At 73.1% G+C, this 56,015-nt stretch carries 43 protein-coding genes (1 of these 43 cut by a window edge); 22 read left to right on the top strand and 21 right to left on the bottom strand.

From position 1 onward, the window contains the following. Window positions 1-870, bottom strand: an 870-nt coding sequence (locus ACIRFL_RS14565) for an IS630 family transposase (protein WP_404027985.1), incomplete at its 3' end; no start/stop codon positions are given. A gap of 214 nt (window positions 871-1,084) precedes the next feature. Here ACIRFL_RS14565 and ACIRFL_RS14560 point away from each other — a divergent pair. Together ACIRFL_RS14560 and ACIRFL_RS14555 are read left to right on the top strand one after the other, a co-directional pair. After that, entirely contained in the window at window positions 1,085-2,464 is a 1,380-nt protein-coding gene (locus ACIRFL_RS14560) for an NAD(P)/FAD-dependent oxidoreductase (protein ID WP_404027982.1), read from the top strand. Continuing rightward, complete coding sequence (locus tag ACIRFL_RS14555) at window positions 2,461-4,314, top strand: transketolase (protein WP_404027979.1); 1,854 nt, start codon at window positions 2,461-2,463, stop codon at window positions 4,312-4,314. Before ACIRFL_RS14560 ends, ACIRFL_RS14555 begins: the two co-directional genes overlap by 4 nt. Before the next feature lie 114 nt (window positions 4,315-4,428). On the opposite strand, the gene ACIRFL_RS14550 is transcribed toward ACIRFL_RS14555, so the two are convergent. From ACIRFL_RS14550 to ACIRFL_RS14540, 3 genes are all read right to left on the bottom strand, one after another. Next, on the bottom strand, window positions 4,429-4,599 hold the full coding sequence (locus ACIRFL_RS14550) for a hydrophobic protein (protein WP_388714519.1): 171 nt from the start codon (window positions 4,597-4,599) through the stop codon (window positions 4,429-4,431). Between the two features lie 42 nt (window positions 4,600-4,641). Then, window positions 4,642-5,463, bottom strand: a complete 822-nt coding sequence (locus ACIRFL_RS14545) for a class I SAM-dependent methyltransferase (protein WP_404027977.1) — start codon at window positions 5,461-5,463, stop codon at window positions 4,642-4,644. A 100-nt stretch (window positions 5,464-5,563) separates the two neighbouring features. Further along, the gene (locus tag ACIRFL_RS14540) at window positions 5,564-7,090 is read right to left on the bottom strand and encodes a bifunctional phosphatase PAP2/diacylglycerol kinase family protein (protein WP_404027975.1); all 1,527 of its coding nucleotides are present in this window, start codon (window positions 7,088-7,090) and stop codon (window positions 5,564-5,566) included. A gap of 87 nt (window positions 7,091-7,177) precedes the next feature. Between ACIRFL_RS14540 and ACIRFL_RS14535 the strand changes: the two genes are divergently transcribed. The 3 genes from ACIRFL_RS14535 (at window position 7,178) to ACIRFL_RS14525 (ending at window position 9,992) form a co-directional block, all read left to right on the top strand. Then, a complete protein-coding gene (locus ACIRFL_RS14535; RefSeq protein WP_404027972.1) occupies window positions 7,178-7,897 on the top strand; it encodes a histidine phosphatase family protein in 720 nt (239 codons plus the stop codon). Between the two features lie 42 nt (window positions 7,898-7,939). Continuing rightward, entirely contained in the window at window positions 7,940-9,559 is a 1,620-nt protein-coding gene (locus tag ACIRFL_RS14530) for an ABC-F family ATP-binding cassette domain-containing protein (protein ID WP_404027969.1), read from the top strand. Window positions 9,560-9,683: 124 nt separating this feature from the next. Next, window positions 9,684-9,992 (top strand): DUF6158 family protein, encoded by a 309-nt coding sequence (locus ACIRFL_RS14525; RefSeq protein WP_404027966.1) that lies wholly within the window; start codon window positions 9,684-9,686, stop codon window positions 9,990-9,992. A 48-nt stretch (window positions 9,993-10,040) separates the two neighbouring features. Here ACIRFL_RS14525 and ACIRFL_RS14520 read toward each other — a convergent pair whose 3' ends face one another. Further along, window positions 10,041-10,424 (bottom strand): DUF2795 domain-containing protein, encoded by a 384-nt coding sequence (locus ACIRFL_RS14520; RefSeq protein WP_404027964.1) that lies wholly within the window; start codon window positions 10,422-10,424, stop codon window positions 10,041-10,043. A gap of 255 nt (window positions 10,425-10,679) precedes the next feature. Between ACIRFL_RS14520 and ACIRFL_RS14515 the strand changes: the two genes are divergently transcribed. From ACIRFL_RS14515 to ACIRFL_RS14505, 3 genes are all read left to right on the top strand, one after another. After that, window positions 10,680-11,642: a hypothetical protein gene (locus tag ACIRFL_RS14515; RefSeq protein ID WP_404027961.1), complete on the top strand. Its 963-nt coding sequence runs from the start codon at window positions 10,680-10,682 to the stop codon at window positions 11,640-11,642. 150 nt (window positions 11,643-11,792) lie between these two features. After that, on the top strand, window positions 11,793-13,040 hold the full coding sequence (locus ACIRFL_RS14510) for an aminotransferase class I/II-fold pyridoxal phosphate-dependent enzyme (RefSeq protein ID WP_404027959.1): 1,248 nt from the start codon (window positions 11,793-11,795) through the stop codon (window positions 13,038-13,040). After that, complete coding sequence (locus ACIRFL_RS14505) at window positions 13,037-14,101, top strand: MBL fold metallo-hydrolase (protein ID WP_404027957.1); 1,065 nt, start codon at window positions 13,037-13,039, stop codon at window positions 14,099-14,101. The genes ACIRFL_RS14510 and ACIRFL_RS14505 overlap by 4 nt, the downstream gene beginning before the upstream one ends. A gap of 95 nt (window positions 14,102-14,196) precedes the next feature. Here the strand turns inward: ACIRFL_RS14505 and ACIRFL_RS14500 are convergent, their stop codons facing one another. Beyond that, on the bottom strand, window positions 14,197-14,847 hold the full coding sequence (locus tag ACIRFL_RS14500; protein ID WP_404027955.1) for a DedA family protein: 651 nt from the start codon (window positions 14,845-14,847) through the stop codon (window positions 14,197-14,199). Beyond that, on the bottom strand, window positions 14,844-15,617 hold the full coding sequence (locus ACIRFL_RS14495) for an MBL fold metallo-hydrolase (RefSeq protein WP_404027953.1): 774 nt from the start codon (window positions 15,615-15,617) through the stop codon (window positions 14,844-14,846). Before ACIRFL_RS14495 ends, ACIRFL_RS14500 begins: the two co-directional genes overlap by 4 nt. Window positions 15,618-15,701: 84 nt before the next feature. Here ACIRFL_RS14495 and ACIRFL_RS14490 point away from each other — a divergent pair, with 84 nt between their 5' ends. The 4 genes from ACIRFL_RS14490 (at window position 15,702) to dnaK (ending at window position 20,903) form a co-directional block, all read left to right on the top strand. Further along, window positions 15,702-16,103, top strand: a complete 402-nt coding sequence (locus ACIRFL_RS14490) for a hypothetical protein (RefSeq protein WP_404027950.1) — start codon at window positions 15,702-15,704, stop codon at window positions 16,101-16,103. A gap of 109 nt (window positions 16,104-16,212) precedes the next feature. Then, a complete protein-coding gene (locus ACIRFL_RS14485; protein ID WP_404027947.1) occupies window positions 16,213-18,294 on the top strand; it encodes a phage holin family protein in 2,082 nt (693 codons plus the stop codon). 184 nt (window positions 18,295-18,478) lie between these two features. Continuing rightward, window positions 18,479-18,904 (top strand): OsmC family peroxiredoxin, encoded by a 426-nt coding sequence (locus ACIRFL_RS14480; RefSeq protein WP_404027944.1) that lies wholly within the window; start codon window positions 18,479-18,481, stop codon window positions 18,902-18,904. Window positions 18,905-19,037: 133 nt separating this feature from the next. Next, on the top strand, window positions 19,038-20,903 hold the full coding sequence (gene dnaK, locus ACIRFL_RS14475) for a molecular chaperone DnaK (RefSeq protein WP_404027942.1): 1,866 nt from the start codon (window positions 19,038-19,040) through the stop codon (window positions 20,901-20,903). Window positions 20,904-21,084: 181 nt separating this feature from the next. Here the strand turns inward: dnaK and ACIRFL_RS14470 are convergent, their stop codons facing one another. Further along, window positions 21,085-21,945: a helix-turn-helix domain-containing protein gene (locus ACIRFL_RS14470; RefSeq protein WP_404027939.1), complete on the bottom strand. Its 861-nt coding sequence runs from the start codon at window positions 21,943-21,945 to the stop codon at window positions 21,085-21,087. Between the two features lie 96 nt (window positions 21,946-22,041). Next, a complete protein-coding gene (locus ACIRFL_RS14465; protein ID WP_404027936.1) occupies window positions 22,042-22,872 on the bottom strand; it encodes a helix-turn-helix domain-containing protein in 831 nt (276 codons plus the stop codon). 148 nt (window positions 22,873-23,020) lie between these two features. On the opposite strand from ACIRFL_RS14465, the gene ACIRFL_RS14460 reads away from it, so the two are divergent. The 3 genes from ACIRFL_RS14460 to ACIRFL_RS14450 all read left to right on the top strand — a co-directional run bounded on the left by ACIRFL_RS14460 (window position 23,021) and on the right by ACIRFL_RS14450 (window position 26,216). Beyond that, window positions 23,021-23,326: a 4a-hydroxytetrahydrobiopterin dehydratase gene (locus tag ACIRFL_RS14460; RefSeq protein WP_404027933.1), complete on the top strand. Its 306-nt coding sequence runs from the start codon at window positions 23,021-23,023 to the stop codon at window positions 23,324-23,326. Between the two features lie 5 nt (window positions 23,327-23,331). Next, entirely contained in the window at window positions 23,332-24,081 is a 750-nt protein-coding gene (locus tag ACIRFL_RS14455; protein ID WP_404027930.1) for a class I SAM-dependent methyltransferase, read from the top strand. A 257-nt stretch (window positions 24,082-24,338) separates the two neighbouring features. Further along, on the top strand, window positions 24,339-26,216 hold the full coding sequence (locus ACIRFL_RS14450; RefSeq protein WP_404027928.1) for a rhamnogalacturonan lyase: 1,878 nt from the start codon (window positions 24,339-24,341) through the stop codon (window positions 26,214-26,216). A 47-nt stretch (window positions 26,217-26,263) separates the two neighbouring features. On the opposite strand, the gene ACIRFL_RS14445 is transcribed toward ACIRFL_RS14450, so the two are convergent. Then, window positions 26,264-28,930, bottom strand: a complete 2,667-nt coding sequence (locus tag ACIRFL_RS14445; RefSeq protein WP_404027925.1) for a cellulose binding domain-containing protein — start codon at window positions 28,928-28,930, stop codon at window positions 26,264-26,266. 212 nt (window positions 28,931-29,142) lie between these two features. Continuing rightward, entirely contained in the window at window positions 29,143-32,058 is a 2,916-nt protein-coding gene (locus tag ACIRFL_RS14440; protein ID WP_404027922.1) for a glycoside hydrolase family 48 protein, read from the bottom strand. 256 nt (window positions 32,059-32,314) lie between these two features. Here ACIRFL_RS14440 and ACIRFL_RS14435 point away from each other — a divergent pair, with 256 nt between their 5' ends. The 3 genes from ACIRFL_RS14435 (at window position 32,315) to ACIRFL_RS14425 (ending at window position 36,653) form a co-directional block, all read left to right on the top strand. Beyond that, the gene (locus ACIRFL_RS14435; protein ID WP_404027919.1) at window positions 32,315-33,796 is read left to right on the top strand and encodes a cellulase family glycosylhydrolase; all 1,482 of its coding nucleotides are present in this window, start codon (window positions 32,315-32,317) and stop codon (window positions 33,794-33,796) included. A 41-nt stretch (window positions 33,797-33,837) separates the two neighbouring features. Further along, window positions 33,838-35,571, top strand: coding sequence for a glycoside hydrolase family 6 protein (locus ACIRFL_RS14430; RefSeq protein ID WP_404027917.1), 1,734 nt, complete (start codon window positions 33,838-33,840; stop codon window positions 35,569-35,571). Between the two features lie 164 nt (window positions 35,572-35,735). Further along, on the top strand, window positions 35,736-36,653 hold the full coding sequence (locus ACIRFL_RS14425; protein ID WP_404027914.1) for a class I SAM-dependent methyltransferase: 918 nt from the start codon (window positions 35,736-35,738) through the stop codon (window positions 36,651-36,653). Between the two features lie 168 nt (window positions 36,654-36,821). On the opposite strand, the gene ACIRFL_RS14420 is transcribed toward ACIRFL_RS14425, so the two are convergent. Continuing rightward, a complete protein-coding gene (locus tag ACIRFL_RS14420; protein ID WP_404027912.1) occupies window positions 36,822-38,126 on the bottom strand; it encodes a glycosyltransferase family 39 protein in 1,305 nt (434 codons plus the stop codon). A gap of 343 nt (window positions 38,127-38,469) precedes the next feature. Between ACIRFL_RS14420 and ACIRFL_RS14415 the strand changes: the two genes are divergently transcribed. Next, on the top strand, window positions 38,470-41,862 hold the full coding sequence (locus tag ACIRFL_RS14415; RefSeq protein WP_404027909.1) for a hypothetical protein: 3,393 nt from the start codon (window positions 38,470-38,472) through the stop codon (window positions 41,860-41,862). A gap of 59 nt (window positions 41,863-41,921) precedes the next feature. On the opposite strand, the gene ACIRFL_RS14410 is transcribed toward ACIRFL_RS14415, so the two are convergent. Further along, window positions 41,922-42,620 carry a glycoside hydrolase family 75 protein gene (locus tag ACIRFL_RS14410; protein ID WP_404027907.1) on the bottom strand — a complete coding sequence of 233 codons (699 nt, stop codon included), beginning with the start codon at window positions 42,618-42,620 and terminating at the stop codon, window positions 41,922-41,924. 213 nt (window positions 42,621-42,833) lie between these two features. Between ACIRFL_RS14410 and ACIRFL_RS14405 the strand changes: the two genes are divergently transcribed. Continuing rightward, window positions 42,834-43,445, top strand: coding sequence for a hypothetical protein (locus ACIRFL_RS14405; RefSeq protein ID WP_404027905.1), 612 nt, complete (start codon window positions 42,834-42,836; stop codon window positions 43,443-43,445). 79 nt (window positions 43,446-43,524) lie between these two features. On the opposite strand, the gene ACIRFL_RS14400 is transcribed toward ACIRFL_RS14405, so the two are convergent. The 3 genes from ACIRFL_RS14400 to ACIRFL_RS14390 form a co-directional block, all read right to left on the bottom strand. After that, window positions 43,525-44,361 carry an aldo/keto reductase gene (locus ACIRFL_RS14400; protein ID WP_404027902.1) on the bottom strand — a complete coding sequence of 279 codons (837 nt, stop codon included), beginning with the start codon at window positions 44,359-44,361 and terminating at the stop codon, window positions 43,525-43,527. Window positions 44,362-44,537: 176 nt separating this feature from the next. After that, window positions 44,538-46,364 carry an AMP-dependent synthetase/ligase gene (locus ACIRFL_RS14395; protein WP_404027996.1) on the bottom strand — a complete coding sequence of 609 codons (1,827 nt, stop codon included), beginning with the start codon at window positions 46,362-46,364 and terminating at the stop codon, window positions 44,538-44,540. 413 nt (window positions 46,365-46,777) lie between these two features. Further along, a complete protein-coding gene (locus ACIRFL_RS14390; RefSeq protein WP_404027899.1) occupies window positions 46,778-47,629 on the bottom strand; it encodes a LysR substrate-binding domain-containing protein in 852 nt (283 codons plus the stop codon). Between the two features lie 181 nt (window positions 47,630-47,810). Between ACIRFL_RS14390 and ACIRFL_RS14385 the strand changes: the two genes are divergently transcribed. Further along, window positions 47,811-48,827, top strand: a complete 1,017-nt coding sequence (locus tag ACIRFL_RS14385; protein ID WP_404027993.1) for a bile acid:sodium symporter family protein — start codon at window positions 47,811-47,813, stop codon at window positions 48,825-48,827. A 15-nt stretch (window positions 48,828-48,842) separates the two neighbouring features. Here the strand turns inward: ACIRFL_RS14385 and ACIRFL_RS14380 are convergent, their stop codons facing one another. After that, a complete protein-coding gene (locus ACIRFL_RS14380) occupies window positions 48,843-50,807 on the bottom strand; it encodes an exo-alpha-sialidase (RefSeq protein WP_404027898.1) in 1,965 nt (654 codons plus the stop codon). A 268-nt stretch (window positions 50,808-51,075) separates the two neighbouring features. Next, on the bottom strand, window positions 51,076-51,795 hold the full coding sequence (locus ACIRFL_RS14375; RefSeq protein WP_404027895.1) for an SDR family oxidoreductase: 720 nt from the start codon (window positions 51,793-51,795) through the stop codon (window positions 51,076-51,078). Window positions 51,796-51,948: 153 nt separating this feature from the next. On the opposite strand from ACIRFL_RS14375, the gene ACIRFL_RS14370 reads away from it, so the two are divergent. Beyond that, window positions 51,949-52,764 carry a LysR family transcriptional regulator gene (locus ACIRFL_RS14370; protein ID WP_404027892.1) on the top strand — a complete coding sequence of 272 codons (816 nt, stop codon included), beginning with the start codon at window positions 51,949-51,951 and terminating at the stop codon, window positions 52,762-52,764. Between the two features lie 94 nt (window positions 52,765-52,858). Here the strand turns inward: ACIRFL_RS14370 and fdhD are convergent, their stop codons facing one another. The 3 genes in view from fdhD to ACIRFL_RS14355 are tightly spaced (at most 8 nt apart) and all read right to left on the bottom strand, a layout consistent with a single transcriptional unit that may run on beyond the window. After that, window positions 52,859-53,746, bottom strand: coding sequence for a formate dehydrogenase accessory sulfurtransferase FdhD (gene fdhD / locus ACIRFL_RS14365; protein ID WP_404027889.1), 888 nt, complete (start codon window positions 53,744-53,746; stop codon window positions 52,859-52,861). Between the two features lie 8 nt (window positions 53,747-53,754). Further along, entirely contained in the window at window positions 53,755-54,615 is an 861-nt protein-coding gene (locus ACIRFL_RS14360; RefSeq protein WP_404027886.1) for a 2Fe-2S iron-sulfur cluster-binding protein, read from the bottom strand. Next, a protein-coding gene (locus ACIRFL_RS14355) for an NADH-ubiquinone oxidoreductase-F iron-sulfur binding region domain-containing protein (RefSeq protein WP_404027884.1) crosses the window boundary here: on the bottom strand, window positions 54,612-56,015 show its 3' portion. 429 nt of this gene lie beyond the right edge of the window; the window shows 1,404 of its 1,833 coding nt (coding positions 430-1,833); its start codon lies off the right edge, out of view; the stop codon is at window positions 54,612-54,614. Before ACIRFL_RS14355 ends, ACIRFL_RS14360 begins: the two co-directional genes overlap by 4 nt.

The following is a 56,015-nucleotide window of genomic DNA, read 5'->3' as shown; positions in this document are numbered from 1 at the left end:
CGCGAGCCATGCCTTCACGTCCGGGGTGGTGTGCGTGGAAAGGTTGTCCAGGACGACATGGATCTCCTTGCCCGTATGGGGCTTGACGGCCTTCTTCAGGAACGCCAGGAAGTTGGCGCCGTTCCGGTTCGGCTTGCACTCGCCCAGTACTTCACCGGTCGTGACGTTCAGCGCGGCGAACAGGTTCGTGGTGCCGTGCCGCACATAGTCGTGGGTGCGCTTCTCGGTGGCCGCGAAGGACACCGGCAGCACCGGCTGGGTCCGGTCCAGGGCCTGCACCTGCGTCTTCTCGTCGATCGACAGCACCACCGCGCCGCCGGGCGGGGCCAGGTACAAACCGACGACATCGGCGACCTTCTCCGCGAACGCCGGGTCTTTCGAGATCTTGAACGTGCCCGAGCGGTGCGGATTCAGATTCTCCTCACGCCAGACGCGGGCGACGTAATGCCACGACACCGAGATACCCTCCCGCCGCTTCAGATGGTCGGCCAGCGTCCGTGTCGACCAGTGCGACAGACCGGAATCCACCGGCGGGGACATCCTCGTCAAAGCGATCACCCGAGCCCGCACCTGCGGCGGCACCTGGGTACGCGGCCCGCCGCGGCGCTTCTCCTCCAGACCGGCCAGGCCCCGCTCGGCATAACGGGCCTTGCAACGGTCCACCGTCAGCGGCGCCACCCCGGCGAGCTCGGCGATGTCCTTGCGCCGCCGCCCCTCACCGGACCACAACACGACCCGAGCACGAAGCGCCACATCGGCCGGAACATCCCGCGACCCGGCCAACTCCCGCAGTTCTGCCATCTGTTCAGAGGAGAGATCCATACCTGACTCAACGATCACAGAAGCCTCAGGTTCCATGAACAGGATCACGAGACACTAGGTGCTCCGCTGAAAGAGCCGCGATGGGCCGTCGGTCGGCTGCGGCGGCGTCGTGGCCGGTCGCGCCCACGCGGCGGAGCCGCACAGGGGTACAGCCCCGCGCCCCTTCGGGGCGCTGCCGAACAGGCGTCCGGCGCGCGGGTTTGAGTGCGGCGCGCAGGGGGACGCGGAGGGCTCGGAGCAGTCGTACCGCCGGAGGCCCACCGTGAGGCGACCCCGCATCGTGATCGTCGGAGCCGGCTTCGCCGGGTACCGTGCGGGCCGTGCCCTGTCCCGGCGCGCCCGGGGGCGCGCCGACGTCACCGTGCTGAACGCGACCGATTACTTCCTGTACCTGCCGCTGCTGCCCCAGGTCTCCGCGGGCATGCTGGAGCCGCGCCGCGTCGCCGTCTCGCTGTCCGGCACCCTGCGCGACGTGCGCCTGGTGCTCGGCGTCGCGGACCGCGTCGACCTCGACGGGCGGGCCGTGCACTACACCGACCCCGAGGGGCGCACGGGCACCCTCGACTACGACCGGCTCGTGCTCGCCGTCGGCAGCGTCAACAAACTGCTGCCGGTGCCCGGTGTGGCCGAGCACGCGCACGGCTTCCGCGGCCTGCCCGAGGCCCTTTACCTGCGCGATCACGTGACCCGGCAGCTGGAGCTGGCCGTCGCCGACGAACCGCGGGCCGCCGCGGCGCGCTGCACCTTCGTCGTGGTCGGCGCCGGTTACACCGGCACCGAGGTGGCCGCGCACATGCAGCGGGCCACCGCGGGCCAGACGCGCGGCAGGGGGCTGCCGGACGGGGTGCGACCCCGCTGGCTGCTGCTGGACATCGCCCCACGGGTCCTGCCCGAGCTGGACGAACGCCTCTCGCGCACCGCGGACCGCGTACTGCGGCAGCGGGGCGTCGAGGTCCGCATGGGCACCTCGGTGCAGGAGGCCACCCACGACGGGGTACGGCTCAGCGACGGCGAGTTCGTCGCGACCCGCACGCTGGTGTGGTGCGTCGGTGTCCGGCCCGATCCGCTCGTCGAGGACGTCGGCCGGCCGCTGGAGCGCGGCCGGCTGATCGTCGACCCCTATCTGCAGGTGCCCGGCCACCCCGAGGTCTTCGCGTGCGGGGACGCGGCGGCGGTGCCGGACCTGGAGCACCCCGGCAACCTCACGCCGATGACGGCCCAGCACGCCTGGCGGCAGGGCGCGGTCGCGGCGGACAACGTGGCCGCCTCGCTCGGCGCTGGACAGCGCCGCCCCTACCGCCATCGCGACCTGGGCTTCGTCGTCGATCTCGGCGGCGCCCGGGCCGCCGCCGACCCGCTCGGCATACCGCTGTCCGGCCTGCTGGCCGGGGCGGTCACCCGCGGCTACCACCTGGCGGCGATGCCCGGCAACCGGGTCCGGGTCGCCGCCGACTGGCTGCTGGACACTGTACTGCCGCCCCAGGCCGTCCAGTTGGGGCTGGTGCGCTCCTGGTCGGTGCCGCTGGACACCGCCTCACCCGAACTGGCCCGGGTGCCGGGCGGACCCGGAGCGCACACCGGGAGCCACCCCGCGCCCGGCCCGGTGCGGCGCACCGACACCCCCGCGGAAGGAGACTCATGAAAACCGCCGAACTCAACGAGCTCGCCCAGCAGTTGCGCGTGGACAGCGTGCGCGCGTCCGCGGCGGCCGGATCCGGGCACCCCACCTCATCGATGTCCGCAGCGGAGCTGATGGCGGTGCTGCTCGACCGCCATCTGCACTACGACTTCGAGCGCCCCGACCATCCGGCCAACGACCGCTTCGTCCTCTCCAAGGGCCATGCCTCGCCGCTGCTGTACGCCGCCTACAAGGCGGCCGGTGCCGTGGACGACGCCGAACTGCTGACCTTCCGCGCGCTCGGCAGCAGGCTGGAGGGCCATCCGACGCCGCGGCGGCTGCCCTGGGTGGAGACGGCCACCGGCTCGCTCGGCCAGGGGCTGCCGGTCGGCGTCGGCATCGCGCTGGCCGGCAAGCGGCTGGACCGCACCGGCTACCGGGTGTGGGTGCTGTGCGGGGACAGCGAACTGGCCGAGGGATCCGTCTGGGAGGCCGCCGAACACGCGGCGTACGAACACCTCGACAACCTCACGGCGATCGTGGACGTCAACCGGCTCGGCCAGCGCGGCCCGACCCGGCACGGCCACGACCTCGACGCGTACGCCCGCCGGTTCCACGCCTTCGGCTGGCACACGGTGGAGATCGACGGCCACGACGTCGACGCCGTCGACCGCGCCTACGCCGAGGCCGAGTCCACCAGCGGGCAGCCCACGGTGATCCTCGCCCGCACCCTCAAGGGCAAGGGCGTGGCCGCCGTCCAGGACCGTGAGGGCCTGCACGGCAAGCCGCTGCCCGATGCGGAGGAGGCCATCGCCGAGCTGGGCGGCGCACGCGATCTGCGGGTGCGGGTGCGCGAGCCGCACGCAGCGCGGACCCTGCGCTCGGCCCCGACGGAGCCCGTGGACCTGCCCCGCTACGAGCTGGGCGACAAGGTGGCCACCAGGGACGCGTTCGGCAAGGCGCTCGCCGCGCTCGGCACCGCCCGAGGAGACGTCGTCGCCCTGGACGGGGAGGTCGGCGACTCCACCCGTACCGAGTTCTTCGCCAAGGAGCACCCCGACCGGTTCTTCGAGTGCTACATCGCCGAACAGCAGTTGGTCGCCGCGGCGGTGGGCATGGCGGCGCGCGGCTGGGTGCCGTACGCCTCGACGTTCGCCGCCTTCTTCACGCGCGCTTTCGATTTCGTGCGCATGGCGTCGATCAGCGGCTCCGGCATCAACCTGGTCGGCTCGCACGCGGGCGTCGCGATCGGCCAGGACGGGCCCTCCCAGATGGGCCTGGAGGACCTGGCGATGTTCCGGAGCGTGTACGGCTCGACGGTGCTGTACCCGTGCGACGCCAACCAGACCGCGAAGCTCGTCGCCGCCATGGCCGGCCTGGACGGCGTCCGTTATCTGCGCACCTCGCGCGGCGGCGGCCCGGTCGTCTACGGCCCGGACGAGGAGTTCTGGGTCGGCGGCAGCAAGGTGCTGCGCTCCTCGGCCGAGGACCGGCTGACCGTGGTGGCCGCCGGGGTCACCGTGCCCGAGGCCCTGACCGCCGCTGATCTGCTCGCTGGCGAGGGCATCGCGGTCCGGGTCGTCGACCTGTACTCGGTCAAGCCCGTCGACCGGCACACCCTGCGCCGGGCCGCCGAGGAGACCGGCTGTCTGCTCACCGTGGAGGACCACCACGAGGAGGGCGGCATCGGCGACGCCGTGCTCGACGCGTTCGCCGACGGCAGGCCGGTGCCCCGGCTGGTGCGGCTGGCGGTGCGGACGATGCCGGGGTCGGCCGCGCCCGACGAGCAGTTGCACGCCGCGGGCATCGACGCCCGGGCGATCGCGGCGGCGGGCCGGCGGCTCGCGCAGGCGCCGGAGACGGCCGCCGGGTGACGCCCGCCGGGCGGACGCCGCGAACGGGCGGCACGAGCCGGGGGCCGGGGCATGAGCCCCGGCCCCCGGCGTTCTCGCGCGGCGTTCTCGTCGGCGGTTGGCAACCGCGGGAAATCACCATCGATACCAGCGGCCCCGGCCTCCCGCGGTGGTGGTGCCGCGGACCAGGAACCCCAACAGCCAGACGACCAGCACCGCCAGGGCGATCCACCAGAGCAGTTTCACCGCGAATCCGGCGCCGAACAGGATCAGGGCCAGAAGCAGTACGAGCAGGATGGGAACCATAATTCGAACCTCCTGCATTCCGAGTGTCCCGAAATCCGCCGATCAGGCTTCCTTGCGGCAGAGGATTTCCGCGTGCAGCGCCGTGAACCAGCCGTCCTCGCGCTCGCCCCACTCCCGCCACGCCGCGGCCACGGCGCGCAGTTGGGCCTCGGTCGCGTGCCCGCCACGGACGGCCCGTTCCGCGTACGCCGAGGCGACGGTCCGATCCGCCCACAGCCCGCTCCACCACGCCCGCTCCTGCGGCGTGCTGAACGTCCATGTGGCGGAGGTGGCCGTGATGTCCCGCAGCCCCGCGGCCAGCGCCCAGGACTTCAGGCGCCGCCCGGCGTCCGGCTCCCCGCCGTTGGCGCGGGCCACCCGGCGGTACAGGTCCAGCCAGTCGTCCAGGCCCGGCAGCGCGGGATACCAGGTCATCGCCGCGTAGTCCGAGTCGCGGACGGCGATGAACCCGCCGGGCGCGGTGACCCGGTGCATCTCGCGCAGCGCCCGCACCGGGTCACCGACGTGCTGTAGCACCTGGTGGGCGTGGACCACGCAGAACGTGTCGTCCGGATACTCCAGCGCGTGGACGTCGGCCACCGCGAAGTCGATGTTGGCAAGGCCGCGTTCGGCGGCCGTGGCCCGGGCCAGGTCCAGCACCTCCGGCGCCCGGTCGACGCCGGTGACATGCCCGTCGGGGACCAGTGCCGCCAGGTCGGCGGTGATCGTCCCCGGGCCGCAGCCGATGTCCAGGATCTTCATATGGGGCTTGATCGAACCGAGCAGATAGGCCGCGGAGTTGGCCGCGGTCCGCCAGGTGTGCGAACGCAGCACCGACTCGTGGTGCCCATGGGTGTAGACGGCGGTCTCCCGCGGCTTCGGCATGGCTCTGCCCCTTCGCGTCGTCGCTGGGTACCGCGCACCAAAGCCCGGTCCGCGGTACGCATCACCGTACGCGCGCCAACCGAATGATGAGACCCGCGTTTCACCATATGGATGACGTGGGCGGGTGGGACGAGCGGCGCCGGCGCGCCGGGCGGTAGACGGCCAGCGCCCGCGGCACCTTCTCCACCGTCAGCCCGCCCCGCGCCTCGGTCACCTCGCCGTCGTAGGCGAGCAGCGTGCCCGGCATGACCCCGCCCACCCGCAGCCGGCCGGCCTTCACCGCCGCGTGGGCCGAGGAGCGGGTCAGCGGACCGGCGAGGGCGGCGGCGAGCAGCCGCAGGGCGGGCAGCCGGCCGCCCGGCACCACACGGACGTCGAGCAGCCCGTCCGCCAGGTCGAGCCGGCGGCCGGACGCCAGCCCCCTGCGGTGGTACAGGCAGTTTCCCGCGAACAACAGCCACAGCGGGCGCCTGTGCCCGCCGACCTCGGCCGTCACCGGATGCCGGTCCGCGCGCAGCACCCGCACGGCCGCGAGCAGCCCGGCCGGCCAGCCGCCGATCCGGTGCGACCAGCGGCCCCGCTCCCGCACCAGCTCCGGATAGACGCCGAGGCTCAGCGTGTTGAGGAAGATGCCGGCCCGCTCGCCCGCGGTGAACCGGCCCACGTCCACCCGCACCGCCTCGCCCCGCCGGACCGCCCCGGCGAGGTCCCGCACGTCCTCCACGCCCAGGTCGTAGGCGAAGTGGTTGAGCGTCCCGCCCGGCAGCACCGCCAGCGGCAGACCGTGCCGCAGGGCCGCGGTGGCGGCCGCGTTCACGGTGCCGTCGCCGCCGCACACCCCGAGCACCCGTGCGCGCGCCGCCGCCTTCGCCAACTCCTCCTCGACGTCCGCCGGTTCGCACGCCACGACGTCCGCCTGCGGCAGCGCGTCGCGCAGCGCGCGCACCCGGTCGGCGGTGCCCGCCCCGGCGTTCGCGACCAGCACCAGGCCGTCACCCTCCGGGAGCGCAGGAACCTCGGCACGCGGCCGGGCGGGCGGGGTGAGCTGGGCCCGGGTGGGCACCAGCCCCCGTACGGCGAACGCGGCCCCGGCGCCGAGCACGGCACCCGCGAGGACGTCGCTCGGGAAGTGGACGCCGGTGTAGACCCGGGACACGGCGACCGAGAACGCCAGCGGGGCGACGGCGGCGCCCCAGGCCGGGGACTCCAGGGCGACACCGGCCGCGAAGGCGGCGGCCGACGCCGCGTGGCCGGACGGGAACGACGTGGTGATCGGCTGCCGGTTCAGCCGCCGCACCAGCGGGACCGGATCCAGGAGCGGACGGGGGCGGCGCACCGAGCGCTTGCCGATCGTGTTGATGGCCAGCGAGGCCAGCCCCAGCGAGGCGATGCCACGGACGGCGGCCCGCCGGGCGCGCGGGGTACGGCTCGCCGCCACGGCCGCGGCTGTCGCGCACCACAGCACCCCGTGGTTCGCGCTTCGGCTCAGCCGCGGCAGTATCCGCTCGGCACCCGGCCAGTGCAACTGGGCGGCGGACTCGAACAGCCGGCGGTCGAGGTCGAGCAACCACGCCCGCGCGGCGGTCCTGCCCGGTCCGGAAGTGGTGAGGTCGACATCTGGGCTCATGCGGGTGCGGGTACCCTGAAGCGGTCGTTTTCCGACCGCCGGCGGCCGATCGGGGGATCGGCCGAGAGGAAGCGAGAGGAACACCGCATGCGTCTGCTCCTGGTCCGTCACGGCCAGACCCCCTCGAACGTCGGGGGGCTGCTCGACACCGCCGTGCCGGGTCCGGGGCTCACCCCGCTCGGGCAGCGACAGGCCGCCGCCCTGCCCGAAGCGCTCGCCGACGAGGACATCGAGGCCGTCTACGCCTCCACCCTGGTGCGCACCCAGCTGACGGCCGCCCCGCTGGCCGCCGCCCGCGGCCTCGACGTCCGGGTCCGTGACGGCATCCGCGAGCTGGCCGCCGGTGACCTGGAGATGCTGCCCGGCGACAGCGACCGGGGCCAGGAGTACATGACCACGGTGTTCGCCTGGGCGGGCGGCGACACCGAGCTGCGCATGCCCGGCGCGGAGACCGGCGCCGAGGCGCTGGCCCGGTTCGACGCGGTGGTCGCGGAGGCCGCCGCCGACGATGCCGCGACGGTCGCCATGGTCAGCCACGGCGCAGCGATCCGCATGTGGACCGCGGCCCGCGCGCACAACGTGGATGTGCCCTTCGTCGCCGCCCACCCGCTGGAGAACACCGGTGTGGTGGCCCTGGAGGGCTCCCCGGCCGACGGCTGGAAGGCGCTGTCCTGGGAGGGCGCGCTGGTGCTGCCCGCCGGAGCGAGCGGGCCGACCGGCCGGCCGCGGCCGGTGTCGCCCGGTGCCGCCGAGCCGGCCGGTGCCGCCGAGCCCGCCGGCCCGGACGACAGGGACCCCGCCCGATAAGGGTTTGCCGCAGGTCCGGGGCGCCCCGCAGAATTCCTCCCCATGGGACACCTGGAAGCCGCGCACCTCGAGTACCACCTCCCCGACGGGAGGACGCTGCTCGGCGACGTGTCCTTCCGGGTCGGCGAGGGCGCCGCCGTCGCCCTGGTCGGCCCCAACGGCGCGGGCAAGACCACCCTGCTCCGGCTGATCTCCGGCGAGCTGAAACCGCACGCGGGCACCGTCACGGTGACCGGCGGCCTCGGCGTGATGCGCCAGTTCGTCGGGTCCGTACGGGACGAGACGACCGTACGCGACCTGCTGGTGTCCGTCGCCCCGCCGCGCATCCGCGAGGCGGCGCGCGCCGTCGACGAGGCCGAGCACGCGCTCATGACCGTCGACGACGAGGCCGCCCAGCTCCAGTACGCGCAGGCACTCGCCGACTGGGCCGAGGCGCGCGGCTACGAGGCAGAGACGCTGTGGGACATGTGCACCACGGCCGCCCTCGGCATGCCCTACGAACGCGCCCAGTGGCGGCAGGTGCGCACCCTCTCCGGGGGCGAGCAGAAACGGCTCGTGCTGGAGGCGCTGCTGCGCGGCACCGACGAGGTGCTGCTGCTCGACGAGCCCGACAACTACCTCGACGTGCCCGGCAAGCGCTGGCTGGAGGAGAGACTGCGGGAGACCCGCAAGACGGTCCTGTTCGTCTCCCACGACCGCGAACTCCTCGCCCGCGCGGCCGAGAAGATCGTCTCCGTCGAACCCGGCCCGGCGGGCGCCGACGCCTGGGTGCACGGCGGCGGCTTCGCCACCTACCACGAGGCACGGCGCGAACGCTTCGCCCGCTTCGAGGAATTGCGCAGACGCTGGGACGAGAAACACGCACAGCTGAAGAAACTCGTGCTGAACCTGCGGCAGGCGGCCAGCGTCAGCCATGAGTTGGCCTCCCGCTATCAGGCGGCCCAGACCCGGCTGCGCAAGTTCGAGGAGGCCGGTCCGCCGCCCGAGCCGCCGCGCGAGCAGGACATCCGGATGCGGTTGAAGGGCGGGCGGACCGGCGTGCGGGCCGTGACCTGCGCGGGGCTTGAGCTGACCGGCCTGATGCACCCCTTCGACCTGGAGGTCTTCTACGGCGAACGGGTCGCCGTGCTCGGCTCCAACGGTTCCGGCAAGTCGCACTTCCTGCGCCTGCTCGCCGGCGACGAGGTGGCGCACACCGGGGCGTGGAAGCTGGGCGCACGGGTGGTGCCCGGGCACTTCGCCCAGACCCACGCGCACCCCGAGCTGACCGGCCGCACCCTGCTGGACATCCTGTGGAAGGAACACTCCCAGGACCGGGGCGCCGCCATGTCACGGCTGCGCCGCTACGAGCTGACGCACCAGGCCGAGCAGTCCTTCGACCGGCTCTCCGGCGGCCAGCAGGCCCGGTTCCAGATCCTGCTGCTGGAACTGGCCGGTGCCACCGCGCTGCTGCTGGACGAGCCCACCGACAACCTCGACCTGGAGTCGGCCGAGGCCCTTCAGGAGGGCCTGGAGTCCTTCGAGGGCACCGTCCTGGTGGTCACCCACGACCGCTGGTTCGCCCGCTCCTTCGACCGCTACCTGGTGTTCGGCAGCGACGGCCGGGTACGCGAGACACAGGAGCCGGTCTGGGACGAGCGACGGGTGGAGCGGGCGCGGTGAGGCTCGGGCGGTTCGACAGCGCCCCGAAGGGGCGCGGGGAACTGCGCGACCAGCCACGACGGTGTCGCAGACGACCTACGGCATCTCGCTGCGTTTCCAGCGGAGCGTGTAGCGGCCCGGCCGGATGTTCGTACAGTGGATTCAGGAACGTGAGACACGACGAGTGGGGCACACCATGACCGGAGTCGACGCGGACCGTCTGGACGACCAGCAGCTCATGAAGGAACTGGAGACGATCCACCGCACGCGTCACGACACGCTGCTGTACGGATCGAACGACGCGCTGCGCGCCCACAACGAGCGCATGGCGCAACTCGAGGGCGAGTATCTGCGCCGCAACCCGCGCCGGCTCATCGCCGCGGGCCGCACCCGTGAGGGCGCGCGCGAGCGGGGCTGCGGGGGCACGGTGACCCCCGGCACCCCCGCCACCTGAGCGGCGCGGCGCCACCGGCGCGCACCGCTCGCGGCGCGTGACGACGCGTCAGCGCCGTTCGCCGGTCAGTGCCTCGGCCAGCTCCTGGACGTTGGCGTACCGTGCCGAACGCGGCAGCCGCCGTACCGCCTCGATCAGGTCGTCGGGCGCACGCCCGTGGCGCAGGGCGTTCGACAGCTCGCGCGGGCCGGCCGGGAACATGCCGCGCCCGAGGAGCCGGGCCAGTTCCAGCCGCACCGACTCCAGCGACGTCCCGCGGCCGCTTCCCGGCACCACGGGGCCGCGCCAGATCTGCGGGTCGTCCTCGGCGGTGGGCTCCGGGTCGTACCACTCCTCGCTGCGGGTGGGGTGCCCGGACCTGAGCAGGCCCTTCAGCTCGTGCTTCATCTCGTCGTCCCGGTGGACGTTGAGACGGTCACTGCCTCGCTGCATGTCTCCCTCCAGATCTTTCAAGGGGTGCGCACCGCGTACCCGGCCAGGGACGGCCGACACACGGTTTCGGGGGCGAACCGGGCGCCGACCGGCGGGGTCACCCGCCCGGCGGTCCGCGTCCCGCTAATGGGGTCCGGCCGCGCGCGGGGCGCCGCCCGGCGGGCTGTGATGGCTGTGGGGGCACGCCCGCCGTGCTCCGCCCGCCGGGAGCCGGCCGCCGTGCTCCCGCAGTCGTCGCTTCCAAGGAGCCCGCTCATGCGCCGCACCGCCCGCGTCCTCGCCGTGGCCGCCCTGACCGGCTTCGCCGCGGGCGCCCCCGCGGCCGCGTCCGCGGCTCCCGCCGCCGGGGTCGCTCCGTGGCCCGCTGGGCCCGGCGGCACGACCGCCGTGTCGGCGCCGTGCCCCGAGTCCACCGGCGGGACCGCCCCGGACCTCCTCGACAGGCCAGGCACCCGGGACAGCGCGCCCATCACGACGGGATTGCGCGCCGCGGCCGGCCCGGACGAGCCGGGGGCGCCCCGCGCGGACTGCCCGGACGGGAGCGGCATGCGGGAACGGGTGCCCGGCCCGCCACGGGAGGGCGCGGCCCGCCCCGAGCGGACCGGCGAGGCCACCGGCAGGGACGGGACCGGCACGGACGGGACCGGTAGCGGTGTCACCGGCAGTGACGAGGCAGGCGTCCCCGACACCGGGCTCCCCGACGCGGGGATTCCCGACGCCGGGATCCCGGATGCAGGGATTCCGGATGCCGGGATTCCGGATGCCGGAATCCCCGGCACGGACCGGCCCGACGCACGCCGCACGGACACGCCCCACACGGACCCGCAGCGTACGGACCCGCCCTACCGGGACACGCCCGGCACGGACGGTCACGGCACGGACACGCACGGGGGCGACACCCACGCCGCCGACCCTCCCGACGCCGGCGCACACGACGGCACGACGCACGACGGCACGACGCACGACGGCACGACGCACGACGGCGGCACGCACGTGTGCGGGGCCGCCGAGCCGTGCGGTGACGGGCGTACCTGCACCGAACCGCGGGGAGGCTCCCCCTGCGAAGCGGCCGACGCCCAGCACGGCGTGGACGCCGGGGAAGGGGGTGCCTTCACCGATTCCGTGCCCGCCCTGGTCGCCGGCACCGTGCTGATCGCGGGCGCGTTCGGCGCCGCCGCGCACCGGCTGTGGCGCCGCGGCACCGACCCGGACGGCTGACGTGCCGCGCGCACCCGCAGAATCGACGCGGACATGACGAGGAGGACGGGGAAGACGGGGTAGACGGAGGCGAGCGGCGGGGCACGCCCGACAGGAACACGGAGCGGACCGCGGACACCACACGGCACCACGGACTGCGGGGAGGCGGAGATGCGGCGGACGGACCCCGAGGGCCACGGCCCCGTCCGGTACGGGCCGGCCCTGCCGGGCGACGGGCTGCCCGTCCTGCCCGCGCTCGCCGACGTGCTCGCCGAACACGCCCACCACGCCGGTGGAGAGCCGGTCGGCGGTGCGCCCGCGCTCCTCGACGCGGCCGACGGCTACTGGGCGCGGCGCGGTCTGCCGGCCGGCCGCGACCGCGTCGCCGCCGCGCCCGGGGCGCCGTCCCTGCTGCTCGCCCTGACCGCCGCGCTCGGCGGTGACGTGCTGGTGCCGCGGCCCTGCGCCGCCTGGTGGGCGCCGTACGCGCGCCTGCTGGGCCGGCCCGCGTTCCATGTGGCGACGCCGGCCGAGTGCGGCGGCGTCCCGGACTCGGCCGCCCTGCTGGAGACGGTCCGCCGGGTTCGTGCGGAGGGCGGCGACCCCCGGCTGCTCGTGCTCTCCGTCGCCGACGACCCGACCGCCACCGTCGCCCCGCCCGAACTGGTGCACGAGGCGGTCGAGGCGGCACAGGGCGAGGGGCTGCACCTGATCAGCGACGAGACCTGGCGCGACACGCTGCACGGCCCGCGCGAGACCGTGCTGCTCAGCCCGGCCGAGATGGTGCCGGACCGGGTCACCGTCGTCACCGACCTGGCGGGCGCCCTGCTGCCGCCGGGCTGGCCCGTCGCCGTCGCCCGCTTCCCGGACGGCCCGGCGGGGCAGGCGCTGCACGCGCGCGTACTCGACGTGCTCACCGCGCTCGGTGCCACCGTCGCCGGCCCGGTCGCGGCCGCCGCCGCGTACGCGCTCGACGAGCCGGAGCCGGTCGCCGTACGCCGCGGCGCCGCCGTACGTCTGCACGCGCGCGTGGCCGCCGCCGCGCACGCCGCCGTGGTCGCGGCGGGTGCCGTGGCCCGCCCGCCGCAGGCCGGCCGCCATCTGTACGTCGACCTCGGACCGCTGCGCCGCGCGCTGGGCGCGCACGGTGTTGGCGACGCACAGGACCTGGAGGACTTCCTCACCGCCCGGCTCGGCATGCCCGCGCCCGGCGGCCACCGGTTCGGCGACGACCTCCAGGCGCTGCGGGTGCGGCTGTCCACCGGGCCGCTGCTGGACGGCACGGACGAGGAGCGCGCGGAATGCCTCACCTCACCCGCGCCGTGGGAACTGCCACACGTGCAACGCGCGTTGATCTCCTTGAAGTCGGTCTTCGACGATCTTTGCGACGACGCTCAGCGATGGGAGCCTCCTCGATGACGCAGCAGACGCCGCAGTCCGGGTCAGCCCTCACGACCACGACGATCAGGAAGGCCGGCGCCACCGCGCCGGCCGCTTTCGCGCCTCCGTTCCCGCCGCTCGCCGAACCCCGCCCGCTGGGCGAACACCGGATCTGGCCCCGCACCTTCCACGACCGGCTCACCACGCCCCTGCCCGGCCTCAAGGCCCTCGCCCGCTTCGCCCGCGAGGGCTCCGTACGGCCCGCGCCCGACGGCCTGAAGGACATCCCGCGGCTGCCCTACGAACCGGGCCCGCTGCCCCGCGTCGACGCCCGTACGGTCGCCGTCAGCTGGGTGGGGCACGCCAGTTGGGTGGTCCGGATCGGCGGCCTGACCGTCCTCACCGATCCCGTGTGGTCCCGTCGCATCCTCGGCACCCCGGCCCGCATCACCCCGGTCGGCGTCGACTGGCACGCACTGCCGCGGGTCGACGCCGTGGTGATCAGCCACAACCACTACGACCACCTGGACGCCCCGACGCTGCGCCGACTCCCGCGCGCGACCCCCGTGTTCGTGCCGGCGGGGCTCGGCCGCTGGTTCCGGCGCCGCCGGTTCACCACCGTGACCGAGCTGGACTGGTGGGAGGCGGCGGAACTGTCCGGTGTCCGCTTCGACTTCGTGCCCGCCCACCACTGGTCCAAGCGCCGACTCACCGACACCTGCCGCAGCCTGTGGGGCGGCTGGGTGCTCACCGACCCCGAAGGACAGCGGGTCTACTTCGCGGGCGACACCGGCTACGGCCACTGGTTCTCCCGGATCGGCCGCCGTTACCCGGGCATCGACCTGGCCCTGCTCCCCATCGGCGCCTACGACCCGCGCTGGTGGCTCAGCGATGTGCACTGCGACCCGGAGGAGGCGGTGCGCGCGGCCCAGGACCTGGGCGCCCGCCGCATGGCCCCCATGCACTGGGGCACGTTCGTGCTCTCCGCCGAGCCCGTCCTCGAACCGCTCACCCGGGTACGCGCGATGTGGCGACAGGCGGGCCTGGCCCGCGACGACCTGTGGGACCTCCCGGTAGGCGGCTCCCGGGTGCTCACCTGACCGGCTGCCGGGCCGCGGCGGGTCCTGGGGCGGGCTTTCGAGGTCTGGTCACAGGGGTGTGGAGGGTGACGGCGGCGCACCGGGCCCCGGGCGGGTCATACGGGGCCGCGGGTGTCCGCCCGGGTGCCGGCCGTTCCGCGTACCCGGCGCCACACGCCCGGCGCCGCGCTGAGCGCCACGGTCAGCACGACCGCCGCGACCACGCCCTCCCAGGGCTCGCTGAACAGCGAGCCGCCCAGGATGCCGATCAGCTGGTACGTCACCGCCCAGGCGAGACAGGCCGGCGCATTGCCGCGGGCGAAACGGCGCAGCGGCCACCGCGCCATCAGACAGGCCAGCATCACCGGTATGCGGCCCGCCGGCACCAGCCGGGACAGCACGAGCACCGCCACCCCGTGGTCGGCCAGCTTCTCCTGCGCCTGGGCCAGCCGGTCCTCGGGGGCCCGCGACCGGATCGCCTCCAGCCAGCGCGAACCGTTCTTGGAACCCATCCCGCGCCGCCCCAGCCAGTACAGCGCCACGTCCCCGAGGTACGCGGCCAGCGACGCCGTCGCGAACACCAGCGCCAGTGCGAACGGCGCCGTCTGGTGGAAGGCCACCACGGCCGCCGAACTCACCAGCGCCCCGGTCGGCACCACCGGCACCAGGGCGCCGATCAGCACCAGCAGGAACAGCGTCGGGTAGCCGATCGCCTGCTGGGTGGACTCCGGCGGCACGTTCGTCGTCGCGGCGGCAAGCCAGCTCACCTCGCGACCTCCAGCCGTACGCTCTCCCCGTGCCCCAGCTTGTGCACCGCCACCCCCGGCGCGGCCTCGGCCGCGAGGCGCACGAACTCGTCGCCCGGCGCATGGAACTCATGGGGGCGCACGGCGTCCATGCCGATCGGCCAGTACGTCCCGTAGTGCACCGGTACCGCGCTGCGCGGGGCGAGACCGGCCAGCGCCCGCGCGGCCCGCGCGGCGTCCAGATGCCCCTCGCCGAGGTGCGGCCCCCAGCCGCCCACCGGCAGCAGGGCCATGTCCACGGGGCCGACCTCCTCGGCCATCGAGTCGAACAGCCCGGTGTCCCCGGCGAAGTAGGTGCGGGCCTCGCCCTCGACGACGTAGCCGAGCGCGGGGGAGCGGTGCGGGCCGACCGGCAGCCGCCGCCCGTCGTGCCGTGCGGACACCGCGCGTACGACGAGGCCGCCGGCCGCGATCTCGTCACCGGGCGCCACCTCGGTGACCCGTAGCCCGCCGAGCCTGCGCAGTCCGGGGACCGCGCGGGGCGCGCCGCGCGGCACGAGCAGCAGCGTGCCCGGGGCGAGCCGGGCCAGCGAGGCGAGGTGCAGATGGTCGGCGTGCAGATGCGAGACGAGTACCACGTCCGCGCGGTGGGCGCCCGGCGGCGGCAGTGCGCCCCGGCGGCGCCGCAGATGCGCGAGCCGTCGCGCGAAAAGGGGGTCGGTGAGCACACGCGTGTTCGAATCCTCGATCGTGCAGGTGGCGTGACCCCACCAGGTGACCTCCACCGGCACCTTCTTCGCCTCCTTCGTGCGACTCCCCGAAGCCTACGGGCAGGAGTAGGGTCGGCGGGGAAACCCGGAGGTGAGGGGGGCTCCATGGGATCGGTTCGGGTCACGGCGATCGCGAGTCTGACGCCGCTGGAGGAACTGGAGGAGGATCCCTTCCTCGTGGACTCCCGCAGCCAGCACGCGATGTGCGCACGCTGGGCCGCCGAGCACGGGTACGTCGTCGCCAGGGAACTGCTGGTGCGCGGGCTCAGACCGGACCACGAGGTGCTGTGGGACGGGGTGCGGCCCGGCGTGGACGTGTTCGTGGCGCCGAGCCGCCGGGTGCTGGAGAGCGCCCTGTCCTCGGTCGAGCAGTTCACCGCGGAGTGCGCGCGGCGCGGGGTGCGCGTCGAGACCGTGGGCCGGGCCGAACCCCGCTACGACGCGCAGATGAAGGCCCGGGTGCACCGCCGGCTGTCCATGCCCACCGCCGGGTATGACGGCGGGTGACCGCCGCGTCACGCCGGACCCGGCCGCACACCGTACCCATCTGCCGTATGACAAGGTGGGGCGGAAAGGCCCGCGCCGGCGACGGGCCGGGACGTGAGGTGAACGGGGAGTGCGTGGCGGGAAGTGGCGGCGGATAGCCAGTCAGGTCGGGCGGAGCGTCACGGTATGGGCGGTCTCCACGCTCACCATGCTGGTGCTCGCCGGGATCCTGCCCGACTTCCAGCTCCAGTCGGCCGACGGCGACAGCGCCACCCGCATCGCCATCACCGCAGCGCTCGGCGCGGGCGCCTTCGGCGTGCTGTCCGCGGTCGTCTGGCCCGTCCTCGTCCGGCTGCTGCTGCTCGTGCCCGCGCTCGTGCTCGGGCTGCTCGTCTTCTTCCTCAACGGTTCGCTGCTCCTGGTCGCGCTGCGCATCAACCCCACCGGCCGGGGCGCGGTGGCCCCCGAGACCGCCGTCATCGTGGCCGCCGTGATGTCCGCCGTCGCCTCCGCCACCGGAGCCGCGCTGGCCGTCCGGGACGACGACGCCTACCGGCGCCGCCTCTACCGGCTCGCCGACCGCCGCCGCCGTTCCCGGCCGCCGTGCGCGGCGAGTCCCGGCACCGTCTTCGTGCAGCTCGACGGCGTCGGCCACGACGTGCTCACCGAGGCCGTGGGCAGCGGGCTGATGCCGACCGTAGGCCGCTGGCTGGGCGCCGGCGACGGGCGGGTCCCCACCCACCGGCTCACCCCCTGGCACACCGACTGGTCCAGCCAGACCGGCGCCAGCCAGCTCGGCATCCTGCACGGCAGCACCTTCGACGTGCCCGCCTTCCGCTGGTACGAGAAGGACCAGCGCGAGGTGGTGGTCTGCAACCGGCCGACCAGCGCCGCCGAACTCCAGCGCCGCGCCGTCGAACGCACCGGCGACCGCGGACTGCTCGGCGCGGACGGCGCGAGCCGCGGCAACCTGTTCAGCGGCGGCGCCGACGAACAGGCCCTGGTGCTGTCCATCGCGGCCCGCCGCCGCGGCCGGGAGAACCGTTCCCGGGCCGGCTACTTCGCCTACTTCTCCGACCCGGCCAACGCCGTGCGCACCGCGCTGTCCTTCTGCGCGGAGGTCGGCCGCGAGATCGGCCAGTCCACCCGGGCCCGGATCCGCAAGCAGCGGCCACGCGTGGGGCGCGGCGGGCTCTATCCCCTCGTGCGCGCCTTCGCCACCGTGGTCGAGCGGGACGTCGTGGTCGCCGCGGTGGTGGGCGACATGCTCGTCGGCCGCACCGCCGTCTACGCCGACCTGGTCGCCTACGACGAGGTGGCCCACCACTCCGGGCCGCACAGCCAGGACGCCGCGAAGGTGCTGCACCGCCTGGACCGCTCGCTCGCGCTGATCGAGAAGGTCGCCGAGCACGCGCCGCGCCCCTACCGGATCGTCGTCCTGTCCGACCACGGTCAGAGCCCGGGCGAGACCTTCCGTGCCCGCTACGGCCTCACCCTCGGCGATCTGGTCCGGGCGGGGTGCGGGCTGCCCGTTTCGCGCCGCGCGGAACGCACCCGCAGCGGCGCGGAGGCGCGCGCGGCCGTGCGCGCGGCCCTGCGCCGTCCGGTCGAGGAGGGCGGCGAGCGGCACCGGCCCGCGCGGCGCCGCTTCGAACCGATCGTGCTCGCCTCCGGCAACCTCGGCCTGGTCTCCTTCCCGGACGTGCCGCACCGCATGACCAAGGAGGAGATCGACGCCCGCCACCCCGCCCTGCTCGGCACGCTCGCCAACCACCCGGGCATCGGCTTCCTGCTGGTGCGCAGCGCGGAGCACGGCGGGGTGGTCCTCGGCGCCTACGGTGCGCAGATCCCGCTCGACCGGCTCGACGAGGAGCCAGGACCGCTCGCCCGGTTCGGGCCCGGCGCCGCGGACGCGGTGCGCCGCACCCACTCCTTTCCGCACACCGCCGACATCATGGTCAACTCCGCGTACGATCCGGCGGACGGTGAAGTCCTCGCCTTCGAGGAGCAGATCGGCTCGCACGGCGGTCTCGGCGGCGCCCAGGCACGTCCGTTCCTGCTGTCGCCGCTCGCGCTGTCCGCACCGGCCGACGACGGCCGCCCCCTGATCGGCGCGGAACGCCTCCACCAGGTACTGCGCCGCTGGCTGCACGAGTCCGGCGGCCCCCAGATCCCCCTGCCCACGGCGGAGTCCGACCGAAAGGCCGCCTGACCGGCTTCGCGTGCTCCGCGAGCCGGACCGCCCCGACCGCAGGCGTCGGCCGGTGTTCATCTCGTGTGGCAGGGTCTTCGAGGTGCGTCGGGCGTGAATGTGATCGGATGGGTTCGGAACTCTCCCCCGGCCCGGGCCGGGAAGGGGGCGCCCCTCACCAGGACCACACGCGAAAGGAACAACCGTGGCTACCACGCGCACCGCACACACCGTCTGGGAAGGCAACCTGCTTGAGGGCAACGGCGTCGTCACCTTCGACTCCTCCGGCATCGGCGAGCAGCCGGTGTCATGGCCGTCGCGCGCCGAGCAGGCGAACGGCAGGACCAGCCCGGAGGAGCTGATCGCCGCCGCCCACTCCAGCTGCTTCTCCATGGCGCTGTCGCACGGCCTGGCCGGCGCCGGCACCCCGCCCACCAAGCTCGTCACCTCGGCCGATGTGACCTTCCAGCCGGGTGAGGGCATCACCGGCATCCACCTGACCGTCGAGGGCACGGTCCCCGGTCTCGACAACGACGCCTTCGCCGCCGCCGCCGAGGACGCCAAGAAGAACTGCCCCGTCAGCCAGGCGCTGACCGGCACGACCATCACGCTGTCGGCGAAGCTCGCCTGACGCCGGCGTGTCACGGTGCCGCGTCCCCACTCGGGGGCGCGGCACCGCCCGTTTCCGGGGTACCCGGCATTGACAACAGCCCACTCAAGTTTTGTGCTGGATTCGGGGCACGCCCGGGCGGAAGGGGACGGAGATGGCACGCGCGGTCGGAATCGATCTCGGTACGACGAACTCGGTGGTGGCCGTCCTGGAAGGCGGTGAGCCCACCGTCGTGGCCAACGCCGAGGGGGCGAGGACCACGCCGTCGGTCGTGGCGTTCGCCAAGAACGGCGAGGTGCTGGTCGGCGAGGTCGCCAAGCGGCAGGCCGTGACGAACGTGGAGCGCACCGCGCGCTCCGTGAAGCGGCACATGGGCGACGCGGGCTGGCGCTTCCCGGACAGCGGCTCCGTCGACGGCACCCGCTACCGGGCCCAGGAGCTGTCGGCGCGGGTGCTGCAGAAGCTCAAGCGGGACGCCGAGTCCTATCTCGGCGAGGACGTCACGGACGCGGTGATCACCGTGCCCGCGTACTTCGACGACGCACAGCGGCAGGCGACCAAGGAGGCCGGGGAGATCGCCGGCCTGAAGGTGCTGCGGATCATCAACGAGCCGACGGCCGCCGCCCTCGCCTACGGCCTCGACCGCGGCGAGGAGCAGACCGTCCTCGTGTTCGACCTCGGCGGCGGCACCTTCGACGTGTCCCTCCTGGAGATCGGCGACGGGGTCATCGAGGTGAAGGCCACCAACGGGGACACCCACCTCGGCGGCGACGACTGGGACCAGCGGATCGTCGAGTACCTGGTGAAGAAGTTCAAGGCGGAGAACGGCATCGATCTCGCGGCCGACAAGATGGCGCTGCAACGGCTGCGCGAGGGCGCCGAGAAGGCCAAGATCGAACTGTCGTCCTCCTCCGAGACCAGCATCAACCTGCCGTACATCACGGCGTCCGCCGCGGGCCCGCTGCACCTGGACGAGAAGCTGACCCGCGCCCAGTTCCAGGAACTCACCGCCGATCTGCTCGACCGCTGCAAGACCCCCTTCCACCAGGCGGTCACGGACGCCGGGGTGAAGCTCTCCGCCATCCAGCACGTCATCCTGGTCGGCGGCTCCACCCGGATGCCCGCCGTCACGGACCTGGTCAGGGAACTCACCGGCAAGGACCCGCACAAGGGCGTCAACCCCGACGAGGTGGTGGCGGTCGGCGCCGCCCTCCAGGCCGGGGTGATCCGCGGCGACGTCAAGGACGTGCTGCTGCTGGACGTGACCCCGCTGTCGCTCGGCATCGAGACCAAGGGCGGCATCATGACGAAGCTCATCGAACGCAACACGACCATTCCGACGCGCCGTTCGGAGATCTTCACCACGGCCGCCGACAACCAGCCCTCGGTGGGCATCCAGGTCTACCAGGGCGAGCGGGAGATCGCCGCGTACAACAAGAAGCTGGGCGTCTTCGACCTGACCGGGCTGCCGCCGGCGCCGCGCGGAGTGCCGCAGATCGAGGTGGCCTTCGACATCGACGCCAACGGCATCATGCATGTGTCGGCGAAGGACCTGGCCACCGGGCGCGAGCAGAAGATGACCGTGACCGGCGGCTCCGCCCTCCCCAAGGACGACATCGACCGCATGATGCGGGAGGCCGAGCAGTACGCGGAGGAGGACCGCAGGCGCCGCGAGGCCGCCGAGACCCGCAACCAGGCCGAACAACTCGTCTACCAGACGGAGAAGTTCATCCGGGACAACGGGGACCGGGTGCCCGCCGACACCAGGACCGAGGTGGAGACGGCCACCGCAGAGCTGAAGGCCCTGCTGGAACAGAACGCCGACACGGCCGCGTTGCGCGCCGCGGTGGACAAACTCGCGTCGGTCAGCCAGCGGATGGGCCAGGCGATGTACGCGCAGGCCGGGCAGCAGACCCACACGGAGGGCACGCAGGGCACGGGGCGCACCGGCCCGGAGGAGGACGTGGTCGACGCGGAGATCGTGGACGACGAACGCGACGCCAAGGGCGGCGCGGCCTGAGCGCTCCGCTGGTTGCGCCGCGATACGCCGTGGTCGTCTGCGGCGCCGTTGTGGCTGGTCGCTCCCCCAAGTTCTCGGCTTCGCTCGAACAGGGGGGACCCCCATCGCGGCGGAGCCGCATATCAATACAGCCCCGCGCCCCTTCGGGGCGCGCTGCCGGCGGCCGCACGGGCGGACCGGGTCACAGGTTCTCGCGGTACTCCCGCAGGATCTTCTCGGTGCGCTGGGCGGTCGCGGCGTGCGCCGTCATGTGGTCGAGGACTTCCAGGTGCAGGGAGACCTCCTTGCGGGAGTCCAGGTAGAGGGCCCCGGTCAGATACTCGGTGAACACCATGTCGGGCAGTTCGGGCTCGGCGAACCGGAACAGGGTGAAGGGCGCGTACGTCCCCGGGTGCGGTCCTGACGCGAACTCGGCGAGCTGGAGCGTGACCCGGTCCCGGGCGCAGTACTCCAGCAGCTTGTCCAGTTGCTCGCGCATCACCTCGGTGGGCGCCACCGGCCGCAGCAGCGCCGTCTCGTCCATGATCACCCACAGATGGGGAGGGTCGTCCCGTTCCAGCAGCCGCTGCCGGGTCATCCGCAGCGACACATGGCGCTCGATGGTGTCCGGCCCGGTCTGGCCGACCGTCCCGGCCTCCATCACGGCGCGCGCGTACCCCTCGGTCTGCAACAGGCCGGGCACGAAGTGCGGTTCGTAGGAGCGGATGATGCGGGCGGCGCCCTCCAGGCTGACGTACATGCTGAACCAGTCAGGCAGCACGTCGTGGAACCGCTGCCACCAGCCCGGCCGGTTGGCCTCCTCGGCCAGCCGGACGAACGCGGCGGCCTCCTGTTCGGGCACGCCGTATGTGGTGAGGAGCACCTGTACATAGGGGATCTTCAGGGCGACCTCGGCCGTCTCCATCCGCCGCACGGTCGCCGGCGCCACCCGCAGCACCCGGGCGGCCTGGTCCCGGCCGAGACCGGCCGCCTCCCGCAGTTCCTGGAGCCGCTTGCCGAGCACCACCTGGCCCACGGTGGGCGCGGGCCGCCGCTCGCTCACCCCACGTCCTCCCCTGTGTGCCGATATGTGCGAGCAGTGTGCCACGCGACGCCGCCGCGCACACCGGTCCGCCGTGACGGAAGTGTCACACTCTGGTCAACCCGCCTGGGAAAGCAGGTACTTGGCGGTCTCCGGATCGGCGGGCAGAAACATCTCCACGGCCAGTTCGGCGACGGTCACGTCCATCGGTGTGTTGAACGTGGCGATCGACGACACGAAGGACAGCACCCGGCCCTCGTGCTCGATCCGCATCGGCAGCGCGAAGTAGGCGACGGGCCCGGCCGTCTCCTCCTCGGCGGCCCGCGCCGGGACCGGGTAGGCCGCGACCTCCTCGTACAACTCGCGCAGCGCGTCCGAGCGGTGCAGGGCGATCTGCCGCTCCATCTGCGCGAGCAGATGCCCCCGCCACTCGCGTAGATTGCGGATCCGGGGCGCCAGGCCCTGCGGGTGCAGGGTCAGCCGCATCGCGTTCGGCGCCGGCGTCAGCAGGGACTCCGGGACGCCCGCCAGCAGCATCGCGACGCCCTGGTTGACGGCGACCACGGTGTACGTGGCGTCGACGACCAGCGCGGGGTACGGCTCGTAGCCGGCGATCAGCCGCTCCATGCCGTCGCGCAGCGCGTCGAGCGCCGGGTCGGCCAGCGGTGTCTTCGGATAGCGCGGCGCGTAACCGGCCGCCAGCAGCAGTGCGTTGCGCTCGCGCACGGGCACATCCAGGTGCTCGGCCAGCCGCAGCACCATCTCCTCGCTCGGCCGGGACCGGCCCGTCTCGACGAAGCTGAGGTGCCGCGCGGAGGAGCCGGCGCGCAGGGCCAGCTCCAGCTGACTGAGCCGCCGCCGCTCCCGCCAGGCACGCAACAGGGGTCCGACACCTCCCCGGTCGACGGGGACGACGGAGGCTGCGGTACTGGAGATGCTGACGGCCATGAACACGACCGTAACCGAGCCGACCACAAAGAGCGTGCGGCGGCCCGGGGCGCGGGTGTGCGCCGGTGGCGCTCGTGTGGCCGGCGGTGGCGTGGGAGGCTGAACGGGGGGCCGCAATGGGGAGGGCCGTCACGAAGGGAGCCGGGACATGGCCGTCGAAGCGCTGTCGCAGCAGGAGATCGAGGACCGGCTGGCCGACCTGCCGGGCTGGACGCTGGAGAAGGACCGCATCACCCGCTCCTACCGGCTCGGCTCGCACATCGCCGCCGCCGCGATGGTCGTGCACATCGCCCAGATCCAGGAGGAGCTGGACCACCACTCCGATCTGACCCTCGGCTACCACTCGGTGTCGCTGAGCGTGCACACACACAGCGCGGGCGGCGCAGTCACCGCGAAGGACTTCGCACTCGCCCGCCGAGTGGAGGACATCGCCCACGCCCACGGGGCACACTGAACCACGTGCTCGACTACGAGAAGGAGGCCGCCCGCTACGACGCGTCGCGCGGCGGCGAGCCGAGGGCGCGGGCGGCGGCCGACACGGTGCTCGGCATGGTGCCGGCGGACGCGGGCCGACTGCTCGACGTGGGCTGCGGCACCGGGACGGTCACCCGGCGGCTGGCGGCGGCCCGGCGGGAACTGCGGGTCATCGGCGCCGACCTGGCCCACGGCATGGCCCGGCTGGCCGCGGCCCGGCTGCCCGGCCGGATCGTGCTGGCCGACGCGCGCCGGCTGCCGTTCCCCGACGGCACCTTCGACGCGGTCACCAGCATCTGGCTGCTGCACCTGATGCCGGACGACGCCGGCGCGCGCCGCGTCGTCGCCGAGTGCGCCCGCGTGCTGCGGCCCGGCGGGGTCTATGTCACCACCGTCGACAAGGCCGCCGCGCATGATGTCGGCAGCGACATAGACGCCGTGCTCGCCGCGCGCCCGCGCCGTCCGGCCCGGGACGCCGCCGAGACGGTGGCCGCACATGCCGCCGCGCACGGCCTGCGGCCCGCGGGACAGGCCGCATTCCCCGGCCTCGGCCAGGGCCGCAGCCCCCGCGGCACCATCGCCGACCTGCGACGCGGCTGGTTCACCCTGCTCCCGCCCGGCGACCCGCGCACCGAACGGTTCGCCGCCGGCCTCGCCCGCCTGCCGGACCAGGACCGCCCACGCCCCGACCCCCGCTTCACGATCCGCGCCTTCTTGAGGCCACGGACGGGGTGAGCAGGGGCGCCACCCCCGTGCGTGGCGGTGCGGGGCACGGATCGGATTCCGGCCAGGGCGCTCCTCGCGTCCGCCGGCCGTGCGCCTCGCGAACCGCCGTGCCCGGACGCGGACTTCCAGGTCGGTGGGCCTGCGCGGGCGGGGCGACGGGCCGTGCCGGTGGCGGCCGGTTGGCCGAGAGGAGCGGCAACGTGCCTGCGGGCAGCGGCGACTGGGGGAGGAATCCGTCCGTCCGCCCGTTTGGGGAGGTACGCCACGTGAACCACCCGCACCCGCACCGCAGACGCCATGCCGCCGCCCTCGCCGCCGTGACCGCCACGACGGCACTGCTCGGCGCGGGGCTCACCGCACTGTCCGCCGGCACCGCAGCGGCGGCCACCGCCCGCCAGGTCGAGGCCCTGGATCGCGGTGTCGTCAGCGTCCACACCGACAGCGGCAACCTGGTCAGCTGGCGCTGGCTTGGTACCGACCCCGACAACGTCTCCTTCAACGTCTACCGCGCCGGTACGAAGGTCAACTCCACGCCAGTCACCGGCGCGACCGACTACTTCCACGCCGGTGCCCCCGCCCAGGCCGACTACACGGTCCGCGCGATCGTGGGCGGCGTGGAGCAGGCGGACTCCGTGCACGCGATCCAGTTCCGCGCCGGCTACAAGGACGTCCCCCTCACTGCGCCCGCGGGCGGCACCACCCCCGACGGGGTCGCCTACACCTACGAGGCCAACGACGCCTCCGTGGGCGACCTCGACGGCGACGGCGCCCTCGACCTCGTCCTCAAGTGGCAGCCGACGAACGCCAAGGACAACTCCCAGTCCGGCTACACCGGCAACACCATCGTCGACGGGATCAAGCTGGACGGCACCCGGCTGTGGCGCGTCGACCTGGGCCGCAACATCCGCTCCGGCGCGCACTACACACAGTTCCAGGTGTACGACTACGACGGCGACGGCAGGGCCGAGGTCGCCATGAAGACCGCCGACGGCAGCACCGACGGGACCGGCGCGGTCATCGGCAGCGCCGCGGCCGACCACCGCAACTCCAGCGGCTATGTGCTGTCCGGCCCCGAGTACCTGACCATGTTCAACGGGCAGACCGGCCGGGCGATGCAGTCCGTCGACTACGTTCCGGCGCGCGGCACGGTCTCCTCGTGGGGCGACTCCTACGGCAACCGCGTCGACCGCTTCCTGGCCGGGACCGCGTACCTGGACGGCTCACGGCCCTCGCTGATCATGGCGCGCGGCTACTACACCCGGACCGTGATCGCGGCCTGGGACTGGCGGGGCGGCGCCTTCACCCGCCGCTGGACCTTCGACACCAACTCCTCCACCAACACCGGCCGGGGCTACGACGGGCAGGGCAACCACCAGCTGTCCGTCGCGGACGTCGACGGCGACGGCAGGGACGAGATCGTGTACGGCGCGATGGCCGTCGACGACAACGGCAACGCGCTGTGGACGACGAAGAACGGCCACGGCGACGCCATGCACGTCGGCGACCTGGACCCGTCCCGGGCCGGCCTGGAGGAGTTCAAGGTGGACGAGGACGGCTCGAAGCCCGCGTCGTGGATGGCGGACGCGCGCACCGGCCAGACCCTCTGGTCCACCCCGGCGGGCGGGGACAACGGCCGGGGTGTCGCCGGGGACATCTGGGCGGGCAGCGCGGGCGCCGAGTCCTGGTCGGCGGCGGACAGCGGCATCCGCAACCCCAAGGGCACCGTGGTGGCGAGCCGCAAGCCGTCCAGCACCAACTTCCTGTCCTGGTGGGACGGCGACACGGTCCGGGAACTCCTCGACGGCACCCACATCGACAAGTACGGCACCTCGGCCGACACCCGCCTGCTGACCGGCTCCGCGGTCCACTCCAACAACGGCACCAAGGCGACCCCGGCGCTGTCCGGGGACATCCTCGGCGACTGGCGCGAGGAGGTGATCTGGCCGACCAGTGACAACACGGCGCTGCGGATCTACTCGACGCCGTACGAGACGAGCACCGGAATCACCACGCTGCTGCACGACACCCAGTACCGCACGGCACTGGCCTGGCAGAACACCGCGTACAACCAACCGCCGCACCCGAGCTTCTACATCGGCGACAACATGCCGACGGCCCCACGGCCGACGGTGTACACGCCGTAGCGGCGCAAGGAGGGCGCGTGCCGGATGGTGGCGCGCGCCCTCCCTGGTCAGGGGGTGGTGCAGGTCTGGTCGGCCAGGTGGAACGATGCCGGGCTCGTGTTGGTGTCCGACCAGCTTCCGGTGAAGCCGAAGCCCACCGAGGAGCCCGGGGCCACCGTGCCGTTCCAGGCCACGTTCTTCGCCGTGACCGTCGCACCGGACTGGCTGTACTCGGCGTTCCAGAGTTGGGAGACGCTCTGGCCGTCCGGGAAGGACCAGTTCAGCGACCAGCCGGACCAGGTGCTCGTGCCGGTGTTGGTGAGCCGCACGTCCGCCTGGAAGCCGCCCGACCACTGGTTGGTGATCCGGTAGCCCACGGCACACGCGCCGGCCGGTGTGGGGTCGGTGCCGCCACCGCCACCGTCGCCGCCTCCGCCGCTCGGGTCCGAGGTGTCGCCGTAGATCACACCCCGGCCGTTCGTCGCCACGTACACCCGCCCGTACACCCGCGGGTCGCCGGTGATCGCGGCGCCGGTCCAGCCCCACTGGTGGGCGTCGTCGTTGATCCGGGTCCAGCTCGCGCCCTTGTCCGTGGACCGGAAGATGCCACGGACCCCGCCGATCTTCGCGCTGGTGTACAGCGTCTGGTACGAGGCGCCCGTGGCCGCCTTGCCGAAGCCGATGGTGTCGGCCTGCTCGACGCCCGCCAGCTTGGTGAAGCTCGTCCCGCCGTCCGTCGAGTGCCACAGCCCGTACGCGCCGTCGCTCGCCCCGCCCGCCAGCCAGATGTCGCCCTTGGTGCCGGGCAGCGCCTTGAACCGCACGCTGTCGCCGCTCGGCAGCCCGCTCGCCGGGGACGCGGTGAAGTTCACGCCGCCGTCCGAACTGACGTAGAACCGGCCCGACTTGAACCCGTAGAAGGTCCTCGGGTCGACCCGGTCCGCCTCGACGATCGCGCCGGCCGGGATGCCGTTCGACGCCGACCAGGACGAGCCGAACCCGGTCGTGTACTGCACTCCGGTGCCCTCCGGGCTCCACACGAACCGGCCGCCGTCGGCCGCCGCCGCGACGGTGCCGCCGCCGCTGACACCCGAAGGGTCGCTGCCCGCGAACCAGTTGGCGCCGTTGTCCGTGGAGAACGCGACGTGCGGGCCCGAGTCCAGGTTGCCGACGCGCACCACGGTGTTCGGATTGGTCTCGGCGAAGTCCAGGCTGGTGGTCGTGGTGAAGGTGGGCGAGGTGTACATCATCGACGGGACCGCCGTCAGGTCCGTGTGCCGGAAGCCGCCGATGTCCCCGAGGGCGCTGAACAGCCGTGCCCCGCCGGAGGGCGGCGCGGCCAGGTCGTTGACCGCCGTCTCCTCCAGGCCCCGCACCATCGGCTTCACCGTGAACCGGCCGCCGCCGTCCCAGTCGGTCAGGTTCTCCGTGCCGTAGATCGTGGCGCCCGTGCCGTACATCATCCGCGCCGAGTCGAACGGGTCGATCTCCAGCGACTCCGTCATCCAGCCCAGTTTCGGGGTCTGTTCGGGCGGCGACGGGTTCGCGCCGAAGGTCAGCCACGGCGACGACGACACATCCATGGTGTAGCGGTTCGAGCGGTTCGGGTACGACGTGTAGTCCCAGGCCCTGGTCCAGCTGCCGCCGCTGTCCGTGGAGCGGAAGATCTGGGTGTCCGGCCACCAGGAGCTGTACGCGGTGGCCATGACGGTGCCCGGATGCTGCCGGTCGACGCTCAGCCCGCTGAAGCCGTAGTAGGTGTCGGCCTCGGCGACCGGGCTGATGTCCGTCCAGGTGCCGGTCGTGGTCGCGTACCGCCACAGCCGGCCCTTGCCGCCGTCGTACGGGCCGCCCTTGTCGCTGTAGGCGAGGTAGAGATAGCCGTTCTGCGCGTCGAGGACACCCTTGTGCGCGAGGTGGCCGGTCGGCTGGCCCGGCAGCCGCGACCAGGTCGCGCCCGCGTCCGTCGACCGGTACACCGCGTTGTCCTGGTCCGCTACCCCCACGTAGATCGTCTTCGTGGCGGTGGAGGCGGTGCCGGTGGACTCGTCGAAGGTGACCCAGACGATGCCCTGGTTGTCGCTCGCGTAGCCGGTGGTGTCGCCCGGGTCCTGCCGGTAGGTGCCGGGGTTGGGGAAGTTCGTCACCTGCGACCAGGTCACCCCGGAGTCCGTCGACCGCCACAGACCCTTGCCGCTGGGCGCGCCCAGGTACAGGACGCTGTTGCGGTGCGGGTCGACCGCCAACCGCTCGCCCATGCCCCGGCCGGGCATGTTGCCGCCCAGCTTGAACGGCAGATCGGTCTTCTGCCAGGTGGCGCCCCGGTCGGCGGAGCGCAGCACGGCCCCGTTGCCCGGGTCCCAGCTGTTGGTGTACGTGCCCACGGCCGCGTACACCCGGTCCGGGTCCACGGCGTCCGAGGCCAGGCTGACCACGCCGGTGTGCCCCCAGTCGGTCCAGCCGACCGAGTCCAGCAGCGGCGTCCAGGTCTTCGTCGACTGCTGCCACCGGTAGGCGCCGCCGATGTCGGTGCGGGCGTAGACCAGGTTCTTCTCGGCGCGGTTGAAGACGATGCCCGGGACAAAACCGCCCCCGTCGATACGGGCGTTGTGCCAGGTGTAGGTGTCGGCGGCGAGCGCCGCCCGCGGGGCGGGCGCGGCCAGTGCGGGCGGGGTGCCCGCGAGCAGGCCGGCGGCGAGCGCCAGCACGGCCGTCAGGATGCGGGTTCTGCGCACGGTGGGGGTCCTCTCCGGGGCGGCCTTGTCCGGGACCGCCCCCTTCGGGACGGGAAGCGGGGACGCGACGGCCGGGCGGCCCTCGGTGCGGGTGAGGGACCGCCCGGCCCGGTGACCCCGTCGCCGGATGACGGGGTCGCGCACGCGGGGCTCCAAGCACCCGCGGGAGGCACGGCTGGGCACCGGCCTGCCCGCGAAGCGCTCGGCGGGGACTATTCGAGGAGCTCCGCGTACGAGCCCATGGCCAGGGCGATGTCCGCCTGGGCCCAGAAACGGTGGTACGTGAAGACGGGCGCGGCGCCACCCGCCAGATAGCTCTCGATCTTCGACCAGGCCGGGTCGTCCTGGTAGAAGGACCGCAGCGACGCGAACGTGGAGGACGAGTTGATCGCGTCGCCGTTGGGCATCTTCCCGCTCCAGCCGCTCGGCACGTACACGCCGTCGTCGAAGCGGTTGTAGTCGGCGCGGGTCTCCGGAACGGCGATGCCCAGGCTGTCCTGGTGGTGCTCCCACATGCCGTCGAGCAGCGCCTTCGCCGTCGACTTCGCCGTCGCGTCACCGGACTTGGCGGCGTAGTACGTCAGGGTCTTGGCGTACGCGGCGGCCACGCCGACGTCGTCGGTGTAGTCGGCGACGGTGACGTGCAGGGAGCTGTTGGATCCCGGCGCCGACGGGTTCCAGGTGTCGGGCTGGCCGGTCCACTGGAGGGTGGAGGGGATCCGGTAGGTGCCGTCGGGGTTGATCGTGGTCTTTGACAGCGCCCACTTGACCCACTTGTCGAGGACCGTCTTCGCCGCGGCGCTGCCGGTCTGCTGGTAGTACTCGGCGACCCGCTCCATCGACCAGGCCTGGAAGCCGAACCACTGGTTGGAGGGCGGGTCGTGGTAGACGGGCTGCCAGTCGTAGTACATGCCGTAGAAGGTCGATGTGCCGGCCGGCGGGGTGGCGTAGCGGCCCTGCCAGCTGTTGGTCGCACCGCCCGCGATGGCGCCCTCGGACGACTGGAGCCAGCGGTAGAACTCCAGTTGCCGGTCCAGGGACTTCGCCCAGTCCGCCGCGCCCGTCGCCGACTTGGGCTTCAGATCGGCGTACGAGCTGAGCGCGTACGCGGCGAGCGGGTTCTGGTAGCCGCCGTGCACATGGCTGGAGCCGATGCGCCAGGCCCAGCCGGCGCTGGTGTCGCTCGCGCCGCCCCAGGCGTAGTACCAGGACAGCAGGTAGTCCGAGGCGTCCTTGCCGGTGCCCGCCGGGCAGCTGGAGGGACCGACACAGTTGCCGATCTTCTTGAAGTACTTGTCGTACATCGCGTAGCGCAGATAGTCGCCCATCTTGGCGGCCTTGCCGACGGTGGCCGACACGGCGGCGCCCTTGCCCTGCGCCTTCGCCCACACGTCCGCCCAGTAGGCGGCCTGCACCGCGCGTGCGTCGGCGTCCGGGGCGTTGGTGTACTTCCACTGCCTGGCGTAGGACGAGTCGCCGGTGAACAGGTCCAGATACCCGTTCGTGCCGCCGTACTTGAAGGCGTCGCAGGTCGGCTGCGGGACGGTCTCCCAGACCGACTCCTGCGGTCCGCGCTGGAAGGTGTTGATGTACGACGGTCCGGTGGCCGTGGGACCGGCCTCGCACTTGCCGGGCTCGTTGCCGTAGCCGTAGACGTTGTCGACGTCCTGGATCCAGTGCATGCCGTAGACGTCGTCCGTGCCGTACGCGCTCTTCAGCTCGCCCGCGATCGGGTCGGAGCCCACCGGGATCGCGGTGTCCAGCCGGGCCGGGTACTCGTTCGGGGTGTCCAGCTCGGGCGCGTAGGTCGCCGGTTTCGACGCGTTGTAGAAGGAGTTGGTCGGCTGGTCGGCGTGGGTCGGGATCATGTACTTCTCCATCAGATCCCAGGCGCCGTTGAACTTGGACCAGTCACCGGTGACCTTGCCGTACATGGCCTGGAGCCACAGCAGATAGCTGTAGGCCTCGGAGGTGGTCTCGTGGCCCTGGTCGGGGGCCTCGACGATCAGCGTCTCGACCGAGTGGTAGGGAATGCCCTCGGGGGAGAAGTAGCCGTTCGCCGGGTTGGTGATCTTCCCGTAGAGGTCCAGGAAGCGGGCGTCGTATGTCTTGGCGGCGGCCAGCTCCGTCGCGGTGACCGTCGCCTTGGCGTGGCCGGTCGCCGAGGCGGTGAACGTCGCGGTGCCGGTGCCCGAGGAGTCGGCCGTGATCGTCACCCGCTGCGCGGTGCTCCAGTCGGCCGGGGTGAAGGTCAGCGAGGACCCGCCGGTGACGCTGAGACCCGTGTTGCCCTCCGTGCGGGCCACGCTCACCGTCACATCGGCGCTCGGCCGGGTGGACAGCTTGACGTCGAACGTGCCCGACTTCCCCTGCTGGATGCCGAGTTGGGTCGGTGAGGCGACCACGGACGGTCCGGAGGCGACGGTGATGCCGACCGGCGTGGACTCGGCGGCGGCGCCCAGGCTGTCGTACGCCTTCGCCAGCAAGGAATGACTGCCCACGGTCAAACCGGAGGCGGAGAGCGAGTACGGCGCGCTGGTGTCGGTGCCGAGCAGTGTGGTGTCGTCGTAGAACTCGACCTTGCTGATCGTCGCGCCGTCGGCCGCCGCCGCGGTCGCCGCGAGCGGCACCGCGTCGCCCTGGGAGTAGACCGCGCCCGCGCTCGGGCTGGTCAGCACGGCGACCGGCGGCTGGTGGGCGCCGGCACAGGTGGTGCCGTTGATCGCGAAGGAGGCCGGGGCCGCGTTGGCCCCGCTGTAGGTGAACTGCGCGCCCGTGGTCACCGCCGCCCCCGCGGCGATCGTTCCGTTGTACGCGGCGTTCTGCACGGTGACCGACTGGCCGGACTGGGACCAGGTGCCGTTCCAGCCGTTCGTGAGCTTCTGGTTGCCCGTGTAGGCGTACGTCAGCGTCCAGCCGTTGATGGCGTCCGTGCCGCGGTTGGTCAGGGTGAGGTCGGCGGTGAAGCCGGAGCCCCAGTCGTTCGCCTTGTAGTCGACGCTGCACTGGAGGGCCGCCGCCTGCGCGGGGGCCGTGCCGGTGGCGAGCATCGACAGGGGGAGGGCGAGCGCCGCCACCACGGCGGTCCATAACCGCCGTGCGGCTCTTCGTCTGCGTCCGGGGTGCATGGTGCTGGTTCCTCCTTGTGCGGCTCGGAGAAGTCAAGGCTTGAACCAGTGGGAGCGCTCCCATAGTGGGGAAGGGGCCGGGGGCGGTCAAGGTGCTTGAAGAGTCGAAAAGATTCGATGAGCGCCGTCTCGGAAAAGTCAAGTAACTCCTCTGTTCTTTGCCGTCACTTGGCGCTACCTTCCTTCGCACCAGTGGGAGCGATTCCATTCAGTCGACGCGTCCGTCACGACGCGCCCGATCTGCAAGGAGTCGCTCATGCGACACCCCCCGCGTTCAGTACTTTTAGCCGTCACCGGTGCGGTCACCCTGCTCGCGACCGCACTGGTGCCGGTGGTCTCGGCGTCCGGGGCCACCCCCGCCTGCACGGTGGAGTACTCCGTCACCGGCCAGTGGGACAACGGCTTCCAGGGCGCCGTGACCATCACCAACAACCAGGCCGCCCTCAGCGGTTGGAGCCTCGGCTTCGACTTCGCGGGCGGCCAGCAGATCACCCAGGGCTGGAACGCCAAGTGGTCCCAGTCCGGCACCACGGTGACCGCGGTCAACGAGAGCTGGAACGGCTCGCTCGGCACCGGCGCGAGCGTCAGCGCCGGCTTCCTCGCCACGAGGTCGCAGGGCAACGCCGTACCGACGACGTTCAAGCTCAACGGGACCGTCTGCAACGTCGATTCCGGTCCGACCGATCCACCGACCGACCCGCCGACGGATCCGCCCGGTGACGGCACGGCACCCGCACTGCACGTGTCCGGGAACAAGCTCGTGGACGCCGACGGCACCGCGCACCGCATGCTCGGCGTGAACCGCTCCGGCGGCGAGTTCATGTGCGTGCAGGGCTACGGCATCTGGGACGGCCCCGTGGACGACGCGGCGATCAAGGCGATCGCCGACTGGAAGGCCAACGCGGTCCGTATCCCGCTCAACGAGGAGTGCTGGCTGGGACTTTCCAACATCAAGCCCGAGTACGCCGGCGACAACTACATCGCCGCGGTCAAGGACCTGGTGGCCCGCGTCGAGGCGCACGGCATGACACCGATCCTCGAACTGCACTGGAGCTACGGCCAGTACACCGGCAACTCGGCCGGCTGCTCCGACGTGCACGCCACCTGCCAGAAACCGATGCCCGACATGCAGTACACCCCGTCCTTCTGGGCCTCGGTGGCCGGCACCTTCAAGGACGATCCGGCGGCCGTGTTCGACCTGTTCAACGAGCCGTATCCGGACCGCGCCACCCCCACCCTCACCCAGGCCTGGCAGTGCTGGCGGGACGGCGGCGACTGCCCCGGCATCGGCTACGAGGTGGCCGGCATGCAGGACCTGGTCGACGCCGTGCGCGGCACGGGCGCGAAGAACGTCATCATGGCGGGCGGACTCGCGTACTCCAACGACCTCGGCCAGTGGCTGACCTACCGGCCCACCGACCCGACCGGCAATCTCGTCGCCGCGTACCACGTGTACAACTTCAACACCTGCGCGAGCGAGAGCTGCTGGAACTCCACGCTGGCCCCGGTGGCGGCGCAAGTGCCGCTGGTGGCCGGGGAGATCGGCGAGAACACCTGCTCCCACGGGTTCACCGACCAGGTCATGAAGTGGTTCGACGACCGGAACCTGTCCTACCTGGGCTGGACCTGGAACACCTGGGACTGCTCCTCAGGACCGTCGCTGATCTCCTCCTTCGACGGTACGCCCACGGCGTACGGCATCGGGCTGCGCGATCACCTGCGCGCCGTCAACCCATGACCCCCGAGGAAGACACCGAGAGAAAGAAGGAACCCGCACTCATGAGTCGTACCAGAACAGCGATGCTCGCCGCCCTGGCGCTGGTCGCCGGCGCCTCCGGGACGGCGTTCGCGTCCGCGTCGGCCGCGGACGCCGGTATCTCCGCCGTCCCCTGCACCGTCGACTACAAGGTGCAGAACCAGTGGGACAGCGGCTTCACCACCGCCGTCACCGTCACCAACAACGCGGCGGCCAAGTCGAGTTGGTCGGTGAAGTGGTCCTATGCCGGCAACCAGACCGCCAGCAGTGGCTGGAACGCGAAGATCAGCCAGAGCGGCAAGACCGTCACCGCGGCCAACGAGAGCTATAACGGCACGCTCGGCACCGGCGGTTCGATCAGCTTCGGCTTCAACGCCTCCTACAGCGGCAGCAACGCCCTCCCGACCGCGTTCACCCTCGACGGCGTCACCTGCAACGTCGACGACGGCAACGGCGGCGGTGGCGACGGCGGTGGCGGCGACGGTGGCGACGGTGGCACCGGCTCCCGCGTCGACAACCCGTACACCGGCGCCAAGGTCTACGTGAACCCCGAGTGGTCCGCGAAGGCCGCAGCCGAGCCGGGCGGCAGCCGCGTCTCCAACCAGCCCACCGGCGTCTGGCTCGACCGGATCGCCGCCATCAACGGCGTGAACGGCGGCATGGGCCTGCGCGACCACCTGGACGCGGCCCTCGCCCAGAAGGGCAGCGGCGAAGAGGTCGTCCAGCTGGTCGTCTACGACCTGCCCGGACGGGACTGCGCCGCCCTGGCCTCCAACGGCGAACTCGGCCCGACCGAGATCGACAAGTACAAGACCCAGTTCATCGACCCGATCGCGGCGATCCTGGCCGACCCGAAGTACGCCTCGCTGCGGATCGTCACCACCATCGAGATCGACTCGCTGCCCAACCTCGTCACCAACACCGGCAGCCGCGCCACCGCGACCCCGCAGTGCGACACGATGCTCGCCAACGGCAACTACGTGAAGGGCGTCGGCTACGCCCTCGCCAAGCTGGGCGCCATCCCGAACGTCTACAACTACCTCGACGCCGGCCACCACGGCTGGATCGGCTGGGACGACAACTTCGCCCCGTCCGCCACCCTGTTCAAGCAGGCGGCGACCAGCGAGGGCGCGACGGTCGACGACGTCGCCGGGTTCATCACGAACACGGCGAACTACAGCGCCCTGAAGGAGAACAACTTCACCATCAACGACACGGTGAACGGCACCTCCGTGCGCCAGTCCAAGTGGGTCGACTGGAACCGCTACGTCGACGAGCTGTCCTTCGCGCAGGCCTTCCGCAACCAGTTGGTCTCGGTGGGCTTCAACTCGAACATCGGCATGCTCATCGACACCTCACGCAACGGCTGGGGCGGCACCGCACGGCCGACCGGACCCGGCGCGCAGACCAGCGTCGACACGTACATCGACGGCGGCCGCTACGACCGCCGCATCCACGTCGGCAACTGGTGCAACCAGTCCGGGGCCGGCCTCGGCGAGCGGCCGCAGGCGAGCCCGGCGAGCGGGATCGACGCCTATGTGTGGATGAAGCCCCCGGGGGAGTCCGACGGCTCCAGCAGCGCCATCCCGAACGACGAGGGCAAGGGCTTCGACCGCATGTGCGACCCGACGTACACGGGCAACGCCCGCAACGGCAACAGCATGTCGGGCGCCCTGCCCAACGCGCCGCTGTCCGGGCACTGGTTCTCCGCCCAGTTCCAGCAGCTGATGCAGAACGCCTACCCGCCGCTGTCGTGATGCGGTGACGGCCCGTCGGGCCGGTTCCCCAGGGGACCGGCCCGACGGCATGCGCACCCGCCCGCGCGGCGCCGCCCCGGCTTTTTGCCGCACCGGCAACAGGACTGGTGCCCGCGCGGTGCGTCGGCGCACGCTGGCCGCATCCGGACGAGAGGCTGACCAGCATGGCGCACCGACAGCACGACCACCACGGCCGTCCGCACCCCCACGGGCACGGGCAGCGGGCGACCGACACCGACTGGTCCCAGCTGGCCTCGATGCTGGAGACCCAGGCCGAGCTGTCCGCACCGGTGTACGAGCGGATCATGGCCTGGCTCGCCCAGGAGGCGCCCAGGCCCGGGCTGATCGTCGACGTCGGCAGCGGCCCCGGCGTGGTGTCATGCCTGTTCGCCGAGGCGTTCCGGGGGGCCAGGGTGCTCGCCGTGGACGGATCGGAGCCGCTTTTGGAACGGGCCCGCGCCCGGGCCGCCCGGCAGGGCCTCGCCGACCGCCTCGACACGCTCGCCGGCGAACTGCCCGGCGTGCTCGACGAACTGCCCTACCCGGCCGATCTGCTGTGGGCCGGCCGCAGCCTGCACCACCTCGCCGACCAGCGTGCCGCGCTCGCCGCCTTCGCCGCCCGGCTGGCACCGGGCGGCACGCTCGCCCTGCTGGAGGGCGGCCTGCCCAGCCGCTTCCTGCCCCGGGACATCGGCATCGGACGGCCCGGGCTGCAGGCCAGGCTCGACGCGGTGCAGGAGGAGTGGTTCACCCGGATGCGGGCCGAACTGCCGGGCAGCGTCGCCGAGACCGAGGACTGGCCGGCCCTGCTGGCCTCCGCGGGCCTGCGTCGCACCGGCACCCGCAGCTTCCTGCTCGACCTGCCCGCGCCGGTCTGCGACCAGGCACGCGCGCACATTGCCGGGAGCCTCGGCCGGCTGCGTGACGTCGTCGCCGACAGCCTCGACGCGGATGACTGCGTCACGCTTGACCGGCTCCTCGATCCTTCCGACCCCGCGAGCGTGCACCGGCGCGCGGATGTGTTCGTGCTGTCCGCCCATACGGTGTACACGGCCGTCCGCCCGGTGGTGGAAGCGCCGTGATGTGACGGGCGGGGTCGTGTGCGGCGCCGTTGTGGCTGGGCGCGCCCGGTCGTCTGCTGCGCCGTTGTGGCTGGGCGCGCCCGCGCGGCGGAGCCGCACATTGACACAGCCCCGCGCCCCTGTGGGGCGCTGCCGTACCGCCAAGCCCGCATTGTGTTGGGTTGGTGGTCAGCAGTGGCCCGGACGGGCGTACACGGTGATGCGGGCTCCGCGTACCGTTCGGGTTGTGCAGGGGGTGAAGTCGGCTGCCAGCGCCTGGCGTTTCTCCCTTTCTTGCGGGGTGGTGTCCAGCGGCCGGCCTGCCGGGTCGCGCAGAACGATCACCCGCCGGGCCGTCAGCAGCCGGGACCGGATGAGCGCGGGGGCGACCTCGGTGCCGTACAGCGTGTGCGACTCGGCCGGTGCGCGCTCCAGCGCCAGGTCGTGCGGCCCGCGCACGGAGCCCGGGTCGACCAGCGACCACACCCGGCGCCGCGCCGGCAGGTAGAGGATCCCGTCGGCGCCCGCGCCCGCGGTGCGGACGGCGGCGGCCACGGCGGTCACGTCGTCGGTGCGGCTGTGCGGGGTGCGCAACTCCACGGCGATGGGCAGCAGCGCGGCGAGAGCGGCCCCGGAAGCGAGCACCGCCCCGGCCCGGATCCGTCCCGCCGACCGCGTCAGCCGGTCCAGCGCCGCCCCGACCAGCAGCGCGGTGCCCGCGTGGCCGTAGAGCACATAGCGGTCCACGTACAGTGGCTCGATCAGCGACGCCAGCATGAGCAGCAGCCCGGGGACCACGCACAGGGGCAGCGCCAGCGGCACCAGGCCCACCTGCCCGGCGCCCGGGCCGCGCGGCAGCAGCGCGGCGCACCCGGCCCCGAGCGCCGCGACCCCGGCGAACCCCGCCAGGGCGCCCGCCCCTATGCCGCCGATCCACGCCACCTGCTGCGACTGGCCGGTGCTCAGCGCGGCGAGCGGGGCCAGCCCGACCGCGACGGCGAGCGCGGTCCACAGCCAGGCCCGGCGGGCCGCCCGGGGCACGGCCGGCGCGTGCGCGACCAGCACCAGCACCGCGAACTCGTGCAGCAGACAGGCCACGAGCACGACGGCGCCGTACGCCGCCCAGGCCCGCCGGGTGCGGCACCGGACCGCCCGCGGCAGCAGATACGACGCCCAGACCACCAGCGCACACACCAGCGCGTACGACCGGCCCTCCTGCGCGTACCGCTGGACGGGCGGCAGCAGCGCGAACACCACCCCGGCGGCCAGCCCCGCGCGCGGTCCGGCGAGGCGCTGCCCGAGCAGGGCCAGCGTCCCGGCCGCCGCCGCGGTCGCCAGCACCGACGGCAGCCGCAGCACCAGCAGCGGGTCGGCCCCGCCGAACAGGCCGAACAGGCCGTGCATCAGCAGGTAGTACAGGCCGTGCACGGCGTCGGCCGCATGCAGTGTCTGCCACAGCCCGGGCAGCCCGCGGCGCGCCATGTCGTACGTCACGGCCTCGTCCCGCCACAGACTGCCCGCGCGCCGCACCCCCCACAGTCCGAGGGCCAGCGACAGGGCGACGGGGACGAGAACCGGGCCGCGGCGGCGCGGGCGCGCGGCGGACGCAACGCGCGGGGCGGGCGCGCGCGTCGGGGAGTGCGTGGTGGTGGCGATGACGGGCTCCGGTGCGGATCGGGCGGACCCCGCGGGCGGGGCCCGCAGGTGCGTGCACCGACGAGTCCAGACGCCCGTGGATTGATGGGCAGCCCCGGTCAGGAGCGCCCATCAACGGCCGTACGCGCGTTGTTAGCGTGGGGGACGGCCGCGCGTGGCGGGCAGGACGGGGGAGACGCGCATGGGGCGCCGGGAGAAACCGCTGGATCCGGCGGCGGGGGCGGTGCAGCGGTTCGCCCACGAACTGCGCAAGCTGCGCGACGAGGCGGGCACGCCGACCTACCGTGCGATGGCACGACGCGCCGGGTACTCCGGGCCCACCCTGTCGGCGGCCGCGTCGGGGGAGCGGCTGCCCACCCTGCCGGTGGTGACCGCCTATGTCCTCGCGTGCGACGGGGACGCCGAGGAGTGGGAGCGGCGCTGGCGGGCGGCCGTCGCCGACGCGGCCGACGAGCGGGAGCCCGACGACCACGACAGCCCCTATCCGGGTCTGGCCCGGTTCGACACCGCCGACCGCGACCACTTCCACGGCCGCGACGACCTGGTCGCCGAGCTGGCCGAGCGCACCCTCCGCACCCGGTTCGGGGCGATCGTCGGCGCGTCCGGCAGCGGCAAGTCGTCACTGCTGCGGGCCGGTCTCATCCCCGCGCTCCGCGAGCCGGCCGATCCCGGGCGGCGGCCCGCCGTCATCCGCGTGTTCACCCCGGGCGCCCGCCCGGCCCGCAGCCATGCCGCCCTGTTCGCCCCGCACCCCGCGCCCGGCGACACCCTGCTGGTCGTCGACCAGTTCGAGGAGGTCTTCGCGCTCTGCGCCGACCCGGCCGAACGCGAACGGTTCCTCGGACTGCTGCTCACCGCGCTGGACCCGGCCGCCCGGCTGCGGGTGATCCTGGCCGTGCGCGCCGACTTCTACGGGCGCTGCGCCGAACACGCCCGGCTCGCCGAGGCGTTGCGCGACTCCACGCTGCTCGTCGGGCCGATGGCGCCGCACCGGCTGCGTCAGGCGGTGGTCCGGCCCGCCGTCGCCCGCCGCGTGGTCGTCGAACGCGCCCTGACCGCCCGGATCGTGGCGGACGTCGCGGGCGAACCCGGCGGACTGCCGCTGATGGCCCACGCGCTGCGCGAGGTCTGGCGGCGGCGCACCGGCAAGACCCTCACGCTCGCCGCGTACGAGGCCGTCGGCGGCGTCCGCGGCGCCGTCGCCCACACCGCGGAAGAGGTCTACGCCCGCTGCACCCCCACCGAGGCGGCCGTCGTACGCGGGCTGCTGCTGCGCCTCGTCCATCCCGGGGACGGCACCGAGGACACCCGGCGCCCGGCGGACCGCGCCGAACTCGGCACCGACGACACCACCCGCCGCATCCTCGAACGCCTGGTCCGCGCCCGCCTGTTGACCATCGACGGCGACTCGGTCGAACTCGCCCACGAGGCACTGCTCGACGCCTGGCCCCGGCTGCGCGGCTGGATCGACGCCGACCGCGAACGGCTGCGCGCCCATCGGCGGCTGACCGAAGCGGCCCGTGACTGGGCCGAGTTGGACCGGGACGCGGGAGCGCTGTACCGGGGTGTACGGCTCACCGAGGCGGCCGAGGCGTTCACCGCGGACCCGGCCCCGAGCCCGCACGAGGGCGTGTACCAGGGGGTGTTGAGCCGTCTCGAACGGGACTTCCTGACGGCGAGCGTCGAGGCGCACGAACACGGACTGCGCACCGCGGCGCGCACCGCCCGGCGGCTGCGCGGGCTGAGCGCCGCGCTCGCCGTGCTGCTCTGCCTCGCCCTGGCCGCGGGCACGCTCGCCTGGCGGCAGAGCGCCGTCAACGCACGGCAGCGTGACGCGGCCGAGGCCCGCCGGGTGGCCGCGCTCGCCGGCACCCTGCGCGGCACCGACCCGCGCACCGCGATGCGTCTCGCGCTCGCGGCCTGGCGCACCGCCGACCTCCCGGAGACCCGCCGGGCCCTGCGCACCGCCGCGGCGCAGAGCGAACTCGACGTGTTCACCCAGCCCGAGGAGGGCGGCCGGACCCTGAACGCGCCGAACTGGCTCAGCCGGGACGGCCGTATCCTGTCGACGGTGGTGCACGACCGGCTCGTGCAGTGGGACGTGTCCACGCACCGGCGCGTCCGCTCGGTGCACCGCAGCGGACTGTCGGCGGGCGCGGTCGACGTCAGCGCGGACGGGCGGTACGTCGCCCACCGCGCCCCGGACCGCGACGGCCTGCTGATCGAGGACCTGGACGGCGGCGGCACCCACCGGCTGGGCACCGGGTCCTGGCAGAACACCGACGGCGCGTTCGGGCCGAGCGGCCGTACCTTCCTGATCCGGCGACCGGGCCCCGGCGGGCACGCACGGCTCGAACTGTGGGACGTGCGACGGCAGCGGACGGTGGTGCGCTACGACCGGGGCGACGCCGACGGCCCGTTGCCGGCGCAGAGCCCCGACGACCGCCGTCTCGCCTGGTGCACCGGGTACGGCGGGCGGCTGCGGGTCCTCGACGTGACCACGCGGCGGCCCGTCACCGTGCCGGTGCCCGCGACCACCGAGCGGGCGTTGTGCCGGGGCGACCGGCTCACCTTCACCGCCGACGGCCGGGGCGTGGCCACCGCCGGCTCCGCCGGGATCGTGACCTGGGACCTGCGCACCGGCCGGGAACGGCCCCGGCTGCCGCTCGCGGGCGGCGCACACGCCGTGGAGTTCACCGGCCGCTACGCCCTCACTTGGAGCAGCGGCTCCTTCGCGGTGTGGCGCACCGACCTGCCCGCGCCCGCCGACGACGGCCCGCGGGCGCCCCTGCTCACCGTCCCGACCACCACCTCGGCGGTCGGCGACATCCGTCTTGACCTCGCGGGCGGTGTGCTGCGCTACCGCGCGGGCGGGCGGACCGGCGCCGTGGGCACCGTCGCGCTGCACGGGCTCGCGGGCCCGGCGTGGCGGGGCGGCGCCGCCACGGCCGCCGCGTTCGACGGCCGGGGCCGCCCGGTGCGGCCCGCCCACCGCGCGGCGGACCCCGGTCCTGTGGCCGTCGACCCCGCGGGCCGCACCGCGCTGACCGCCGAGGGCACCCTGGTGGAGGTGGCAACGGGCCGCGAACGCAAGGGAGTCGGTGGAGAGGACATCCTCACCTCGGGCGCCTTCAGCGCCGACGGGCGGTTCGCCGCCGCCGCGGACTTCCGGGGCCGCGTCACCCTGTGGGACGCGCGCGCGTGGCGGCGGCTCGCCGTGCTGAGACAGGAGGACTCGGCCACCGGCGACACGGCCCTGGCGTTCTCCGCCGACGGCGCACTGCTGTCCGCCGGGTCCGGCGACGGGTCCGTCGAGGTGTGGGAGACGGCCTCGCCCGCGCTGCCCCCCGCCGTCCTGCCCGTCGGGGACGGCCCGGTGCTCGCCGTCGGGTTCACCGCGGACGGCGGCACGCTGCATGTGGCGACGCCCCATCTGCCGGACCGCGCCCGTCCGTCGGCGCCGCTCCGGGCGGCCGGCACGGTGTGCGCACGGGCCGGGGGCGGGCTGACCCGGGCCGAGTGGCGGCGCCATCTGCCCTCCGTGCCGTACCGGGACACCTGCCCGGTCACCTGACACGGAGCGTGCCCGGCCCCGCGCTCCCGATGGGGGCGTCCACCGTGCCGGCCGCGGGCTCAGTTGTTCTGGAGGAACTGGTTGGCCAGCCGGTCCCCGAGGGCGACCGCGGCGCCGTGGTCCTCGATGGGGGACACCTGCGAGTTCTGGAACAGGATGTAGGTCACACCGGAGTCGGCGCCGCCGGTCTCGGGATCGGGGTCGATGCCCAGCGCCTCGGCGGTGGCGTACGAGGCCTCGCCGATGATCCCGGTGGGGCCGGTGTCGCCGACGACCGCGTACTCGACCTTGCCGGAGTAGACGACGGCGACCACGCCACCGCCCCTGATGCCGGCGTTCGCGTAGTTCCAGACGCCGCTGGGGCTTGGCACCACGACGTAGGGCAGTGTGTCCGCCTTCAGCGGCCTGCCGTCGGACTGGTGGAAGGCCGTGTCGTCCTGGTACCAGGGGTCGGTGCTCTCATTGCAGTGGGCGGTGCGCTGGCCGTCGCAGTCGATGTCCATGTCGGCCTTCCAGAACACCGCGCCGTTCTTGCCGCACACGGGGATCGTGGCCGAGGTCTCCTCGTCGGTCCGGTACGTGCCGTTGGAGATCTGCTGACAGGACGTCACCTTGGCGAGCAGGGCGGCCGCGCTGACGGTGCCCTCCTGGGCCGCGGCGGGGGTGGTGGGGGCGGTCGAGGCGCTTGCGGGGAGCACGCCGGCCGCGAGCAGGGCGGCGGCGGAGGCCGCGGTCAGGGTCAGTGGTCGCATGCGCACTGTGGGGGACCCTTCTCTGTTAGGAAAGTTTCCTTACCAGTGCGCTCCAAGGTGGCCTTCTTTACGTGCCCTCGTCAAGCCCCCGTGCGACCGTGTGTCGCCCGTGCCGTTTGCGGCGGCCGGTGCCGCGGTCAAGACTGGGTCAAGCGGACAGGTCCGGATCCTCGGGGGTGTTCCCGCGCCGTTACCCGGCTTCCGCGGAGGTGAGGCGGCATGTTCGTCCGCACGGTGTACGCGACCGGAGACCCCACGAAGATCGACGCGGCCCTCCGCGCCCTCAACACGGAAGGGCGGGAACTGCTCGCGGACCGCCCCGGCTACCGCGGCGCGGGCGTCTTCGTGGACCGGGAACTCGGCAAGCTGCTCTCGGCCAGCTGGTGGGCCTCCGCGGCCGACCGGCACAACAGCGACGAGGTGATGCGCGTGAAACGGGCCGCGCTCCTGGAGCCGTTCGCGGGCACCGTGACGGTGGACAACTACGAGGTGGCGGCCCTCCATGTGCTCCAGCACCCCCGGATGGGCGGCGGACTGCGCGTCACCAGGCTGGAGTTCGACCCCGCCGATGCGGACCTGCTCAGCGACGTCTTCCGGGCGTCGGTGCTGCCGCGGCTCGAAGCGGCACGCGGCGTCGCCGGCGCGTCCCTGTTCGTGGACCGGGAGCGCGGACGCGGCATGGTCGGCATGCTCTTCGTCGACCGTGACGCACTGGCCGCGTCCCGGTCGGGCCACGCACTCGCCCGGCACGAGGGCGTGGCCAAGGCGCATGCGGCCGTGACCGCGCTGGAGGAGTTCGAGGTCGTGCACGCGGACGTACGGCCCGACTGACCGCCCCGCGGCACGCCCGAACGCCCTGCGGTGCAAGAATCGCGCCGCGGGGGCGTGCGGAACATCCGGTCCGGGCGGCTCAGCGGGGGTCGAACGTCGCCGGGTCCGGGCCCAGCCTGCGGTCCTCGTTGAGCGCGCCGATCGCCGCCAGGTCCTCGGCGTCCAGGCTGAAGTCGAAGACCTCGATGTTCTCCCTGATCCGGGACGGCGTCACGGACTTCGGGATCACGATGTTGCCCAGCTGGACGTGCCAGCGCAGCACCACCTGGGCCGGAGTGCGATTGTGCTTCTGCGCGACGGCCACGATCGCCGGCACCCCCAGCAGGCCCTTGCCCTGGCCGAGCGGCGACCACGCCTCGGTGGCGATGCCCTGCTCGGCGTGGTACTCACGGGCCGCGTGCTGCTGCAGATGCGGGTGGAGTTCGATCTGGTTGACCGCGGGGATGACCGACGTCTCGGCGATCAGCCGCTCCAGGTGCTCGGGCAGGAAGTTGGAGACGCCGATGGCCCGGATGCGGCCGTCGGCGTACAGCTTCTCGAATGCCTTGTAGGAGTCGGTGGACGTGCCGTGGGACGGCAGCGGCCAGTGGATCAGATACAGGTCGAGGTGGTCCAGGCCCAGCTTCTCCAGTGAGGCGTCGAAAGCGCGCAGTGTCGCGTCGTACCCCTGGTCGGCGTTCCAGAGCTTGGTGGTGACGAAGATGTCCTCGCGGGGCAGTCCGGAGGCGGCGATCGCCCTGCCGGTGCCCTCTTCGTTGCCGTAGATCGCCGCTGTGTCGATGCTGCGGTACCCGGCCTCCAGCGCCGTGGCGACGGCCCGCTCGGCCTCGTCGTCCGGCACCTGCCACACGCCGAAGCCCAGCTGGGGCATCTCGACGCCGTTGTTGAGGATGATCGGGGGGACCTTGCTGCTCACGAGCTCTTGATCCTTCGGTTGCGGACAGGTATTACCACCATCGTCAACGATCACGGCCCGCCGCGCATTCCTGACCATGAAATACGCCGGAACTGACCGGAGAGCCCACTGCGGTGGCGAAGAACGACCGGTCCTGCACAGGTACCGACCGTGGCCCGCGGTCGCCCGGGGCGCGCTCACGCGTGGTACAGGGCCTCCACCTCGCTCGCGTAGGCGTTCTCGATCGCCTTGCGCTTCAGCTTCAACGACGGCGTCAGCAGACCGTGTTCCTCGGTGAACGGCTGGGCCAGGATGCGGAACGTGCGGATCGACTCCGCCTGCGACACCAGGGTGTTGGCGGCCACCACCGCGCGCCGCACCTCGGTCTCCAGATCCGGGTCGCGGACCAGTTGGGCCGACGTCATCCGCGGCTTGCCGCGCATGGTCAGCCAGTGCTCGATCGCCTCCTGGTCGAGGGTGACCAGCGCGGCGACATACGGACGGTCGTTGCCGACCACGATGCACTGGTTGACCAGCGGATGGTCACGGACGCGCTCCTCCAGCACCCCGGGGGACACGCTCTTGCCGCCGGAGGTCACCAGGATCTCCTTCTTGCGGCCGGTGATGGTCAGATAGCCGTCCTCGTCCAGGGAACCCAGGTCGCCGGTGGCCAGCCAGCCGTCGTGCAGCGTCTCGTCGGTGGCCTTCTGGTTGTTGAGGTAGCCCTGGAACAGGTTGGCGCCGTGCAGCCAGATCTCCCCGTCGTCCGCGATGTGCACCGTCACACCCGGGATGGCCTGGCCGACGGTGCCGTAACGGGTGCGTTCGGGCGGGTTGGCGGTGGCGGCGGCCGTCGACTCCGTGAGGCCGTAGCCCTCGTAGATCTGCACGCCCGCGCCCGCGAAGAACAGCCCGAGCCTGCGGTCCATGGCCGAACCGCCGGACATCGCGTTGCGGATCCGGCCGCCCATGGCCGCCCGGACCTTGGAGTAGACGACCTTGTCGAAGAACTGGTGCTGCATGCGCAGACCCGCCGACGGGCCGGGCCCGATGCCCCAGGCCCTCGCCTCCATCGCGTCCGCGTACCGCACCGCGACGTCGACGGCCTTCTCGAACGGCCCGGCCTTGCCCTCCTTCTCCGCCTTGCGCCGGGCCGAGTTGAACACCTTCTCGAAGATGTACGGCACCGCGAGGATGAAGGTCGGCCGGAACGCCTGCAGATCGGGCAGCAGCGCGGCGGCGTTGAGCTGCGGCTGGTGCCCGAAGCGCACCCCGCCGCGGATCGCGGCGACCTCCACCATCCGTCCGAAGACATGCGCGAGCGGCAGGAACAGCAGGGTCGCCGCCTCGTCGCCCTTACGGGAGTGGAACACCGGCTCCCAGCGCTCGATGACCGTGTCCGCCTCGAACATGAAGTTGCCGTGCGAGATCAGGCAGCCCTTGGGGCGGCCCGTCGTCCCCGAGGTGTAGATGATCGTGGCGACCGACTCCGGGGTGACGGCCCGGCGGTGCCGGTGCACCATCTCGTCGTCGAGGTGCGCGCCGGCGTCGTACAGCTCCTGCACGGCGCCCGAGTCCAGCTGCCACAGCTGGCGCAGCTGCGGCAGTCGGCCGATGACCGTGGCGATCGTCATGGCGTGGTCCTCGTGCTCGACGACCGCCGCGGACACCTCCGCGTCGTACAGCATCCAGAAGCACTGCTCGGCCGAGGAGGTGGGGTAGACCGGCACCACCTGCGCGCCGATGCTCCACAGCGCGTAGTCGAAGAGGGTCCACTCGTAGCGGGTACGGGACATGATGGCGACCCGGTCGCCGAAGCGGACGCCGCGCGCGAGCAGGCCCTTGGCGAGGGCCAGGACCTCGTCGCGGAACTCGGCGGAGGTCACGTCCCGCCACCGGCCCAGCTCGTCCTTGCGGCCGAGGGCGACATGGAGCGGGTCCCGGACGGCATGCTCGAAGACGACGTCGGCCAGACCGCCCACCGGTGGTGCCGACGCCGACGGAGGGTTGGTGAACTCGCGCAAACCCCGCTCCCGCTCCTCGGTGGCGCTCCGCACAGCGCCGTGAAAGCTACCCCACCCGTCGACGGGGCGGGAGGGGGTACGAAACCGGCCAATCCCTGCGTATGCCTCCGGTGGCCACCCGGAAATACCGCTCACACGGGGAACGGCCGGACAGAACAACCTACGGTTCAGTAGGTTGCGGTTCCCCAACCTCCACCAAATCTGTACACCCCACCCACTACACCCCCGAGCCCCACAGACGGCGCCCCGATAGGGGCGCGGGGCTGTATCAATGTGCGGCTCCGCCGCGTGGGCGCGATCAGCCACGACGTCGCCGCAGTCGCCCATGGCGCGGTGGTGCCGAGGCGAGATCGCGGCTGCGGCCAGCCAGGACGGCGCCGCAGATGAACTACCGCCCGCATTCGACGGCGCCCCTAGCGGAGCGCACCCGTGAGGATGGCCGCCGCCAGCGCCCGCGCAGCATTCCGGGCCGGCGCCGGATGGCGACCGTGGACCAGCACGAAGTCGACCTCGCCCAGCTCCGGCAGCCCCGCCCGGTCCGGCACCCGGAACAGTCCCGGCGGCACCAGCCCGCGTGAGTGCGCCATCACACCGAGCCCGGCCCGGGCCGCCGCGATGAGGCCGTTGAGGCTTCCGCTGGTGCACACGATGCGCCACGCGCGGCCCTGCCGTTCCAGCGCCTCAAGGGCCAGCGCCCGGGTGATGCCGGGCGGCGGGAACACGATGAGCGGCACCGGCCGGTCCGGATCCAGGCGGAGCCGTTCCGCGCCGATCCACACCAGGTCGTCGTGCCAGACCAGTTCGCCGCGCGGGTCCTCGGGCCGCCGCTTGGCCAGCACCAGGTCCAGCTTCCCCGCGGCCAGCTGTTCGTGCAGCGTGCCGGAGAGTTCGACGGTCAGCTCCAGGTCCACCTCGGGATGGTCGTACCGGAAGCCCTCCAGGATCTGCGGCAGCCGGGTCAGTACGAAGTCCTCCGAGGCGCCGAAGCGCAGCCGGCCCCGCACCCGCGTGCCGGTGAAGAACGCCGTCGCCTGCTCGTGCACCTCCAGGATCCGGCGCGCGAACCCGAGCATGGCCTCGCCGTCCTCGGTCAGCTCCACGGAGTGGGTGTCGCGGGTGAACAGCTGGCGCCCCGCGGCGTCCTCCAGCCGCCGCACATGCTGACTGACGGTGGACTGGCGCAGCCCCAGCCGCCGGGCGGCCTGCGTGAAGCTGAGCGTCTGGGCCACGGCGAGGAACGTCCGCAGCTGGGAGGGGTCGTACACACGGCCAGGCTATCGCGACACATGATGACAGTGAGAACGGTATGCCGGATTCCCGATCACCGACCGGAGGAGGACGATGAAGAGGGGCCCCACGGGCCCAGCGCCACCCGGACACACCGCACGACGAGCCCTGACGCACAGCAAGTGGAGCACCGTGAAACGCCTGCACTGGCCGAGCTGGATGCCGATCGACCCGTACATCCTGCTGCTGCTCGGGACGGTGGGCCTCGCCGCGCTGCTGCCCGCCCGGGACACGGCCGCCGATGTGGCGTCCGGCGGTGCGACGGCCGCGATCGCCTTCCTCTTCTTCCTCTACGGCGCCCGCCTGTCCACCCGTGAGGCACTCGACGGGCTGCGCCACTGGCGGCTCCACGTCACCGTCCTCGCCTGCACCTTCGTGCTGTTCCCGGTGCTCGGCCTGGCCGCCCGCGGCCTGGTGCCGGTCCTGCTGACCCACCCCCTCTACCAGGGCCTGCTGTTCCTCACCCTGGTGCCGTCGACGATCCAGTCGTCCATCGCGTTCACCTCGATCGCCCGCGGCAACGTGCCCGCCGCGATCTGCGCGGGCTCCTTCTCCTCGCTGGTCGGCATCGTGCTGACCCCGCTGCTGGCGGCGGCGCTGCTCGGCAACAGCGGCGGCGGGTTCTCCGCCGACTCACTGATCAAGATCGTGCTCCAGCTGCTGGTGCCGTTCCTCGCCGGACAGCTGCTGCGCCGGTGGGTGGGCGGCTTCATCGCCCGGCACAAGAGGGTGCTCGGACTGGTCGACCGCGGCTCGATCCTGCTCGTCGTCTACACCGCGTTCAGCGAGGGCATGGTCCAGGGGATCTGGCACCAGGTGAGTCCCGCCCGGCTGGCCGCCCTGCTCGCCGTCGAGGCCGTCCTGCTCGCCGTGATGCTCGCCCTGACCTGGTACGGCGCCAAGGCACTGGGCTTCACCCGCGGGGACCGCATCGCGATCCAGTTCGCCGGCTCGAAGAAGTCCCTGGCCTCCGGGCTGCCCATGGCGAGCGTCCTGTTCGGCGCGCACGCCTCCCTTGCGGTGCTGCCCCTGATGCTCTTCCACCAGATGCAGCTGATGGTCTGCGCGGTCATCGCCAAGCGCCGGGCGCGCGACCCCGAGGAGGCGGCCACGGCCACCGCCGCACCGGCCGTGACGGCGCCCGCCGCGGCCGGCACGGGCACGCGTCCGCGCTGATGCCCGCCGTCCGGTTCAGGGACGCCCGGGAGGGCCGGACACCCGGTCCAGGGGCAGCCACAGCACGGTGTCCCGCAGGGAGCGCGGCGCCCCCGGTCCGTTCAGCTCCGCGTCGGGCAGCGCCCGGTCCCAGACATGCACGTCGTCGATCGCCCCGGTGAAGAACGCCCGGCCGTCCATGCGCTGGCCGATGTGCACGCCGAAGGGCGAATCGCGGCTGACCGAGCCCGGCACGTCGGCGACGGACGACGTCTCGCCGTCCAGGACGAGGGTCAGCCGCCCGCCGCCGCGGCGCAGCGCCAGGTGGTGCCAGCGGCCGTCGTTGCGGGCGCCGGGCGCGGTGACCGCCGCCGTGCGGGCCGCGGTCGCGCCCTGCCGCGCGGTGATCAGCCCGCGCACCCGGTCGCTGTCGGGTTCGGCGCGCAGCCACACCTGCGGCCGGCCGGTGCCGGTGCCGCCCATCCACAGCAGCGGCTGCTCCCCGGCGGTGGCCGTGGTGCGGAACCACAGCGACACGGTGAAGTCCCGGGTGCCGAGCGGCAGCCGGTCGTCGTAGGGCAGGCGTACGGCGTCGTCGGCGCCGTCGAACTCCAGGGCGCCGCCCGATACGCCGGCCGTCGTGCCGGCGCCGCCCAGCACCGCCGCGCTCGGGGCGCGCGGGGCCAGGTCGGGGGTGGTGGGATCGGGGCCGCGGCGCGGGCGCAGCCAGCCCTCGGTGAAGCGGGCGAACCGGATCTCGTCGCGGGCGTCGGCCGTCCCGCCCTCGTACAGCAGGCCCACCGTGTCGCCGGCGATGCGCGCCATGTCGGAGTAGCCGGACCAGTCCGTGGTGACGACCGTGCCGCGGTCCACGCTGTCCCAGGTGCGGCCGCCGTCGTAGGACGAGCGGATCATCATGGTGCGGCGCCGGTCGGGGTCGCCGGGGCAGGCCAGCAGGAGCCGGCCGCCGAGCCGCAGCGTCGAGCACTGCACCTGCGGCGCGTACAGGTCCGGGAGGTTCCGGAAGGGGGCGGTGAAGCTGCCGCCGCCGTCGCGGCTGACCGTCTGGGTGCGGTGGCCGAGGTCGGTGCCGTCCTGTTCGCGAGCGCTGACCAGGAGGGAGCCGTCGGCGCGCTCGGCGAGCGTCAGCTCGGACGGCTTCTGCCGGAAGGTGCCGTCGGCGGCCACCGGGCGGCTGTCCGTGGCGCCGGTCCGCCAGTGGGCGCCGCCGTCGTCGCTGACGATGAGCGCCGCGTGGTCGGCGGTGACCCGGTTGCCGTTCCAGGTCTCGGCGTTGACGCCGAAGACGAGCCGGCCCGCGTACCGGCCGTGGTCGAGCTGGAGGCCGTGCACGGGACCGGTGGCGTACCAGGAGTTCCAGTCGGGCGGCAGGATCTCCGGGCTCAGATCGCGCGGTGCCGACCAGGTCAGGCCGTCGTCGTCGCTGTACTGCAGGTGCGGGGTGCGGTCGCAGGGCACGGAGCAGCTCGCGGCGTCCGTGCGGCCCGTGTTGTACGTCTCGGCCAGCAGGATGCGGCCCGTCGCGCGGTCCACGAGGGGCGCCGGGTTGCCGTGGGTGTCGCCCCCGCCCTCGTTGACCACCTGGAGCGGGCCCCAGGTGCGGCCGCCGTCGGTGGAGCGCTTCAGTACGAGGTCGACGTCGGCGGCGTCACCGCAGTTGAGGACCCGGCCCTCGGCGAACGCGAGGAGCGTGCCGGCGGTCGTCCGCACGATCGCCGGGATGCGGAAGCAGGCATAGCCCGGATCCTGGGCGGCCTTGAAGAGGGCCGACTGGGCGAGGCCGGGGGAGCCGGGGGCCGCCTGGGCGTACGCCGGCTGGGTGTACGCCGACTGGGTGCGCGTCGGCCGGGCGTGCGCGGGGTGGGGCAGCAGGAGCAGTACGGCCGCGGTGAGTGCGGCGGCCCGGACGGATCTCGTGCGTGGCCCCCGGCTCCTGGGGAGCCGGGGGCCACGGAGGACTGCGCCGGTTCTGCGTGGCATGTGCGGCCTGCCCTTCACGCGTCGGACATACGGGCATCGGGACATTCGGACATCCGACGTCCAATGTCCCTATCTCAGACGTTAGTTGGGGCTCGCTGCGGCTCACAAGCACGCTGTCGCCCATTCGGGGGGCGCGGTTGACGTCCCGTCATGAGCCACTACGCCTTCCACGGGCGCGGCGTTGTGGCTGGTCGCGCAGTTCCCCGCGCCCCTTTGGGGCGTCGTGGTTGGGCGCGCCGTTCGTCGCGCCCCTTTGGGGTGCTGGGGGTCAGACCAGGAGGCCGCCGCCGTCCACCGTGACCACCGAGCCGGTGCTGTAGCCGCCGCGCATCAGGTACAGGTATGCCTCGGCCACGTCCTGCGGGGTGCCCGCCCGGCCCACGGGCAGCGTGGCGGCGCTCGACTCGAACAGCCCGGCGCGGTCCTCCTCGGACATCTCCCGCCACAGGTCGGTGCGCACCACGCCCGGGGAGACCGCGTTCACCCGGAGCGGGGCAAGCTCCAGGGCAAGCGCCCGGGTCAGCGACTCCATCGCGCCGCACAGGCTCGCCGCGACACTGGTGCCCGGCAGCGGCCGGCGGCCCGCCGTCCCGGTGGTCAGCACCACGGAACCGCCCTCGCGGATCACGGGCGCCGCGTACTTGACGGCCGCGTACGCGCCCCACAGCCGGGTGTCGAGGAACCGCCTGGCCTGGGCCAGGTCCGACTCCGCGACGCTCGCCATGAGCAGGGACTCCCCGGCCGTGTAGACCAGGTGGTCGAAGGCGCCGATCCGCTCGAAGAAGGCGCGCATCGCCGTCTCGTCCGTCGCGTCGAGCGGCTGTCCCTCGGCGCCGGCCGGCAGTCGCCGCAGGGCGGCGTCCACGCTCTCCTGCCGCCGGGAGGCGACCACGACGGCCGCCCCGTCCCGCACCGCGGTATCGGCGACCGCGAAGCCGATGCCCGACGTACCCCCGACGACCACGACCCGCTGTCCTCGCAGACTCATGCCCCTGTCCCTTTCCGCCGCGCTTCCGTTTCGTTCCCGTGCGGGTCCGACGGGCTCCAGCCTCCGCCCGCGGGCCCCTCGCCGTCCAAGACCTCTTCCGCGCGTGGCGATACTCTGAGGGCATCGCCACCGCGACGGCGGAAGGGGACGGCCATGGACCTCGACCTGCGGAAGGTCCGCTACTTCACGGCGGTCGCCGAACAACTGCACTTCGGGCGGGCGGCCGAGCGCCTGCACATCACCCAGCCCGTGCTGAGCCGCCAGATCCGGGCCCTGGAGAAGGATCTGGACGCCACCCTCTTCGAGCGGGACAGTCATGGTGTGACCCTCACCCCGGCGGGCCGCCAACTCCTCGACGACGCACGGCAGTTGCTGGCCGCCGCGGGTGCCACCCGGCGCCGGGTGCGGCGGGCGGCGCGCGGACCGCGGCGACTGGTCGTCGGCTTCCGGGCGGGCGTGGTGGTGACACCCGTGCTGCGCGCCTTCGGCGCCGCCCACCCCGATGTGGCGGTGCACGCCCGCCGCGTCGAATGGGACGACCAGGAACGACTGCTCCTGGACGGCACGGTCGACCTGGCCTATGTGCGCCGGCCGATCCACGAGCGGGGTCTCACCCTGCTGCCGCTGTTCACCGAGGACCGGGTGGCGATGCTGCCCGCGCAGCACCGGCTGGCCGGCAAGCGTGACCTCGCCCTCGCCGACCTGGCGGGGGAGCGGTGGCTGCGCTACGCCGACCCGCTCCCCGACGACGTGCCGATCCGCACCGTCGAGGAGAAGTTCGAGTGTGTGGCGGCGGGCACCGGCATCACCCTGGTGCCGGCGTCGGTCGCCGAGCACTACTCCCGGCCCGACATCGCGTATGTGCCCGTGCGCGACGCCGAGCCGGACCAGGTGTTCCTCGCCTGGGCGGCGAGCCAGCGCTCACCGCTGATCGCCGAGTTCGCCCGGACGGCGCGCGAGCGCGTCTGAGGCGAACGGGCGGCGGGGCACGGCGGGGCCCCTGCGGCGCAGGGGGCGCTCCCCGCCGGTCGGGGCCCCGCCGCCGTGTCGCGGGGAGACGGCGTCAGCCCTGGGCGGTCGCGGCCCGCAGGGCGACGCGGTCCTGCCCCGCGTACACGTTCATGGAGCTGCCCCGCAGGAAGCCCACCAGGGTCAGTCCCGTCTCGGCGGCCAGGTCCACCGCAAGCGACGACGGCGCCGAGACCGCGGCCAGCACCGGGATGCCCGCCATCACGGCCTTCTGCGCCAGCTCGAAGGAGGCACGGCCGGAGACCAGCAGGACCGAACGGGACAGCGGCAGGGAACCGCTCTGCAGCGCGCGGCCGACCAGCTTGTCGACCGCGTTGTGCCGGCCCACGTCCTCCCGTACGTCCAGCAACTCCCCGTCCTCGGCGAACAGGGCCGCCGCATGCAGCCCCCCGGTCCGGTCGAACACCCGCTGAGCGGCGCGCAGCCGGTCGGGGAGGCTCGCCAGCAGTTCGGGGTCCACCCGGACCGGGGGAGTGTCGGCTATCGGCCAGCGGGCCGTCGTACGCACCGCGTCCAGGCTGGCCTTGCCGCACAGCCCGCACGACGAGGTGGTGTACACGTTCCGTTCCAGCGTGATGTCGGGCAGTACGACGCCCGGCGCGGTCTTCACGTCCACCACGTTGTAGGTGTTCGAACCTCCCCCAAGTCCTCGGCTCCGCTCGGACAGGGAGGTGCCCCCATCTGCCGCGCCCGCGCAGTACACGATGTTCTGCAGGTCGGCGGCGCCGGCCAGGACGCCCTCGCTGACCAGGAACCCGGCGGCCAGCGCGAAGTCGTCGCCGGGTGTGCGCATGGTGATGGCGAGGGACTTGCCGTTGAGTCTGATCTCCAGCGGCTCCTCGGCGACGAGCGTGTCCGGCCGGCTCGTGACCGCCCCGTCGCGGATCCGGATCACCTTGCGTCGTTCCGTGACTCGTCCCATGTTTCCGATCAGCCCCGGTTCTGTACGTGCTGGTAGCCGAAACGGCCCTTGATACAGAGGTTGCCATGGGTCACCGGGTTGTCGTGCGGTGAGGTGACCTTCACGATCTCATTGTCCTGCACGTGCAGGGTCAGATTGCAGCCTACTCCGCAGTAGGCGCACACCGTCGTCGTCTCGGTCTGCGCCGACTCGTCCCAGGTGCCCGCCGCGCGCATGTCGAACTCCGACTTGAAGGACAGCGCCCCCGTCGGACACACCTCGATGCAGTTCCCGCAGTACACGCAGGCCGATTCGGTGAGCGGGGCGTCGTGCTCGACCGCGATCCGGGCGTCGAAGCCGCGCCCGGCGACCGAGATCGCGAAGGTGTTCTGCCACTGGTCGCCGCACGCGTCCACGCACTTGTAGCACAGGATGCACTTGTCGTAGTCGCGCACGTACAGCTCGTTGTCGATCTTCGGTTCCTCGTTCAGCCGGGCCGCGTCAGGGCCGAAGCGGTCCGGTTTCGCCTCGTACTCCTTGATCCACTCCGCGGCCCGCGCCGTGGTGGACAGATCGACCGAGGACGCGAGCAGTTCCAGCACGATCTTGCGGCTGTGCCGGGCGCGCTCGGTGTCCGTGTGCACCACCATGCCCGGCTCGGCCCTGCGCGAGCAGGCCGGCACCAGGGTGCGCGAGCCCTCGACCTCGACCACGCACACCCGGCAGGCGTTCTTGGGCCGCAGCGTGTCGCCCTGGCACAGGGTCGGGATGTCCTTGCCTGCGGCCCGGCAGGCGTCCAGGACGGTCGAGCCCTCCGGTACCCGCACCGGCGCGCCGTCGACGGTGAACTCCAGCAGCCTGCGGGGGATCCCCAGCGGTGTGACGGTCATTCGTACGCCCCCAGACGGTCGATGGCGGACTCCACGGCGTTCCACGCGGTCTGTCCCAGACCGCAGATCGAGGCGTCCCGCATCGCGCGGCCTACCTCGCGCAGCAGGGCGATGTCACCGGCGGCGTCGGCGCCCGTGCGTGCCACGATCCGGTGCAGTGCCTCCTCCTGCCGTACGGTCCCGACCCGGCACGGCACACACTGCCCGCAGGACTCGTCGCGGAAGAACTCGGCGATGCGCAGCAGCAGGCGGGGCAGCGGCACCGTGTCGTCGAAGGCCAGCACGACCCCGGAGCCGAGGGTGGTGCCCGCCTGACGGGTGCCCTCGAAGGTGAGCGGGATGCCGAGTTCGTCGGGCCGTACGAAGCCGCCCGCCGCCCCGCCGAGCAGCACCGCGCGCAGCCCGTCCCGCACCCCCGCGAGCGTCAGCAGTTCGCCGAGCGTCGCCCCGAACGGCAGCTCGTACACGCCGGGCCGCGCCACGCTTCCCGACACGCAGAACAGCTTCGGGCCGGTGGACGTGCCCGTGCCGATCGCCGCGTACGCCGGGGCGCCCATGGTCAGGATCGGCAGGACGTTGACCAGGGTCTCCACGTTGTTCTCGACGGTTGGCCTGCCGAACAGGCCCTTCTCCACCGGGAACGGCGGCTTGGAGCGCGGCTCGCCGCGAAAGCCCTCGATCGAGTTGAACAGGGCCGTCTCCTCGCCGCAGATGTACGCGCCCGCGCCCCGCCGGATCTCGATGTCGAAGGCGAAGCCCTGGCCGACGACGTCGTCGCCGAGGAAGCCGCGCGCACGGGCCTGGGCGACGGCGTGCTCCAGACGGGCTAGCGCGCGCGGGTACTCGCCGCGCAGATACAGGAAGCCGCGGGGCGCGCCGATCGCGTACGCGGCGATCGTCATCGCCTCGATCAGCGCGTACGGATCGCCCTCCATGAGCACCCGGTCCTTGAAGGTGCCCGGCTCGGACTCGTCCGCGTTGCACACCAGGTAGTGCGGCCGGTCGGGCTGGGACGCCGTGGCCTGCCACTTGCGGCCCGTCGGGAAGGCGGCGCCGCCGCGTCCGACCAGGCCGGAGTCGGCGACCTCGCGGATCACCCCGGCGGGCCCGAGCGCGAAGGCCCGGCGCAGCGCGGCGTAGCCGCCGTGGGCGCGGTAGTCGTCGAGGGATGCCGGGTCGACCACGCCGACGCGGCGCAGCAGGACCAGTGACGGGTCGCCCGCCTGCGGGACCGCGAGCGCGGCGGGCGGCTCCTCGGGCGCCGAGTCGGGGGCGGTCGCGGCGAGGACGGCGGCCGGCACGTTCGTGGGCGCCGACACCGCCGTACGCACCGGGTCACCGGCGCGGATCGCGAGGGCGGCCGGTGCCCGCTCGCACAGTCCGAGGCACGGGGAGCGCTC

Source organism: Streptomyces sp. NPDC102462 (assembly GCF_044765425.1).
GTDB lineage: Bacteria > Actinomycetota > Actinomycetes > Streptomycetales > Streptomycetaceae > Streptomyces.
Note: the sequence above shows the minus strand (reverse complement) of the source record. Positions and strands in the feature narration are given on the sequence as shown.

What these genes read in the sequence shown, in the direction of transcription:
- dnaK (WP_404027942.1), top strand. Translation starts at nt 19,038, where the DNA reads ATGGCACGCGCGGTCGGAATCGATCTCGGTACGACGAACTCGGTGGTG.
- ACIRFL_RS14535 (WP_404027972.1), top strand. Translation starts at nt 7,178, where the DNA reads ATGCGTCTGCTCCTGGTCCGTCACGGCCAGACCCCCTCGAACGTCGGG.
- ACIRFL_RS14460 (WP_404027933.1), top strand. Translation starts at nt 23,021, where the DNA reads ATGGCCGTCGAAGCGCTGTCGCAGCAGGAGATCGAGGACCGGCTGGCC.
- ACIRFL_RS14435 (WP_404027919.1), top strand. Translation starts at nt 32,315, where the DNA reads ATGCGACACCCCCCGCGTTCAGTACTTTTAGCCGTCACCGGTGCGGTC.
- ACIRFL_RS14375 (WP_404027895.1), bottom strand. Translation starts at nt 51,795, where the DNA reads ATGAGTCTGCGAGGACAGCGGGTCGTGGTCGTCGGGGGTACGTCGGGC.
- ACIRFL_RS14525 (WP_404027966.1), top strand. Translation starts at nt 9,684, where the DNA reads ATGTTCGTACAGTGGATTCAGGAACGTGAGACACGACGAGTGGGGCAC.
- ACIRFL_RS14380 (WP_404027898.1), bottom strand. Translation starts at nt 50,807, where the DNA reads ATGCCACGCAGAACCGGCGCAGTCCTCCGTGGCCCCCGGCTCCCCAGG.
- ACIRFL_RS14505 (WP_404027957.1), top strand. Translation starts at nt 13,037, where the DNA reads ATGACGCAGCAGACGCCGCAGTCCGGGTCAGCCCTCACGACCACGACG.
- ACIRFL_RS14555 (WP_404027979.1), top strand. Translation starts at nt 2,461, where the DNA reads ATGAAAACCGCCGAACTCAACGAGCTCGCCCAGCAGTTGCGCGTGGAC.
- ACIRFL_RS14415 (WP_404027909.1), top strand. Translation starts at nt 38,470, where the DNA reads ATGGGGCGCCGGGAGAAACCGCTGGATCCGGCGGCGGGGGCGGTGCAG.
- ACIRFL_RS14550 (WP_388714519.1), bottom strand. Translation starts at nt 4,599, where the DNA reads ATGGTTCCCATCCTGCTCGTACTGCTTCTGGCCCTGATCCTGTTCGGC.
- ACIRFL_RS14510 (WP_404027959.1), top strand. Translation starts at nt 11,793, where the DNA reads ATGCGGCGGACGGACCCCGAGGGCCACGGCCCCGTCCGGTACGGGCCG.
- ACIRFL_RS14465 (WP_404027936.1), bottom strand. Translation starts at nt 22,872, where the DNA reads ATGGCCGTCAGCATCTCCAGTACCGCAGCCTCCGTCGTCCCCGTCGAC.
- ACIRFL_RS14545 (WP_404027977.1), bottom strand. Translation starts at nt 5,463, where the DNA reads ATGCCGAAGCCGCGGGAGACCGCCGTCTACACCCATGGGCACCACGAG.
- ACIRFL_RS14530 (WP_404027969.1), top strand. Translation starts at nt 7,940, where the DNA reads ATGGGACACCTGGAAGCCGCGCACCTCGAGTACCACCTCCCCGACGGG.
- ACIRFL_RS14425 (WP_404027914.1), top strand. Translation starts at nt 35,736, where the DNA reads ATGGCGCACCGACAGCACGACCACCACGGCCGTCCGCACCCCCACGGG.
- ACIRFL_RS14540 (WP_404027975.1), bottom strand. Translation starts at nt 7,090, where the DNA reads ATGAGCCCAGATGTCGACCTCACCACTTCCGGACCGGGCAGGACCGCC.
- fdhD (WP_404027889.1), bottom strand. Translation starts at nt 53,746, where the DNA reads ATGGGACGAGTCACGGAACGACGCAAGGTGATCCGGATCCGCGACGGG.
- ACIRFL_RS14520 (WP_404027964.1), bottom strand. Translation starts at nt 10,424, where the DNA reads ATGCAGCGAGGCAGTGACCGTCTCAACGTCCACCGGGACGACGAGATG.
- ACIRFL_RS14385 (WP_404027993.1), top strand. Translation starts at nt 47,811, where the DNA reads ATGCCGATCGACCCGTACATCCTGCTGCTGCTCGGGACGGTGGGCCTC.
- ACIRFL_RS14490 (WP_404027950.1), top strand. Translation starts at nt 15,702, where the DNA reads ATGGGATCGGTTCGGGTCACGGCGATCGCGAGTCTGACGCCGCTGGAG.
- ACIRFL_RS14360 (WP_404027886.1), bottom strand. Translation starts at nt 54,615, where the DNA reads ATGACCGTCACACCGCTGGGGATCCCCCGCAGGCTGCTGGAGTTCACC.
- ACIRFL_RS14440 (WP_404027922.1), bottom strand. Translation starts at nt 32,058, where the DNA reads ATGCACCCCGGACGCAGACGAAGAGCCGCACGGCGGTTATGGACCGCC.
- ACIRFL_RS14430 (WP_404027917.1), top strand. Translation starts at nt 33,838, where the DNA reads ATGAGTCGTACCAGAACAGCGATGCTCGCCGCCCTGGCGCTGGTCGCC.
- ACIRFL_RS14405 (WP_404027905.1), top strand. Translation starts at nt 42,834, where the DNA reads ATGTTCGTCCGCACGGTGTACGCGACCGGAGACCCCACGAAGATCGAC.
- ACIRFL_RS14515 (WP_404027961.1), top strand. Translation starts at nt 10,680, where the DNA reads ATGCGCCGCACCGCCCGCGTCCTCGCCGTGGCCGCCCTGACCGGCTTC.
- ACIRFL_RS14370 (WP_404027892.1), top strand. Translation starts at nt 51,949, where the DNA reads ATGGACCTCGACCTGCGGAAGGTCCGCTACTTCACGGCGGTCGCCGAA.